We start from the raw sequence: 42,089 nt of genomic DNA, 5'->3' as shown, positions 1-42,089 counted from the left end.
GGCCTCCGCCCGCCCGCCTCACTCGGGGAACGGCGGTGGCTCCGCGACCGGAAACAGCAAGGTGAAGGTGGTGGGCGCCTTCCGGACGAGGGTGAGCCGCCCGCCGGCCGCCTCGGCCATTTCCCGCGCCAGCGTCAGCCCGATGCCACTGCCGGCCCGCGATGTCGTCGCCCCCCGTTCGAAGACGGCCCGCCGGTCGAGCGTCAGCGTCCCCTCGTCGGACACGTCGATGGCGAGGGCGCCGCCCATCTCGCGCACGGTGACCTCGACCGTGCCGCGGCCGTGGCGCAGGGCGTTGTCCAGGAGGACGTCCAGGATCTGCTCGGCGGTGCGCTCGGGGATCTGCAGGCCCCCGCCGCCGGGCTCGACACCGAAGTCCAGGCGCCGGCCCTCGGCGGCGAACGTGCCGTGCCAGCGGCGCTTCACCCGCTCGACCACCTCGGCGGCGGGCCGGGCGGCCGCGGGCACACCGGTGCGTGGCGTCGCCCTGGCCAGCCGGAGCACCTCGTCCACGGTCCGCTGAAGGTGCCGGACCTGCTCCAGGGCCTCCAGCACGGCCGCCCGCAGCTCCGTGTCGGGACCGACGGCGGCCGCATCCAGCCCCAACCGCAGACCGGTCAGCGGGGTGCGCAGCTGATGGGAGGCGTTGGAGGTGAAGTGGCGCTCGTGCTCGAGCCACCTGGTCAGACGCTCGACCATGGCGTTCTGGGTGCGCGCCACCTGGTCGATCTCGGCGATCGCGCTGCTCTCGGCACGCGCGGTCAGATCCCCGTCCGCCACCGCCTCGGCCTTCGTCGACAGTGCCTCCAACGGTGCGGTGAGCGTGCGCGCCTGTCTGCGTGCCACCACGACGGCCGTGGCCAACGCCACCAGGGCGGTGCCGGCCAGTCCGAGCCAGGCCAGGGTGACGCGCTGCCAGACCTGCGGTGTCCCGGTCGAGGCGCGGACCACACCGATCACCTGTTCTCCGGTCGCTATGGGCACGGCCACCACGATCTGGTGGTCGCCGTGCCCCCGGGTCGCCGTCCCGCCCTTGGCCGACCGGGTGATCGCGTCCGCCTTCCTGGGACCGCTGCCGTCGCGCAGCCGCCCGGAGAGGTCGTACACCCCGACGTCGGTTCCCCGCTCATGGCCGGGCAGTTCCACGTGGTCGCCCGCCACGAACTGCGCGGGCACATGGATGGCGGCCGCCAGCGCCGTACGCTCCAGCTCATCGTGCTCGTCCGCGAAGAAGGACGTCTGGATCCCGAGCGCCAGCGGCGTGGCGAGGAGGACGAGGGCCACCAATACCGCCATCACGGCCACTCGTATCACGCGCTTTCTCATACACCCATCATGAGCGCGGGCGCGCCCGGCCAGGCCGGGACAGGGACGGCACCGGCCGGTTTTGCCGTCGTCTAACCGTCGTCGTGGCGAGCGTTTACCGCCTCCTCCCTAGCGTCGGGGGCACCAGCGGTTCGCCCTATGTGGAGGACATCATGAGCAAGCGAGCCATCCTCGCCGTTCCCGTCGCCGTCGCCCTGACCGCCGCGGTGGTCGCCGGCTGCTCCGGCTCCGGCGGCGGCTCACACAGCGGTTCCAAGGCATCTTCCGGCTCGTCTCCCACCCAGCGAACCGGCCCGGCTCCCACCGAGTCCAACCCGCCCGGAGACATCCCCGACGATCAGGTGTACGTCGCCTACCGGCCGCCCGCCGGCGGGTTCACGATCAAGGTGCCGGAGGGCTGGTCCCGCTCCTCCACCCACGGCACCACCACCTTCAGCGACAAGCTCAACATGGTCGAGGTCTCGCAGAGCTCCACCGGGGCCGCGCCCACCGTCCGGTCGGTGAAGGAGGGCATGGTCCCCGCCCTCCGCAAGCAGGCCGAGCACTTCGCCCTCGGCGGCGTCACGGCCGTCCATCGGAAGGCCGGACAAGCCGTCCGGATCAGCTACCGAACGGACTCGCCCCCCAACCAGGTGACCGGTAAGAGCGTGCCTGACTCGGTGGAGCGGTACGTGTTCTTCCACAACGGCCGGCAGGTCGTCCTGACCCTGACCGGCCCGACCGGCGCCGACAACGTCGACCCCTGGCGCATCGTCAGCGATTCGCTCCGGTGGCAGCGATGACCACCGCCTCCGTGGCAGCCGCTCGGGCGGACGAGGCGACCGCCCTCGACGCCAGGGAGCTCTACCGGTTCTTCCGCACCGGCGAGGAGGAGACCCTCGCGCTGCGCGGGGTGTCCCTCCACGTCCGGCGCGGCGAGACCGTCGCCGTCGTCGGCCCTTCCGGTTCGGGCAAGTCCACCCTGCTCGCGTGCCTGGCCGGGCTGGACGAACCGGCGGGAGGCTGTGTCCGCGTCGGCGGGGAGCGGATCAGTCATCGCCCCGAAGCTCAGCGGGCCCGGCTGCGCGCCCGCCGCGTCGGTGTCCTGCTGCAGTCCGGCAACCTCATCGCCCATCTGAACGTATGGGAGAACATCCGCCTCGCTCAGGCCGCCGCCAGAGGGCGCCGGAGCGGTGCCCCCGATATCGCCGCCCTGCTCGACGGGGTGGGCCTGCGTGGCCGGGCCCACGCCCTGCCGCATGAACTGGCCGGCGGTGAACTGGCCCGCGCGGGGCTGGCCGTCGCCCTGGCCAACGACCCCGATGTGCTCCTCGCCGACGAGCCCACCGGCGAACTGGACGGACGGACCGAACAGCGCGTGCTCGACCTGCTCAAGAGCCGGGCCGACGCCGGTCGCGGCGTTCTCGTCGTCACCCACAACACCGAGGTGGTCGGCTTCGCCGACCGGGTACTCGTCCTGCGCGACGGAAGGATCCAGCCGTGAACCCCACCGGCCCCGGCGCCCCCCTCATCGACTGCCGTGACGCCGCCCGCACCTACGGCCAGGGCGAGCACGCCGTCGTGGCGGTGCACGGCGCCACCTGCCAAGTGCGGGCCGACGATCGCATCGCCATCATGGGCCCCTCCGGATCCGGCAAGTCCACATTGCTGCATCTGATGGCCGGGCTGGAGCGGCCCACCAGCGGGGAGATCACCTGGCCGGCCCTCGGCCGCCCCGCCACCGCCCGGGACATCGGCGTGGTCTTCCAGTCCCCGAGCCTGATCCCGGCTCTCGACGTGGTGGAGAACACCGCACTGCCGCTGGCTCTGTCGGGCACCTCGGAGCCCGAGGCCCGCCGCCGCGCGCTGTCCGCCCTCGACGCCGTCGGCATCGGGGACCTCGCCGACAAGCTGCCCGAGGAACTCTCGGGCGGCCAGGCGCAGCGGGTGGCGGTGGCCAGGGTGCTCGCGCTGCGCCCGAGGGTGGTCCTCGCCGACGAACCCACCGGACAGCTCGACCGCGCCACCGGCCGCCACGTGGTGGACGTCCTGCTGGAGACGGCGGCCGAACTGGGCGCCGCGCTCGTGGTGACCACCCACGATCCCACCGTCGGCGAACGCCTCACCGAGCGCTGGCCCATGCACGAGGGGCGGCTGGCCACCACGCTCCCCGCCCCCATCTCCGGACCGCGCACCGCCCCGCGAGCGCGGCCGAACGCGACTCGAGGAGAGACGTCGTGATCATCACCTGGCTGTCCGGGCTCGTCCGGCGCCGCAGTGGCCGGCTCCTCGCCGCCGCGCTCGGCATCTCGCTCGCCGTGGCGCTGGTCGCCGCGCTCGGCTCCTTCCTGACCGCCTCCAAATCCACCATGACCGACCGCGCGGTGCGCTCGGTCGCGGTCGACTGGCAGGTCCAGGTCCAGCCGGGCGCCAAACCGGCCTCGGTGCTGCACACCGTACGGTCCGCGCCCGGCACGCGCACCGCGCTCCCCGTCGGATTCGCGCACAGCACCGGTTTCCACGCCAGGACCGGCGGATCCACCCAGAGCACCGGCCCCGGGGTCGTGCTCGGCCTGCCACCCGGCTACCGCACCGCCTTCCCCGGCGAGATCCGGCAGCTCACAGGCAGCACCTCCGGAGTGCTCATCGCCCAGCAGACCGCGGCCAATCTGCATGCCGCCCCCGGGGACACCGTCACCATCGGCCGCCCGGGAGGCGGACCGGCCCGGGTGAAGGTGGCCGGGGTGGTCGACCTGCCCCAGGCCGACTCCCTGTTCCAGAAGGTCGGCGCCCCGCCCCAGACCCAGCCCACCGCGCCCCCCGACAACGTCATCCTGCTGCCCGCCGCACAGTTCACCAGGACCACGGCGCCCATCAAGGCCGCCGACCCGACCGCGGTCACCACACAGATCCATGTCGCCCGGGACGCCCGGCTGCCTGCCGACCCCGCCGCCGCGTACACCGCGACGACCGGCGCGGCCCACAACACCGAGGCGCGCACCGCCGGCGGCGGGCTGGTCGGCGACAACCTCGGCGCCGCACTCGACAGCGCACGCCAGGACGCCCTCTACGCCCAGATCCTCTTCCTCTTCCTCGGCGTGCCCGGAGCGGCCCTGGCCGCTCTGCTGACGGCGGCGGTGGCCGGCGCCGGAGCCGACCGGCGACGGCGCGAACAGGCCCTCCTGCGCACCCGCGGACTCGGCGTCCGCCAGGTCGTCGGCCTCGCGGCGACCGAGGCGGCAGCCGTCGGCCTGGCGGGTGGCCTGCTGGGCCTCGGCATCGCCGCGGGCGTGGGCCGGGCCGCCTTCGGCACGGTGTCCTTCGGCTCCGCCGCGGTATCGACGGCCGGCTGGTTCGCCCTCGCCCTGCTGCTGGGGCTGGTCATCGCCGCGGCGGCCGTCCTGGTCCCCGCGGTGCGCGATCTGCGGCAGGGCACCGTGGCCGAGGCCCGCCGGGTGGTGGGCCGGGCGGGCACCCCGCGCTGGATGAAGTTCTACCCCGACCTCATCCTGCTGGCTGTCTCCTACTTCGTCTTCCGCGCATCCAGTTCCAACAACTACTCCCTGGTCCTGGCCCCGGAAGGCGTCCCCACCATCTCCGTGTCCTACTGGGCCTTCCTGGGACCGGCCCTCCTCTGGTTCGGCTCCGCCCTGCTGCTGTGGCGGCTGGTGACGCTCGCCCTGACCTACGGGCGGCGCCCCCTTGCCCGGCTGGTCCGGCCGCTGACCGGTGCCATGGCCGGAACGACCGCCGCGAGCCTGTCCCGGCGGCGGCGCCCACTGGCACGCGCCGTCGTCCTGCTCGCGCTGGCCCTCTCCTTCGCCGCGTCCACCGCGTCGTTCAACTCCACCTACCGGCAACAGGCCGAGGTCGACGCCCGCCTCACCAACGGCGCCGATGTGACGGTGACCCAGTCACCCGGCTCCCGCGTCGGGCCCGGCGCGGCCAACCCCCTGGCGGCGATCCCGGGGGTGCGCCACGTGGAACCGCTTCAGCACCGGTTCGCCTACGTCGGAGCGGATCTGCAGGACCTGTACGGGGTCCGGCCGTCCACCATCACCTCCGCCACCTCCCTGCAGAACGCCTACTTCGCCGGCGGCAGTGCCAAGAGTCTGATGTCCAAACTGACCGCCCGGCCCGACTCCCTCCTGGTCAGCGAGGAGACCGTCAAAGACTTCCAACTGGCCCCCGGCGACACACTCAAGCTGCGGCTCCAGGACACCCGCACCAAGACGTTCCACACCGTGCCCTTCCACTACGCGGGCGTCGTCAAGGAATTCCCCACCGCGCCACGCGACAGCTTCTTCGTCGCCAACGCCGCGTACATCGCCAAGACCACCGGCAGCGACGCGGTCGGCACCTTCCTGGTCGACACCGGAGGCGCCAACCAGAAGACCGTCGCCACGCGGCTGCGCCACCGGCTCGGCACCACCGCGAAGGTCACCGACCTCACCCAGACCCGGTCTCAGGTCGGATCCAGCCTCACCTCCGTGGACCTGTCCGGACTCACCCGGATCGAACTCGCCTTCGCGGTCCTGCTGGCAGCCGGCGCGGGCGGCATCGTCCTGGCCCTCGGCCTCGCCGAACGCCGCCGCACCTTCGCCATCGCCACCGTCCTCGGCGCCACCCGACGGCAGCTCAGGGGACTGGTCTTCAGCGAGGCCGCCACGTTCGCCGCGGCCGGGCTGACCGGAGGCGCGCTCATCGGCTGGGCCCTGACCCAGATGCTCGTCAAGGTGCTCACCGGTGTCTTCGACCCACCACCGGAAGCCGTGGCCGTGCCCTGGCCGTATCTCGCCCTGACCCTGGCGACAGCCCTCGCGGCCATCGTCGGCGCGGCCCTGAGCGGCATCCGCAGATCCACCCGGCCGGCCGTGGAAGAGCTGCGTGAACTCTGACAGCGGACCGTCCGTGCGCCTCCGTACGGTCACTCGCTCTACCCTTCGGCACATGCGGACGACAGGGGCCAAGGACGCGGTATCCGTACTGGTCGTCGAGGACGACGAGACCATCGGGCGGCATGTGGCGGCGGGGCTGCGCTCCCACGGCTACGCCGTGACCTGGACCCGGACCGGCGGCTCCGGCCTGACCGAGGCCGCCCGGCTCCCCATCGACGTCGTCCTCCTCGACCTCGGCCTCCCCGACATGGACGGCATCGACGTGGCCCGGCAACTGCGCGACGAGCACTCCGATGTCCTGATCCTCATCCTGACCGCCCGCAGTGAGGAGATCGACGTCATCGAGGGCCTGGACGCGGGCGCCGACGACTACCTCGCCAAACCCTTCAGCATGAACGTGCTGCTCGCCCGCCTCCGCGCCCATCTCCGCCGCCGCCCACCCACCCCGGTGGGACCGGACGAACCCATCCGCATCGGCGATCTCACCGTGGACACCGCCGCCCGCCGCTGCCACCTCGGTGACCGGGAGGTCGACCTGCGTCCCAAGGAGTTCGAGCTCCTCGCCGTCCTGGCCCGGCACCCGGGGGAAGCGGTTTCCCGGGAGTCACTCATGGCACAGGTGTGGGACGAGAACTGGTTCGGGCCGACCAAGACCCTGGACGTCACCATCTCCTCCCTGCGCCGCCGACTGGAAACGACCGCCTCCGCGGCCCGCACCCCCATCGCCCTGCCCGCCTTCACCACCCTGCGCGGACACGGCTACCGACTCGACCCACCCGGGCCGCTGGATGGCGACTGACCGTCGGACTGGCCCCCTGTTCGGCTCGATCGAGCTGGGGGGACTGCGGCCCGCCGGTCGGGCAGCCGAGGACCGGGGTTTCCTGTGAGACCGGGTGGCGCAGGGGCCGGGGGAGGCGTATGCAGTACAGATGGATGCTCGGCAGGGATCTTCGGAGTTCAGCCGGCCAGGGCAGGGAAGTCGGGTCCTGGTCGCGATTCCTCTGGCGCTCATCATCCTGATCACACTCGGCGATGTGTTCACCCCCGCGGGCGTCCGCCTCTCACCGCTGCTGATCGCCGCTCCCGCCCTGACCGCGTCCTTCGCCGGACCACTGCTCACCAGCGGTATCGGCGTGGTGGCTGCGGGTGCCCAGATGGGGATCAACGTCTGGCAGCATCGTCTGACCACGTCCAGCCGGCTGTTCGAAGTCCTCACCCTGATCCTGGTCTCCGCCCTGATCGTGCTCTTCCGCGGCGCGCTCGACCGGCATGGCCGCGAACTGAGCCAGGTGCGGGTGGTGGCCGAGGTGGCGCAGCGGGTCCTGCTGCGCCCGCTGCCCGAACGCATCGGTCCGCTGCGCGTCGCCTCCGTCTACCTCGCGGCCGAGCCAGGGGCGGAGATCGGCGGCGATCTGTACGCGGCGGCTCACACCGTGCACGGCACCCGCCTGATCATCGGCGATGTCCGCGGCAGCGGGCTCACCGCCGTCGCGGACGCCTCACTGGTGCTCGGCGCCTTTCGTGCGATCGTCCACTGGCCCGTACCGCTGCCGGAACTCGTCGCGCAACTGGACGCCACCGTGTCCGCGGAACGCGCCGAACCCACCGATCCGGGGGCGGGGGAGTCGTTTGTCACCGCAACCGTGCTGGAGATCCCTGACGACCAGCCCGTGATACGCATGGTCAACTGCGGACACCCCCCGCCGCTCCTGCTGTGTGACGCCACCGTCAAGGAACTCGAGGGCCGTGCCCCCGCGCTGCCGCTCGGCCTCGGAGACCTGACGGTGGGCCGCTACCGGGCCGAGGACTACCCCTTCGGACCGGGTGATCTGCTGCTGCTCTACACCGACGGCGTGATCGAGGCACGCGACACGGCCGGCACCTTCTACCCGCTCATCGACCGGCTCCACACATGGGCCGACAAAGGGCCCCAGCGGCTCGTGGAATACCTGCGCCATGACCTGCTCACACATATCGGCCGCCACCAGGGCGATGACGTCGCCCTGGTGGCCCTCGAACGCCATCATCCGGAATGCTGATCCTCACCGTCTCACCGATGGAACGCATCCGCCTCGGCCGGCTCGGCGCCGGACGCCCGCGCACCCGTCCGGACCACCTCCAGCAACGAAGTCGAGCGCACGATCAACGCCCTCAAGAACTTCCGGGCCGTTGCCACGAGGTTCGACAAGCGTGTCTATGTCTTCCAGGGCATCGTGACCGTCGCAGCGATCCGGCACGGAGATGGCTGCGGCCGATCACCAGTCCGCGGTCCGCGCGAACAGCGATGATCCCGCCGAGCAACTGGAGTGGCGGCGGCTGACCGCCCGGCACGGTGACCGGCTCGGCGAGATCATGGAGGAGTGCGGCTGGCCGACGGCGGAACTGGTCGGCGAGGGGGCCGCACGCGCGGCATGGCTGATCGCTCAGCACGCCGACCGGCAGCTCGACATCCAGCGTCGCGCCCTCCAGTTGATGCAGCAGGCGGTGTCGGCAGGCTCGGCCGGCCCGCGCGAGCTGGCCTTCCTGCGCGACCGCACGCTGGTCAATGAGGGCCGCAAGCAGGTCTACGGAACTCAGATCGCCGGCGTGAAGGACGGGGCGCCGGTTCCGTGGCCCTGTGAAGAGCCCGAGCGCGTGGACGAACTCCGTGCGGAAGTCGGCATTGAGCCCTTCGACGAGTACGTCGCCAAGTTCTCCGTGGCCTGACGCCCCTTCCCAGTCGCGCCCAGTGGGTCACTGCCCGGACTCACCTGCCGCGAGCATGTTCCGCCGGACAGGCACTACTCACTGGCAGTCGGAGGGCAAGCGGCGCGTCGTGCGGTGGGCTGCGTCGGCCGAGTCCTCAACGGGCTCGTTGGGTGACCGGTTGCCTGTCGACATGACCACGACCGCGATGAGTGCGAGTGCACCGGACATGGCGCCGAATCCGGTCGAGAAGGTGGCGATCTGTGCGGCGAGGCCGAGCAAGAGGGACCCGAGGCCGGTTCCGCTGTCGTAGCCGATGTTCCAGGCAACGGAGGTGGTGTGCCGGTTTTCGGTTCCGGCCTGGTTGAGCGCTTGAACGAGGGTGATGCTCTGCAGCCCACCGTACGCCGCTCCCAGCAGGACGAGGCCGCCCAGCAGGCCGGCGATGGGCGGCTGGCCGGAGCGGACGGCGACGGTGATGAGTATGAGCCCGGCGCAGGCGGCGGCCAGGAGCGTACAGGTCAGCGGGCGCGACGAGAAGCGATCTGCCAGGACTCCGCAACCCCAGCGGGCCGCCGCGGCGCCGGCGGTGAAGAGGAACAACGCGCTCGCGGCCAGGGCGGGCCGGCCCGCGAACTGGGGTGTGAATGTCAGGACGGCACCTCCGGCCGAGGTCACCAGCAGCAGCGTGATGAGCGGCAGCAGGATGCGGCGGAGCACTGTGGACGCAGGGGCCGCGCCCACTGAGGTCTGTTCCGACGCCGGAACCTCGGTGCGGGTCTCGACCGCGCGTCCCAGGGCGCGGGTGAAGGGCAGGGCGAGGACGGGCAGCGCACCGCATGCGATGATCGTGGGGAGGGCGAGTGCTGCGGTCAGGGCCGAAGTGGCCGGGGTGAGCACCATCTGAGGCAGAGCGATCGCCAGGCCGTACACGCCGATGGCGGCTCCTTGGCGTCCACGGGGAGCGATGATCGCGACAGCGGTGGAACCGCAGACGGTGACGATGCCGAACCCCAGCCCTCGCAGGGCGGTGGTGGCCAGGACCGCCCAGAGACTGTCATTGAGGGCCTGCAACGGCGCCGGCAGGCCGAGAAGCAGGGCCCCGAGAGCGAGCGTGCGCGGCCACCCCAGCCTGCGCAGGGCAGCTTTGACGAGCAGTTGGGCCAGCACGGTGGTGGCCATCAGCACGGCGGTGACGAGTCCGGCGCCGAACTCGTTGGCGCCTCCGTGTACCGCCCACTGCGGTGAGACGGGCAGCAGAAGGGCGAAGCCTGAGAAGCAGAAGAGCACCAGCAACAGCAAGTGCGCCATGCCGGGGGCGGTGATCACGGACGACTTCGTGCGAGTCATGGGCAGCAGTGCTTTCTGCGCCGCCGCTATGGGCTGCGCTATGGGCGGGCGTAGGGGGGGCGGGTGGGGTTGATGCGGTTCAGCCGCACCACACGGTCCGGGTGAGGGCGATTCTGTCCACGCCGATGCTCCTGGCAGAACGCCAGGTAACCGGCGTCGGTTGTCTCAGGATGTCCGGGGCCATGCTCATGAATGTATGGGATGGCAGTTCGCGGACCACAGGGGCCCGTGTGGAACGTCTGCATCTGCGTCAGCGCGCGGGTCCGCCGCCGTTCGCTTGCTGTCCACTGGCGTACGGATCGCTGACCTGCGGAACGCCCATGACCGTCGAGTGCGTACCCTCGGCGGCCGCCGGATTTCCGTCGCCGGACCCGCTGCCCTCATGGGTCTGAGTCTGAGTTGGGTAGGGTGTGCTGCCGGTCATGTGATGGGCGGTGTGGTCGTGGCGTCGGTGGAGCGGACGGCGTATCCGAGGTTCAAGCGGATCGTTTCCGACCGCGAGCTGATGCAGTTCTTCACCCCTGATGAGGCCGAGATTGCCCGGGCGGCGAAGCGGACCCATGAGCGCCCGGAATCGTTGCTCACGCTTCTGGTGTTGCTGAAGTCCTGTGCCCGGCTGGGCTACTTCCCGGGTCCGGGCGCGTGAGATCGCCGCTGGAGCGGATGGCGGTTCGGCGACTACACCACCGGCCAACTCCACGTACCACCACCCGCCTACACCCCGGCCCTCCGCGCCCCGGCCGAACCAGTCAGCTGACGGGCGACGAAGACCACAGAGCGAGCAAACGGCATATGAAGATGAGGGCATGCCGGCAATAGACAGTGTTCCCAGGCCCGGCCCGTCGAGGGAACCAACGTCACCGTCCGGACTGCCCGGTCCGCGATCCGCTATGGGAAACCTCGTCATCGTCTTGGTCGGGCTTGGCGCCCTGGTGGCAGGGACGCTGACACGCGGGGCCGAAACCATGGTCGACTCTCCGCTGTGGTTCGGGCTCTGGCACGGGCTGGCATTGTGGGGCATGATCACGATCGGCGTGGGGCTCGTCTTCCGGAGCCGCTGGAAGGCCGCGGCCGCAGCCGGGCTGGTCACGCAGCTCGGTTTGGTGCTCGGCTACTACGGGGCCGACCACCTCGACACGGGCATGCTGGCTTCAACACAGGTCATCAGGTACTCCCTGGTCGGCCTGTTGACGGGCCCGTTCTACGGAGCCTTCGGCGCAACGGTCCTGGTGGCAGGGGCCATCTCGGCCCTGGACTGGCTGCCAACGATCATCTGAACCCGGCCGACCGCTTCAATTTCACTGTCACTGTCCGCATCCAACAGGCCAGGTACCCTGCGGCTACAGAACCTCTGACCGATACCCCGCAACGGTGTCCATCCGGCCCGGCCGAGGACCGGGGGCGTCTTCGGCCGCTCGTGAAGCTCGTGATCAGCGGGGGCGTTCGCAGTGGCGGCGTGCGTACTTCGAAAACTCGTTCTGGATCACTTGCGCGGCTAGGCGGCGGGCGTACTCAGCGGTCGAGGCCAAGGTGGGACAGCGCCATTCGCCGGTTTCTGATCTGAAGTCAATATCCGTCCGGCCGCGTCGCCGCCGCTCGAGCCGACTCGTCCGCCGCCGCGCCTGGAACGAAAGACGCCGAGAAAACCCCGAGGGCCCGGGACAACCGATATTGGCGCAGAAGGCCGGCGAAGAAGGCTGGTTCAGGGTAGTTCCTTTCACTGCGGCGGTAGTATCGTTTTGCGGAAAGCATCGAAGCCGTTCTGCTTGAGCCCGGGAGTGGACTCTCTTGATTACCCATGTCCGGAGTGTGGCGCTCGGTGTACCCGACCTCGCCGCCGCGCGCGAATTCTTCCAGAAGCACTGGCAATTGGACCTCGTCGATACGGACTCGGACCGGGTGTTCCTCGGAGCCGGGTGCCAGGAGAACCAGGTGCTGCGCTTACGGGCCACCGCCAAGCCCCGGGTCGACCTGCTGTGTCTGGCCGCGGCCACCGACGCGGACGTGGACGCGATCGCCGGGCGAGTGGTGGCACACCCGCTCGGCCGCCTCGTCAGCGAGCCCGCCACCTGCGACGATGCGGGTGGCGGTTACCGGTTCCGGTTCCTTGACTGCGAGGGACGCACGGTCGAGGTGTCGTCCCGGCTGGACGTGCGGGCGTTCCGGCCCGTCGAACCGGGTGAGGGCAGACCGACCGGGATCAGCCATGTGGTGCTCAACACCTCGGATCTGCCGACCGCACTGGCCTTCTATCAATCGGTTTTCGACCTCAAGGTGAGCGACTGGGTGGAGGACATCATGGTATTCCTCCGTTCCGGTACGGCCCACCACATGCTCGCGTTCACCCGGGCACCGCATACTTCGCTCAACCACATCGCCTTCGAATTACGCGGGATCGATGAATTCATGCGGGCAACCGGTGCCATGGTCAGGAAAGGTTACACTCCGCTGTGGGGGCCGGGCCGGCACGGTGTCGGGGCGAACACTTTCACATATTTCCAGGAGCCCGCATCGAGATTCGTCGCCGAATACACCACGGGAATGCTGCGGATCGATCCCGACCACGAGTGGACTCCCCGCGTCTACCCGGGCAACGCGCAGACGAGTGACACCTGGGGGGTGGCGTCGGCGCGCGACGACGCGGTGTCGGCGAGCCTCCTGGGCTGCCCGGACACGGGGCTGTGGCAGCCGCCGCCGGCGTGACCTGGACGAGGAGTGAGGGGACGCGGCAGATGGGAGGAGACAGCCGCATGGGACGCGAAGACGGTCGGCGGGTGGAGCGGGAGCCGGTTGCCGTGGTGACGGGCGGCGCCTCGGGAATCGGTCGCGCCGTCGTGGCCGACCTGGCCGCACACGGCTATCGGGTCGCCGTGCTCGACCGCGACGCTCCCGCGGACGGGGACTCGGACCGGGTGCGGTGGGTGGTCGGCGACGTACGTGACCCCGATGCCAACGACGGGGTGGTGGACGTCGCGTTGTCCCGCTTCGGCGGGCTGGACCTGTTCGTCGGCAACGCGGGGGTCCACGACGGCGGGATCGGGATACGCGACGCGGGCGGCGCCGAACTGGCCGAAGTGACCCGGTATCTGCTCGATGTGGACGTCGTCGGCTACCTGCTCGGGGCACGGGCGGCTGTCAGGGCCCTCGCCGACAGCAAGGGCTCGATGGTCTTCACCCTGTCCGACGCGTCCTACCTCGTGCGCGGCAACGGCGCGGGCATCGCGTACGCCGCCGCCAAGCACGCGGCGCTGGGGGTGGTGCGCCACCTGGCCGCCGACCTCGCGCCCGCGGTCCGGGTCAACGCCGTGGCCCCGGGTGGGATCGTGACCGGACTGCGCACGATGGACGGTCTGCGGGTCTTCGCCGGTGCCGACGAGATCACGGCGACGGTGCGGGCGTTCAACCCGCTGGGCGTGGTCCTGCGCGCCGAGCAGGTCGCCCCCCTGTACCGGTTCCTGGCGTCCCCCGCGGCAGAGGGCATGACCGGTGAGGTGCTGCGGCCCGATGGTGGCCTGACCGTGCGGTAGGGCGTGGCTCACCCGTCCACCACCACCTCGAGCACGTACGGGCCGGTGGCGGTGAGCGCGGCCCTCAGCGCGGACACCAGTTCGGCCGGATCGACGACCCTTTTTCCCACGCAGCCCTGGGCGGTGGCGAGTGCGGCGAAATCCAGCCCGTCGAGCGTCGTGCCCACCGGTTTTCCCATGCCCAATCGTTCGGCGAACCCCTCCACGGTGGCGTAACGGCGGTTGTTCACCACGATGACGGCGATCGGGAGACGAAGCCGGGCCGCCGACCACAGCGCCTGGATGGCGTACATGGCGGAGCCGTCGCCCACCACGGCGACCACTCGGGCTCCCGGCCGCCCCAGCGCCATGCCGACCGCCGCGGGAAGTCCGTGTCCCAGCGCGCCGCTCGCGGTCGTGTAGAAGGTTTCGGGCCCCGGATTGGGCAGGTACTCGCACATCACCGGCCGGGTTCCCGGAGCCTCCTCCACCAGGACGCACCCCGCAGGCCGTGCTTCGGCAAGGGCGTGCACCAAGTGCGCCTGGGAGATCCGGTCGGCGCAGGGCGTGGGCGGTTTCGGGGGCTGCCGGGCGGGCGGCGGGGTGCGCGGCCTCCTTGGCGGGTGGGCGCCGAGCATCCGCAGGGCGGGCGCCAGCCCGGTGATGACAGCGGTACCGCTCGGGCACCAGGACGCCTGCTCGGGGTCGTCGGTGAGCAGATAGAGGTCGGTCCCGGGCGGGAGATGCGGGCCGGTTCCCGGAACGTGGTACGTGAACACCGGCGCACCCACCGACAGCACGAGGTCGTTTCCCGTCAGCGCACGCACGATGTCCTCGCGCACCGGCGGCAGGAAGCCGGCGAACAGCGGGTGAAGTTCGGGGAAGGCGCAGCGGTGGGACATCGGTTCCGCCCAGACCGGCGCCTGGTGTGCCTCGGCCAGCGTCACCAGGTCGGGCACGGCCATCTCGCGGTCGACCCCGGCCCCCGCGATCAGGACGGGCGACTCCGCGAGCGCCAGCGCCTGGCCGACGCGGGCGAGCAGGCCGGGGTCCGCGGCCACGGTGGTGCTCGTCAGCCTGGCCGTGACGGGGGGTTCGGCGGGCTGGTCCCAGTCATCCCTCGGGACGGACACGAGCACCGGCCCCGCGGGCGGAGCGGTCGCGAGGTGCCGGGCGCGGGAGATGGCCGACGGCACGTCCTGGGCGCGGGCGGGCTCGCGACTGAGCTTGACGTACGGGCGGGGCAGCGTGGCCGGGTCCTCCGACAACAGATACGGGTGGCCCTCCAGCAGGGAGCGCGCCTGCTGGCCGGCGACGACCACCAGCGGCGTCCGGTTGCGGCGCGCGGTGAACAGCGCGCCCATCGCGTGCCCCACCCCGGCTGCCGAGTGCAGGTTGACCAGCACGGGGCGGTGGGTGGCCTGCGCGTACCCGTCGGCCATCGCCACCACCACCGACTCCTGCAGGCCCAGCACGTACCGGAAGTCGTCGGGGAAGTCGCGCAGCATGGGCAGTTCCAGCGACCCGGGGTTGCCGAAAACGGTGGTCATGCCCTCCGCGCGCAGCAGGTCGAACACCGCCTCGCGCACTGTCGTCGTCTCGCCGGAGAGTGTCATCGGAGGCCGCCTTCCGCCGTGATGCCCGCTGCTCGGAGCGCCGCACGGACGCGCGACGGAGTCAGGGGGAGCGAGGTGAGGGTGTGCGCGATCTCGGGAACCGCGGCGGCCACCGCACAGGTGACCGCCGCGGGCGGCAGGAGGGTGCCGCCCTCGCCGAGACCCTTGAACCCCCCGGGAATCGCCGTGCTGGGAGTGCAGGTGTGCTCGATGACGAGGTCTTCGGGAACGTCCTGGGCCGCGGGGACGGCGTACTCGCGGAACGACCGGGTGACGGGGACACCCTCGGCGTCGGCCCTGGCCTCCTCGCTCAGCGCCTGTCCCAGCCCCTGGGCGATTCCCCCGGCGATCTGCCCGTGCGCGATCAGCGGGTTGACCAGCACGCCGCTGTCGTGAACGGCCCAGTAGCCGGTCACCGTGACGCGTCCGGTGCCGACATCGACCGTGACCTCGGCGGCGTGCGCGCCGTGTGCGAAGGTGATCTGCGGCGGGTCGAAGTCCACCGCCTCCTCCAGCCGTATCCGGTCGGTGTCCTTCCTGTTCCCCCATCCCCGGTAGCCGCGATGGGCGACCTCGCGCCAGGTGATCCTCGCGCCGTCGGTGCCGTGAAAGGCCGCGTCCGGGGACGACGGGTCGGCACGGGAGCCGATCCGCTGGGTCACCCGGTCGGGATCGGTGCCCAGGAACCCGGCGGCCAGCGTTCTCATCCGGTCGGCGAGCCGCCGAGCGGCGATGAGCAGTGCGCCGCCCGCGAGCGTCAGCGCCCGGCTGGCCTGGGCGGAGAGGTCGGAGTGCGGGGCGGTGTCGGTGTCCCCGAGTTCGACCCGCACCCAGTCCAGGGGTACGCCCAGCCCTTCGGCCGCGATCTGGGCCAGGCTGGTCTCGATGCCCTGGCCGACCGCGATCACCCCGGAGTAGGCGGTGACGGTCCCGTCGTGGTTGATCCGCAGCCGCACTCCCTCCCAGCCGCTCCACGCGATCCCGAACGTTTCGAGCAGAGCGGAGGGCGCGAACGCGGTGATCTCCACCGCGGCCACGACGGCGGTGCCCCGGCGCACCCACGGCGGGTCCGAGGGGGGTGGGCGCTCGGCCAGGGTGGCGGCACGGCGCAGTGCGGCACCGTAGTCGCCGCTGTCGTAGGTGAGTCCGGTGTGCGTGGTGTGCGGCAGCTCCTCGGGTCGGATCAGGTTCCGCAGCCTCAACTCCAATGCCGGAACGTCGAGTTCACGGGCCGCTTCCTCGATGAGCCGCTCACGGATGAACGCCGCTTCCTGCATGCCGTACCCGCGGTAGGCGCCGGTGGGGACGCGGGTGGTGTACACCCCGGTGACGGTGGCCGCGGCGGCGTCCACGTGGTACGGACCCTGGAGGGTCAGGGCGGTCACCTGATGCGGTCCGCTGCCCGCCTGGGTCGCGTATGCGCCCAGGTCCGCGAGGATGTGCGCGTCGAACGCCAGGAACCGGCCCTCGTGGCCGACGGCCAGGCGAGCGGTGGTCCGCTGGCCCCGCCCCTGGTAGGCGCCGTCGAAGTTCTCCGCGCGCGACTCCACCCAGCGCACCGCGGCGCCCAGGGCGACCGCGGCCGCGCACACCATCGCCTCGTCCGGGTAGAGCACGACCTTGCTGCCGAACGACCCGCCTATGTCCGGCGCGATGACGCGCACCCGGTCCGCGCGCATTCCCAGCACGGCGCAGAGGTCTTGACGCATGGAGTGCGGGGACTGGCTGCCGGCGTGCACGGTGAGCAGTCCGGTGCCCGGGTCGTACTCGGCCAGCACACCGCGCGGCTCCAGGGGGGAGGGGTTCACCCTCGGCAGGGTGAACTCTCGTTCCACGACCAGTTCCGCTCGCGCGAAAGCCGCGGCGACGTCCTCCTCGGGAGAGCCGAGGCGAATGCTCCCGGCCTCGTTGCCCGCGGCACCCGGCACGATGGGCGGAGCGTGCTCGGCCAGCGCATCGGCGAGGGTGGCTGCCGGGGGCAGGGGATCGAGGTCGAGCCGTACGGCTTCGGCGAGGTCCTCGGCCGCGGTCGGGGTGTCCGCGACCACGATGCCCAGCGGCTGCCCGGCGTAGCGAGCGGTGTGCGCGGCGATGGGAATGCGGTCCTCCGGCTGACCGGGCAACCGCCAGGCGGTCGGGATCGGCGCCGTGCGCTCGGCGAGGTCGTCGGGGCCCAGCACGAGTGCGCAGCGTGGGTCGCTCCTGGCGGCGGAGGCGTCGAAGCCGACGATCCGAGCGTGTGCGAGCGGGCTTCGCACGAGCGTCGCGTACAGCACTCCCGCCGCGCGCAGGTCGGCGAGGAAGCGGCCGTGCCCGCGCACCAACCGGTCGTGGTGGCGAGGCGGAACGGGCCTCCCGATGTGCTGGTGCGCCCCGCTCACCGGTCGCCCCCCGAACCGCCGGAGAGCTTGCGCAGTGCGGCGCGGATGCCGTCGTAGCCGGTGCACCTGCACAAGTGCCCGGCCAGCACGTCCGCTTCGCTCCCGCCGCGGCCGGCGGCGTGGGCCATCCGCACCACCAAGCCGGGGGTGCAGAATCCGCACTGGAGGCCGTGCTCCTCGATGAGGGCGCGTTGAGCCCTCGTCAGGTCACCGCCGCCGGCGACCCCCTCCACCGTGCTGATCTCCCGGCCGTCGGCCTGCACCGCGAGGACGAGGCAGGAGCAGACCGGCTCCCCGTCGAGCAGCACCACGCAGGCGCCACAGTCGCCGGTACCGCAGCCGACGTGTGTGCCGGTCAGCCGCAGGCCGGTGCGCAGGTGTTCGGCCAGGGTGGTGTGGTCCCAGGCGTCTTCGGTGCGCACGACCCCGTTGACCCGCACCGTGACTGTCCGGACGCTCATCGTCCCTCCCGGGCGGCTCGTGCCGTGAGTGCTCGCAGAAGCAGCACACCGGCCGCCTCGGTCCGGTACTCCTGGTCCTCGGGTCCAGGGCCTCGGGCGACCTCCGCTGCGACCGAGGCGACCAGCCCCCGGTGCGGTCCGGCGACGGGGCGGTCCGCCAGTTCGGCCTCGACGCCGGGCAGCCGAACGGGGACGGGCCCGCATCCGGCCACCACCACACGTGCGGCCCGGACGAGACCGTCGGCGACGTGGAGCCCCAGGCACACGCCGACGACGGGGTACCCGGTGCTGCCGCGCGTGCCCAGCTCGCTGAACTCGTACGCGAGCCCGTCGGCGCGGGGGAAGACGACCTCGGTCAGCACCTCGTCCGGCGCGCGGACGGTGGCTCCGGCACCGGTGGCGAACCGGGCCGCGGGTACGGACCGCGCTCCGCGTACCGACCGCAGCACCACGTCGGCGCCGAGAGCGACCGCGACCGCCGGGAGTTCGGCGGCCGGGGCCGCATGGCACAACGAACCGCCCAGCGTGGAACGCCCGCGGATGTGCGGATGGGCCACCGAGGCGGCGGCGGAGGCCAACACGGGCAGTGCGGTGGCCAGTTCCGCGTGCTGCTCCAGATCGCGCAGTCTGGTCATCGCGCCTATCCTGACGCGGTGGGGAGACACCTCGATCCCCGCCAGGCCGGGTATCCCGTTCAGGTCCACGACCAGGTCCGGGCGCACCTCACGGCGGGTCAGCAGGGGCAGCAGGCTCTGCCCGCCGGCCAGCGGTGTCACTGTCAGCCCGGGGGAGTGAAGCGTGCGCAACGCCTCGTCGACGGTGGTGGGCGCGGTGTAGTCGAAGGCGACGGCCGTCATGTGGGCGCCCCCTCCTCCACGGCGGCGCGCACCACGGCGGTGACCGCCGTGGGAGTCAGGGCGCACAGCGCGTCCAGGGCCGTGGCGTCGAGCAGTGCACGGTGTCCCGTGCGCTCGGACACCAGCAGCAGTCGCCGGCCGTTGCCGGTCGGGTGCAGCAGGACGTCGACCGATGCCGACTCGCACGAGACCCTGCACAACAGGACATCCTCCTGGTGTTCGCCTTCAGAAGATGACGGATAGCTGTTCATGGGTGGCGACCTCCACGTCTAGCAGGACACACCTGCGCAGCAGCAGCCAGCGCCCGTGATGCTCGCGGAGCAGGTCCCGGCGCGCGGCGCTGACGAGCGCGGTGTGCTCGACTCCCCGGTTACTGGTGACCAGGAGGTTGGCATCGGCCCGCACCACCCCGGGGGCGGGTGCGTCGAACACGCGGACCGACCCCAGGAAATGACGCGTGGTGGTGGCGGGTCGGTCCGACCACGCCGGGACCAGTCCGACACGGCCGAACTTCAGCTCGAGTACCCGCTTGGTGGCCTCGAAGAGCACGGCGGACCGGCTGTGCCGGGGCAGCGCGGGGTCCTCTCGCAGCAGCGGCACCGGGATCTCGTAGCGGAAGACGGGATCGAGCATGTCCAGCCACCGCTGGTGCTCGCCCTCGTCCAGCGCGGCGCTCTCCTCCGTGAGCACGGCGGTGATCTCGGCGTCGAGGCCGGGGAGCCGTGGGCCCCGGTCGGGGAACGGGCATCGGGCCAGCTCCTCGGGGCGGGCGGTGGACTGCGCCGGAGGGCGCGGGTCAGGCCGGTCGATCACGGCAGTTCCCCCATCAACGTCGACCAGCGCCGGTAGAAGGCGCGCTGGTTGTGCTCGCTGAGAGTGGCTGCCTCGGCCCGCGCCGGCCCCGGGAAGTTCCGAGCCGGGGTGGACCGGCCGACACCGAGGGTCAGGTCCACGGGCCCTCCTCGTCCGGGTGCCGAGCGGGCGAGGGCGGCATCGATCCGGGCGAAGTTCTCGAAGTCGTCCATCTCGAAGAGGATGCCACCCGCGGACTGGGTGCGTGCCTGGAAACGGTAGGAGCGGCGCTGCCACTCCCGGTCCATCGCGGTGGGCACGAGCGTCCAGTACAGGCACTCGGTCTCGCGGGCGCTGACCGGCACGTGGGCGCGGACCACCAGATAGCGGGTCAGCGGATCGGCGTCCTCACCCACAGCGCGGTCGTGCGCGACGCTGAGGAACACGGTGTTCGGAAACACCACCCCGTGCGCCACCTCGCAGTGCGAGGTGAACCGCACCTGTTCCGGGGTCTGCGCGGCGGTCAGTGCGGGCCACCGCTCGGGCGGGTAGCCAGGGAACTGCGGGGCGGTGAGATCCCGCTCGTCGATGGAACGCCCGCTCTCGACGACGTAGCCCGCGCGCAGGCTGTGCCCGGCCGGGGTGGCGATATTGACCGCGACCAGGTCGGTTCCCGCACGCCCCCGGGTGCCGTTGGCCAGGGTGTCGCCGTAGATCCCCTGGTCGAGCGCGATCTGGTGAGTGGTCCGCATGTGGTACCCGTCGCCCGCGAAGTTGTCCGTGGGGATCTTCCAGTTTCCCTTGGCGCGCACGCGCTGCGGGGGGCCGCACACCTCCCACTCTCCCGCCCCGCAGTCGAGGATGGCGTCGAGGTACCAGGCGATCTCGCCGAGATAGTCCTCCAGGTCGGGGGCTTTCGCGTCCCAGGTGGCGAACAGGAACCCGCGCCGGCAGGCCACGCGCGCCGAGGGCAGGCCGTGCCGGGTGTGGTCGAAGTCCGGTGGGTACCCCGACCGGAGCGCGGGCACGCCGACCAGCCTGCCGTCGTTGGTGAAGGTCCAGCCGTGGTAGCTGCACCGGAGGTGCGCGGTGTTGCCCAGGCTCGCACGGCACAGGCGGGTGCCCCGGTGGGTGCACGAATTGTGCAGCGCGCGTATTTCGCCGTCTTCTCCACGGACGACGACGACCTCGTCCCGGCCGAGCATACGCAGGACGTAATCGCCCGGCTCGGGCACCTCGCCGGCGAATCCGAGGAATTGCCAGGAAGGATGGAAAACGCGATCGTATTCAGCATCGAGGATGTCGCTGTCAATAAATGCACGGCGACCGATCGCGCGCACCGGACCATCGACTCCGAACGACATTCATCCCTCCCAGAGGGCAATTTCGCGACAGGGTGGACCGCGCATCATGCATCGAGGGCCGCCCGTACCGGAAAACGCGGATCGCACAGCGCCGCGAGGGCCAGGTCGACTAAGGAGGACAGGTGGGCAGCACACACGCGAGCCCCGCCAGGCAGTCGCGTCGTAGCTCCACTACCGGATGAGGGCTGCGGGTCCCGCCAGACCACGGAGTGCCGCTCATCGGCAAGCAATGCTAAATGCGGCGACTTGGGCGTGCAAGGGCCGGTCCCCTGGGCCGGCGGCCACCCGTCCCGTCCGCCCGGCGCGCCCCCGCTCCCGCGTGGCGACCCGGGTTTGACGTCCTTTCCCCCGGTCACGAGGGGTGTCGCGGTGGACTCAGGGGTTCTTGGACGGCAGGCCGCCGCGACGGACCATGGGCTGCGCAGGAGCGGCAACCGCCTCAACTGAGCCAGGGAAACCGGCCCTTCTTCGGCGGTATCCGGCCGCTTTCACTTCGCATCGGCACCTCCCGTCACGGGTCTTCGGCCTCGCCGGCGTACACCTCCCGACCCCTGTCCCGCTCCCGCGACGCAGCGCCCGCAAGCCTCTGTCGAAGCTGGCCGAAAAACAACCGAATTTCCGCTTGGAATCCAAAAAAGGAAGACCGAATCCCACCGCCTTGTAACACCGCAGAAAAATACATTACGGTGGCACCGCGAGAGCCACGGATTCATGCCCCGGCTCCGAGTCCGGTGTCACCCCCGGCGCTATCGGATGCCCAGTGCCCTCCCGCCTACCTCTTGGGAGCCCTTCCTGTGCCACTCGACCTCACCACCATCGATAACTTCTCCCACAACAACTTCCAGTACATCGAGGACCCGTTCTCCTTCTACGCGCTGATGCGCGAGCGCAGCCCGGCCCACCTGTCCGGAACGATCTTCGGCGGCACCTGGCTGATGTTCCGGTACGCCGACTGCGCACGCCTGATGAAGGACGAGCGGCTGTCCAACGCACGCTCGGCGGTCCCGTTGCGGTTCCTCGCGCCGGCGCAGCGCGAGGAGTTCGCGGACATGCTCGACATCTACGGCCGTTGGCTGGCGTTCCACGACGGCATGGAGCACACCCGTAGCCGCCGACAGGCCAACCGGGGCTATGTGCCGTTCACCGACGAGTACCTCGAGCCGCGCATCCAGGGCATCGTCGACGGACTGCTCGATCGGGTCGACCCCACCGGGTTCGACCTCATATCGGACTTCGCCTTCCCGCTGCCCGCCATGGTGATCGCCGATGTGCTCGGCGTCCCGGCCGAAGCGCATGCCGACCTCAACCGCTGGACGGACGACATCGCGCACCTGTTCGGCTCGACCTCGGTCTCGGTGGAGCACCTGCGCCGGACCAGGAAGAGCACCCGGCAACTCGCCGACTTCCTGGCGTCCGAGGACAACGCGCGCCGCTCTCGCGCCGCGGGCGGCCTGCTGCACCGATTACGGGAGACCGAGGTCCACGGACACCGCTTCTCCGAGCACGACGTGGTCGCGCAGGCGGCGCTGCTGCTGTTCGCGGGCGTGGCGTCCATCCGGTACCTCATCGGCAACAGCGTGCGCGCCCTCGCCGCCGTCCCCACCGCCGAGCGGAATCTGCTGCTGGATCCCGCCACCGTGGGTCCCGCCGTCGAAGAACTGCTGCGCGTGTGCACACCGGTCTCGTTCGTCGGCCGGGTCGCGGGCGAGGACTTCGAGTACACCGCCGGCGACGGGACCGTCGTCCCGCTGCGCAAGGGGCGGCCCCTGCTGCTGTACGTGGCCTCGGCCAACCGCGACCCCGACGTCTTCGAACGCCCGGACGAGCTGGTCCTCGACCGGCCGCTGCCCAACCAGCACCTGACCTTCGGCACCGGCCGGCATCTCTGCTTCGGCGACCCGCTCGTGCGCCAGACGACCCGGATCGCGCTGAGCACCCTGTACCGGAGATGGCCGGCTCTGTACGTGCCGCCGCAGGAGACCAACTGGAACAACAACCTCGGCTTCCATGGCTTCACATCGCTCTGGGTCACCGGCGGCGATTGAGCACCGGAGCGGCCTGGTCGCCGCGCTCGTCCGCCACCAGCGGCAGATCTCCACCTCACCACACCCAGTACGGGCTCTTGCCAGCGGACAGGAGAACACCACCGTGACAGCACCCAACGTGCGCAATGTCATCAACGGCAAGCGGGTCGAGCCGGTCCCGGGCACCGAACACATCAAGGTGCTCGACCCGTGTACCGGCGAACCACACTTACGCGTGCCGTGCACCGGAGCGGAAGACATCGACCGCGCCATGCGCGCGGCGGCGTCGGCCTTCGAGGAGTGGTCGCGGACCACCCCCGGATACCGCCAGTCCGCGCTGCTGGAGCTGGCCGACGCCGTCGCCGGGCAGGCCGCCGAGTTCACCAAGGCGGAGCTGGGTGACACCGGAAGCCGGGACGCCGCGGGCGAGATCAGCGGGATCGTCGACGAACTGCGCTTCTTCGCGGGGGCCGCGCGGCTGCTCGACGGTGTGGCGGGTGGCGAGTACGTGCCGGAGCACACCTCCTACACCCGGCGCGAACCGGTGGGAGTGTGCGCGCAACTCGCCCCGTGGAACTTCCCGCTGCTGATGGCGGTGTTGAAGGCGGCTCCGGCGATCGCCGCCGGGAACACCGTCGTGTTCAAGCCCGCCCGGACCACCCCCTCGTCGGCGCTCATGCTGGCGGATCTCGCCGCGCGGATCCTGCCGCCCGGCGTGCTCAACGTGGTCTGCGGCGGCCCCGCGACGGGACGGCTCATGGTCGAGCACCCGGTGCCCGCCGCGGTCTCGCTGACCGGATCGGTCGCGGCCGGTGTGGACGTGGCCACCCGCGCCGCCGCCACGCTCAAGCGCACCCACCTCGAACTGGGCGGCAAGACCCCGGTCCTGGTGTGCGCCGACGCCGATGTCGCCGACGCCGCGCGGACCATCGTCAACGCGGCGGTCGCCAACGCCGGGCAGGACTGCACAGCCGCCAGCCGGGTCCTGGCTGTCGACGCGGTGCACGACCGGCTGCTCGAGTCACTTGTGGCGGAGGCCTCCGCACGGCGCCCCGGGCCACCCTCGGAACCCGACAGCGCGTACGGCCCGCTGAACAACCCCGAGCAGCTGGTGCGCGTGCGGGGATGCGTCGACGCGCTGCCGTCGCACGCACGGGTGGTCACTGGCGGCCACAGGGTGGGCGACCGGGGCTTCTTCTACGCCGCCACCGTCATCGAGGGAGTGCGCGGGGAAGACGACATCACACGTACGGAGATTTTCGGCCCGGTGATCACCGTCGAGCGCTGCACCGATGAGGCGGACGCCCTCCGGTGGGCCAACTCCTCGCCGTACGGGCTCGCTTCCGCCGTCTGGACCACCGACCACCGACGGGCGATGCGGCTTTCGGCGGAGCTGGCCTACGGCACCGTATGGGTCAACACCCATCTGCAGTTCCCGTCGGAGCTGCCGCACGGTGGCTTTCGCCAGTCGGGCCACGGCAAGGATCTGTCACGGTACGGTTTCGAGGCGTACACGCGGATCAAGCAAGTGACGCACCACCTGTAGCAGTTGGGTTTGGAGATCGTGGAACGTTCCGCCGGGGTTTTCGCGCCGCAGTGGCGGCTCACCAGCATCGGCATCGCCGTGGCCATCAGCCTGTTCGCGTTCGAGGGGCTGGCGGTCGCGACCGCGATGCCGTCGGCGGTGCGCGAGCTGCGCGGGCTCGCCTACTTCGGCTGGTCCTACAGCGCCTTCTTGGTCACGAACCTGATGGGCCTCGGCGCGGCGGGCCAGTGGTGCGACCGCGTCGGTCCGCGCAGGCCTCTGCTCACCGGCATCGCCGTGTTCACCGCCGGACTGCTGGTGGCGGGAACCGCCGTGAACATGGCGATGTTCGTCCTGGGCAGGGGCGCGCAGGGGATCGGCGTCGGGCTGGCCTCGACCGCGGTGTTCAAGATCGTGGCCACCGCCTACCCGCCGGAACTGCGCCCCCGGGCCCTGGCCATCATCTCCGCGGCCTACGTCTTGCCTGCGCTGATCGGGCCGGTCCTCTCGGGCACGATCACCGCGCACGCCGGGTGGCGCTGGGTGTTCCTCGGTCTGGTGCCGCTGGCGCTGGCCTGTGGAGGGGCGCTGCTCCGCGCCCTGCGCATGTCGGCCGCACCCGGTAACGCCCCGGCGGGCGGGTTCCGCAGCGCCCTGTTCGCGCTGCTCGCGGGGGGTGGAGTCGTCGTGCTCCAGGCGGGAGGGGACGCCGCCGTCGCGGGGCGGACGCCGCTGGCCGTGCTGCTGCTGGTGGCCGGTCTGCCGGCGCTGGTGGCGGGGCTGCGGGAACTGTTGCCCCGGGGGGCGGCACGGCTGCGCCGGGGAGTGCCCGCTGTGATCGCGGTGCGCGGCATGCTGGCGGGGGCGTTCTACGCCTTGGAGTCCGTCGTGCCGCTGACCCTCGCCACGCTCCACGGTTTCGGGACCGCGGCCGCGGGCCTGCCCCTGCTGGCGGGATCCATCGGCTGGTGGGCCGGGGCTCAGGCGCAGGGCCGGATCACCAAGATGGCCAGGCCGTCGCTGCTTCGGCGAGGTCTCATCGCCCTGGTGTGCTGTTTCGTGGGCATGACGGCCCTGTGCCTGGACGGGGCTCCGGGGTGGCCGGTGTACCTGCTGTGGATCGTGGGCGGCCTGGGCATGGGGGTGTGCGTTCCCACCACCGGTGTACTCGTACTCGAACAGTCGGCCGAGGACGAGACGGGAGCGAACTCGTCGGCCCTGCAGATCAGTGACGTGACCGCGGCCGGGCTGGGGACGAGTGCGGCCGGGGTGCTCGTCGGCGCCAGCGAGGCCGGGCACCTGGGGTTCGGCGCCGGGATGGGGGTGCTCGGCCTGGCGGCCGCGGCGGTCTGCGCCGCCGCGGCGGTGGGCGCCTCGCGCACCGCCCCCGCGAGGCGGAGTACCGCTGTGGGCTGAGCCGATGGGCCCGTGCGCACGAGGAATCGGCTGGCATGTCTCGCCGTCAGGTTGCTAGCATGACCCGCATGTCTACTCCGCGTGTTTCCTAGCGACCGATCCCGCCTCAAGGGACAGGTCTGCCTTCAGGAAGCCACGGAGAGTATTCATTGATTACAATTTCGCATGTGGATGTGCGGGTCGGTGCACGTCTGCTGCTGTCGGACGTCAACTTCCACATCTCCCCGGGAGACCGGGTCGCCCTCGTCGGGCGCAACGGAGCGGGCAAGACGACACTCATGCGCACGGTGGCGGGTGAGCTGCGGCCCGCCACCGGGACCGTCAAGGCGACCGGGCCGGTCGGATACCTCGCACAGGACCCGCGCGGAGCCGATCAGAACCAGAGGGTCATGGACCGGGTCCTGGCCGCCCGCGGCCTGGACCGTGTCATGGCCGCACTGCGCGCCGCGGAGACCGCCATGGCCGAGGCCCGGTCCGACACCGAGCGGGAGCGGGCCATGCGCGCCTACACCAGGGCGCAGGACGAGTTCGACGTCCTGGGGGGATACGCGGCCGAGGCCGGCGCCGCGCAGGTGACCGCCGGCGTCGGGCTGCCCGACCGGGTACTGACACAGCGGCTCGGTGAACTGTCCGGCGGGCAGCGCAGGCGGGTGGAGTTGGCGCGAATCCTCTTCGCCGAGCAGGACACGCTGCTGCTCGACGAACCGACCAACCATCTCGACGCCGACTCCGTCGCCTGGCTGCGTACCTTCCTTTCGGGGTTTTCCGGCGGCCTGCTGATGATCAGCCATGACACCGGCCTGATCGCGGCCGTGGCGAACCGGGTCTTCCACGTCGACGCCGAACGGCTCGCGATCGAGGTGTACAACACCGGTTGGCGGCGCTACCAGGCGGACCGCGAGGCCGCCGAGCGCAGGAGGCTCAGGGAGCGCGCCAACGCCGAACGCAAGGCGGCGGCGCTGCGTGCGCAGGCGGAGAAGATGCGGTCACACGTGGCGACCGCGGTGGCCGCGCGGAACATGGTCCGGCGCGCGGACACCATGCTGCGGGAGCTGGAGCCGGCCCGCAGGGCCGAACGCGTGGCCCGGGTGCGGCTGCCCACCCCGAAGCCCTGCGGTCGCATCCCGCTGGCGGCGGTCGGCTTGGCCAAGTCGTACGGCGAGCACACGGTCTTCGACGGAATCGACCTGGCGGTCGACCGGGGCAGCCGGCTGGTCGTGCTGGGACTCAATGGCGCGGGCAAGACCACACTGCTGCGCGTCCTGGCAGGCGAGGAGTGGCCCGACCGGGGGCGGGTGGTGCCGGGACACGGCCTGCGCCTGGGGTACTTCGCCCAGGAGCACGACGCGCTCGATCCCGCCGCGACAGTGTTCCAGTCGCTGTCGTCCTCGGCCCCGGGGCTGACCGACGGCGAGGTGCGACAGGTGCTCGGCGCGTTCCTGTTCCGGGGCGACGACGCCGACAAGCCCACCGGTGTGCTCTCCGGCGGCGAGAAGACCCGGCTGGCGCTGGCGTGTCTCATCCACTCCGGCGCGAACGTGCTGCTGCTCGACGAACCCACGAACAATCTGGACCCGGTCTCCCGCGACGAGGTCCTGGCCGCCGTGGGCGAGTATCCGGGCGCGGTCATCATGGTCACCCACGACCGCGGGGCGGTGGAGGCACTCCGCCCCGACCGGGTCCTCCTCCTCCCCGACGGGGAGGAGGACCTGTGGAGTGAGGAGTACGCCGACCTGATCTCCCTGGCCTGATCCCGGACCACGGCACGCCGCCCGGTCCGGAGGGACCGTGTCCCTCCGGACCCGTACCGGCGGAAGACCATTCGGCCATACCCGGTCCTTGTGGACCGGCCGATTAGCTGAGGGAGCACCATGCTCGACCTGAAAGGCCGCACAGCACTGGTCACCGGTTCCTCGCGCGGGATCGGCCGCGGCATCGCCGAACGGCTGGCGGCGGACGGCGCCCTTGTGGCCGTCCACTACGGACACGACGAGCAGGCGGCCCGGGAGACCGTGACGCACATCCGCGAACGCGGCGGAGAAGCGTTCGCCGTCGGCGCCGACCTCTCGACGGTCGCCGGAGTGGACGGCCTGCTGGCCGAGGCCGGCTCCCGGTTCGCCGACGGCGGCAGGGACAGACTCGACGTGCTGGTCAGCAACGCGGGCTTCAGTACGACGTTCTTCGAGGCCACCACCCCCGAGATCTTCGACACGCTGTTCGCGGTGAACGCCCGGGCACCTTTCTTCCTGGTGCAGCGTGCGCTGCCGCTGCTCGCCGACGGCGGCAGGGTGGTGGCGGTCTCTTCCGCGGCGGTCCGGGTGGCGGTGACGGACGTGGCGTACACGATGGCCAAGGCCGCGGTGGTGGCGATGAACCGGACCCTGGCGCACCTGCTGGGCGAGCGGGGCATCACGGTGAACACCGTGGCCCCCGGGGCCGTGGACACCGACCTGACCGCGGCGGAGCGGCGGGAGCAGCCGGAGACCAGGCAGGTCATCATCGACATGACCGCGCTCGGCCGGATCGGTACCCCCGCTGATGTCGCCGACGTCGTGGCGTTCCTCGCCTCGGACGACGCGAGGTGGGTCACCGGACAGCTCATCGAGGTCAGCGGTGGCCTGTTCCTGGGGCTGCCCCCCGGTCTCGCACACTGACCGCGTCCGCCAACCACGGAGAGGAGGGCCCGTGTTCCTGGGTCATGTCCGCGAAGTCCCGCCGAGCCGCCCCCGGCACCAGACGCCGCGCGCTGATCCGCGGCGACTTCGCGGACACGACCTAGTGGGACTCGCCGAGCCAGCCCGCGTCCGACGGTGCGTCACACCCGACGAAGGAGTTGACGAAGGCCTCCACGGCCCGCTCGTCGGCTGCGGTCCGCGCCAGGTCGTCGAGGAACTCGGCGGTGAAGGGACGCAACTCGGCTTGCTCGCAGGTGTAGGCGAAGGCCGCGAGCCGCTGCGCATCGCGGGTCGCGGCATAGCCGGCCAGCGCCTCGTCGAGCCCGACCGCACCCGAGAGCCCGGCGTCGAGGGCGTCGGCGAGCACGGCGGCGTCGGCGAAGGCGTCGGAGATCCCCTGAGCCGAGACGGGATCCTTGTGGTGGCCGGCGTCCCCGGCCAGGACCCATCCCGGGCCGTGGGTGTGCCTGCGGGCATTGCGGACGGCTGCGGACCGCGGCTGGGACACCAGGTCCGCGCTCGCCAGCACCTGGCCGACCTCGGGGACCTCCGTCAGGGACGACATGTAGAACTCATCCAGCGCCGAACGCCCCGGGCCGGGTGCCTCCTCGGGAGGGAAGACCAGCGAAACCACGGTGAGATCGCAGTTCGTCGGCCACAGGGAGATGCCGCGCCGACCGCGGAACACTACCCGCACCCCCCGTTCCGCGACCCCCGTCCAGTAGCCGTAGAGGCTGCGTGCGAGAACCCCCCTGTCCTCCAGGACCGGGGCCTTCACCAGGCGGGCGACCGTCGAGTTGCGGCCGTCGGCCCCGACCACCACGCGGGCGTGCAGGCCGGCGGGCCCGTCCGGGCCGGTTCCCCGTACCCCCGCCACCCTGCCGTCGACGACGATGAGACCGGTGACCGCGAAGCGTTCCCGCAGCCGCGCCCCCTTGGCGCGGGCCTCGGTCACCAACAGGGCGTCCAACTCGGTCCGCCGGGGTGCGTAGGTCACGGCTTCCGCCCCCGCGGCCCTCGGCCCGCCCGTCACCACCCGGCCCTCGAAGTCGAGCGAGGCACTTGCGATGGGCGGGCATCCCGTTTTCTCCAATGCCGGAACAAGACCCCAGGCGCGGAGTTGTTGAACGCCCGGCCACCGGATCCAGTGCGTGGATACCGTATCGGTTCCGATGAGATTTTGATCAACCAGCTCCACCGCGTAACCGCGTTGGGAGAGAAGCATTCCCAACGGGGCACCAGCACACCGCGCGCCCACGACCAAGACATCGTAAGGGTGATCTTCCGTGCCTAATTGATTAACGCTCAACACTTTCCTTTCTTCGCGACAAAGTCGACTCCAGCGTTCGCGCAACTCGCACCTGTCGATGGGCGATGCAGTGAAATCATGCATAAAACAGCAGGTCAGATGCGCTATTGGGGTGCAGTCGACTTGTTGAAAAAGTTTCCGTCGCAGATGACTGATTCGCGCCCAGAAAACCGCCCCCCGCGCGACCACAGTTACCCGTCCGGCTACGGGCCGACACTCCGCCGCAGGGCCTTGGCTCAAATTCTTTTATTGCTTCGGCATTCCGTTGACGCCTCTCGGTGAGCCAACCTAGCATCGCGTTATGGTCAGCGATTCGATTCCGCTAATTGCGGCGCGATGTCATCAGCAGACAGATCCCATACACCTGCTCTGTTACTTCGCCCCCGAGGTCGAACAGGAGTTGACCTCCGCGGGACTCCAGCCAGGGCACATGGCGTATTTCGCCGGCCGCGCCGCTGCGCTCGGCCGCGCCTCGTCCGCCGCGGTGGCAGCCATGCTCTACAACTTCAACCCCGCCCTCGTCGCCCGCCATCTGCCCAGGGCGTGGGACCTGGCCTCGCCGGAGCGCGTGACCGAGGCCCGTCTGACCGCCGTGGACCGCGCGTTGAGCCGCATCCTCGGCGACGAGGCGGTAGGCAGCCCGGAGGTCGCCGAGGCGGCCGCACTCGCCCGAGTCGCCGCCGAGGCATGTTCCCCCGAGGGACGGCCCCTGTACGCCGCGCACGCCGAGCTGCCGTGGCCCCGTGAACCGCACTTGGTGCTGTGGCACGCCATCACGCTCCTGCGCGAGCACCGGGGCGACGGCCACATCACCGCGCTGGTCGGCCACGGTGTCGGCGCCATCGCGGCGCTGGTCACCGACACCGCCACCGGCGGAAGCCTGTTCGGGGCCCAGCAGATGCGCGAGCACCGCGACTGGTCGGAGGGGGAGTGGGACGCGGAGGTGACGGCGCTCACCGAATCGGGCCTCCTGGACCCCTCCGGACGGTTGACCGAACCGGGCAGACGGCTGCGTTCCCGGATCGAGGACGCGACCGACGCCGCCGCGGCTCCCCCCTACCGAGCCTTGGGGGCCGAACGCGCGGAACGGCTGATCGCGCTGTGCAAGCCGCTCCACGACGCCGTGGTCGCCTCGGGCGACCTGCCCGCCAACGACGCGGCGGACCAGTTCGCCCACGGGTGAGATCGCGCCCACCCCCGTCCACTCGCGCCGGTAGTTCCCGCCGACCACCGGTGCCGACCTGAAAGGAGCATCCCGCACACCACCCGCCAACCTCTGCCCACTCCACCACCTTCCGCTCGCCGTCCCGCCGCGGGTCGTGTCCGTACCGCCATCCGGACGCGACCCGCTCCTCAGCCGGGAACGCCCGGGACGTGCCGCCGGTACCCCGCCACGCGACTAACCCCCAGCGGAGCTATACGACTCACGCAGTGGAAGTGATCCATGGACGTCACCACACTCATCGACGCGGTCGCACAGATCAAGAGTCAGGCCGACGAACTCACACACCAGGAGATCATCGACAGCCTCTCCCGCCCGCTCGCGGAGTTCACCACCTCGGCGGAGAACCAGGGCTTCGCCGAGGCGTACGGACCGAGCGGGAACTACACGCGGCTGCTGCTGAACGACCCGCGGGAGCCCTACCAGATCGTCCTCGTGTTCTGGGGTCCGGGACGGGGGAGCCCGATACACGACCACGACGACACGATCGGCGCGGTCAGCGCGCTCACCGGCGAGGCGAAGGAGATCAAGTACGGCGTCACCCGGTGCGAGGGAGAGCGTGTCAAGCTCACCCAGGGCAGCGAGTTCACCATCGCGCCCGGCCGGGTCACCCCGATCCTGCCCGAGGCCGACAAGCAACTGCACCTGATGGTCAACGAAGAGACGCGCTGGGCGGCCACCGTCCATATCTACCTCACCGCGATCCACCGCTACCGGCAGTACGAGCCCACGCCGGACGGCGCTTTCCGCACGGCCGAGACCTCGCTGTGGTTCGACGAGTGCCGGGTCGGGCGCAGGATGCCCACGCGCACCCGTATCTGACCCCGCCGGGGCACACCTCCCGGCCGCCGGGGGCGCGCCACGCCCAGCGTGCGCGTCCGGTCCCGAAGAAAAGGGGGTAACGATGGACATGCTCGACGCCGTGGCCCGCCAGGTCCGCCGGGCGCCGGACGCCCTGGCGCTCACCGACCACCGGGGCACCCGGTTGACCTACGCCGAACTCGACTCCGCCGCCCGTACGGCGGCCGGAGCCCTGACCTCCCTCGGTATACGCCCCGGGGACCGCGTCGGGCTGGTGTTGCCCCGCACCGCGGACCTGTTCGTGCTCGAACTCGCCGTGCTGCTCGCGGGTGCCTGCTTCACCCCGCTGGACCAGGCCCAGCCGGCGGACCGGCTGCGCCTGCTGGTGCGGCGCGCCTCCGTGGCGCTGCTCATCACCGACGACGAGGAACTGGCCGGGGCCGCCGGCGTCCCCACGGTCCGGCCCGATGAACTGCCCACCCGGGACGGTCCCGCCCCGCGCGATCCGGGCGCCCGCCCGGAGGACCCCGCCTACTGCCTGTTCACCTCCGGATCGACGGGGACGCCGGTGGGCGCCCTGATCAGCCGTGCGGCCCTGGACGTGTACGTCGCCGCGTACGCGCGGCTGGTGGGCGCCTCGCCACGGGAGCGCGGAGCGCAGATCGGCTCGCCCGGGTTCGACGTCACCATCGACGAGCTCTGGCCGTTCCTGAGCACGGGCGCATCCGTGCACATCACATCCGATGCCGACCGCTCGTCGCCCCGCGCGCTGGTGGACTGGCTGCGCGCCAACCGGATCACCCAGACCTACGTCCCCCCGCTGCTGCTGGAGTCGATATTCCGTCTCGACGGCGTGGACCTCGGTGAGGTACGGCTCATCCGCACCGGCGGGGAGCGACTCGCCGCCTACCCACCGCCGGGATTCCCCAGCCGCGTCCTCAATGAGTACGGGCCGACCGAGACCGTCGCCGGCGCCGTGTTCTGCGATGTCTCCGCGTGGCCCGACCGCGGCATCCTGCCGCCGATCGGGACCCCGCTGCCGCACATCAGGGCCAGTGTCCGCGACCCGCGGGGAGCGCCGGTCCCGCCCGGCACACCGGGCGAGCTGTACCTGGGCGGCCCGACCGTCGGCATCGGCTACGTCGGCGACGAGAAGCGCACCGCGCGCAGGTTCGTCGAGGTGGGCGGGGAGCGCTGTTTCCGCACCGGCGACCTGGTCCGCGAACTGCCATCAGGCGACCTGGAGTTCCTGCGCCGCCTCGACGACCAGGTGCAACTCCTCGGAAAGCGCGTCGAGCCGGGCGAAACGGAGAGCGCGGCGGTCGCCCATCCCGCAGTCCGGCGGGCGGCGGTGGCCGCCGCGACGGACGACGCGGGCCGTGCGGAGCGGCTGGTGTGCTTCGTGGAGTGGCACCCGGGGCACGGCGACGCGGACACCGCCGACCTCCGCGCCCACCTGAGCCGGCTGCTGCCCGGCCACATGGTGCCCACCGAGGTGCGCACGGTCGACCGGCTGCCCACGACTCCCGCCGGCAAGATCGACCGGAGGGCGCTGCTGCGCGCCCGGTCGGGTCCGGCACGCCCGGCGCCGACCCCGCAGGCGCTGGTGCCGGTGTGGGAACGAGTGCTGGGCGTCACCGGCCTCACCGTCCATTCCGACTTCTTCCTGCACGGCGGTGACTCGGCGCGGGCGGTGACCGCGGTGACCGAGATCGGTCTGCGGCTGGGCCTGCGGGTCAGCGTACGCGAAGTGTTCGTCCACCCCACCCCTGCCAAGCTGGCCGAGCGGCTGACGGAGGATAAGCAGTGAGCGCAAGCCCTGTGCTCGACATGGTCACGACCACCGCGACCGCCCACCCCGAGACGACCGCCATCGTCCAGGGCGAGCGGTCGCTGACCTACCGCGAACTGGCGGCGGCGGTGCCCCGCTTCGCGGCGGCGCTGACCGGCGCGGGCGCGTCCCCCGGTGCCCACGTGCTGATCGTGCTGGACAACCGGCCCGAGTTCGCGATCGCCTACTTCGCCACGGCCGAGGCGGGCTGCACGGTGGAGGCCATCGATCCGGACCAGCCGGACGAGGTACTGCGGCGGAGACTGGCCGGCGGCCGGCCGGCCGCCGTGGTCACCACGTTTGGACACCCCGTCGCCGCACTCGCCGACTGCCCCGTCCTCACGGTGGACGCCCCCCTGCCCCGGGCGCGGGGGGCGGCGGAGCGCCCGCCGTCACAGGCCAACGGCCCGTGGGTGACCGCCCTCTCCTCCGGCAGCACGGGCGAACCCAAGCGCGTCGTCCGCAGCCAGGCCCACCAGGTCGCGGAAGCGACCAACATCACCGCGACGGCGGGCATCACCGCCGCAGACGTCCTGCTCTGCCCGCTGCCGCTGTTCCACGCCCTCGGACAGTTCTGCTGCCTGCTTGCGGCGGTGCGCTCCGGCGCCACGTTGGTGCTGCCGGACCGGAGCGCCGGCGCGTCGTCGGTGGACGCCGTGGCGCACGCCCTGGACCGGCACCGCGTCACGCTGTTGATCGCCGTGCCCCAGATCTTCGACGCCCTGGCCGATCTACCCGCGGACACCTCGGCCGACCTGGGCACGGTGCGCCTGTGCCTGTCCGGGAGCAACTTCCTCGATCCCGCCGTGGCGCGGCGCTTCCAGGCGCGCTTCGGCGTCCCCCTGCGCCAGACCTACGGCAGCACGGAGGCGGGCAGCGTCTGCTGGGACGTCGGCGCGGAGCCATCCCCGGGCACGGTCGGAACCCCGCTGAAGGGCGTACAGGTCCAAGTGACCGACGAGAGCGGCGCCCCACTGCCGCCGGGTGCGACGGGCGAGATCGTGGTGTCCGGTCCCGCCGTGGTCAACGACCCCGGAAGCGACCACCACAGAACAGGCGACCTGGGCAGGCTGGACGCACGCGGCAGGCTGACCGTTGTCGGGCGGTCCCGGGTGCTGATCGACACCGGCGGGCACAAGGTGAATCCGGTCGAGGTCGAACAGGTGCTGGCCGACCACCCGCTGATCGCCGACGCCGGAGTGGCCGGCATCCCGCTGCCCGGCCGGGGAGCACTGCTGGTGGCCGCGGTACGGCTGCGCGACGCGGCCCGGCCCGAACCCCCCGACGTGCTCGCGCACTGCGCACGGCGCCTGCCCCCCTACGCGGTGCCCCAGCGGGTGCGCGTGGTGGCCGAGGTGCCCCGCACCCCGCTGGGCAAGATTCGCCGCGCGGTGCTCGCCGCCCGGCTCGCGGAGGAGCGGGAGGAGGCGGCGGCCGGCCTACGGGAGCGGCTGGCAGCGCTCCCCCCGGACCGGCGGCGCACCGAGGTGTGCGACCACCTGCGCCTCAAGGTGGCCGAGGTGGTGGGCACGACACCCTCAGCGGTGGACCCCGGCGCCCCGGCCCGGGCGGCCGGCGTGGACTCCCTGGCCGCGCTGCGGCTGCGCATGACCGTGCACAGGGAACTGGGGGTGAGGCTGCCGCTGCCCTCTCTCCTGGGTCCACGCGCGCTGGCGGAGCTGACCGACGAACTCGTGAAACGGCTCGACGGACCCGAGGACGACCCCGATCCGGTTTCGCACGGACCTGTCGAGGGCCGCTTCCCGCTGGCACCGAACCAGCTGTCGCTGTGGCACGCCGACAACCTCGACCTGGGCGGATCGGCCTACGTGGTGGCCTTCGCGGCGCGCCTGACCGACGGCTGCGACGTGGAGGCACTGCGGCGGACGTGGACGACCCTGGCTCACCGGCACCCCGTTCTGCGCACCTCCTTCCCGCTGCGCGACGGCACCCCCGTTCAGCAGGTGTCCGCCGAGCCGGAGGTGGACTTCGCGGTCGTACCGGTGCCGTCGACCTGGGACCGCACGAACCGCGAGGACCTGGTCCGTACGGCGTTCCAGCCCTTCGACCTGGCCGCGCGACCGCCCCTGCGCGTCCGGCTCTACACCGGATGGGCCAAGGGGCCGGTGATGGTGGTGTCCCAACACCACCTGATCACGGACTACTGGTCCATGATCACCATGCTGCGGGAGCTCGCGGTGGTCTACGCGGCGGAGAGCACCGGAGCCGAGGCGTACCTGCCCGCCCCCGCGCACACCTACACCGACTTCGCGGCCTGGTCGCTCACACGGTCCCGGACACCCCTGGGTGCCGAGGACCTCGAGTACTGGGTGCGGCATCTGACGCCCCCGCCCCTACCCGCGGACCTGCCCACCGACCAGCCCCGACCGGTGGTGCGCGGGCAGCGCGGCTCGACGGTGCGCACGGAGCTGTCGCCGGCTCGGGCAGCCGCCGTCCGCACCCACGCCCGCGCCACCGGCACAACCCCGTTCGCGGTGCTGCTCACGGTGTTCCACGTGCTGTTGCACGCCCACACCGGACGCGCCGACAGCGCCGTCGGGGTGAACACCGCGGGCCGCGAACGGCCCGAGTTCGCCGATGTGCTCGGCTACTTCGTCAACCCCGTGGTGCACCGGGTCCGGCTGGCACCGGACCAGACGTTCTCCGCCCTGCTCGACTCGGTCACCGAGACGCTGCTCGCGGCGCTCGGGCACAGCGGCCCCACCTTCCAGGACCTGCTGCAACCGGTGGGCGCGCCCCGCGACCGAAGTCGCGCTCCACTGGTGGAAGTCGGCTTCGGGCAGAACACCGCGCACGACCCCGCGCTGAGCGGAGTGGGCGCACTGCTGTTCGCCGACCGCGACGGGGTACGCGTGCCCCTGGGCCCGCTGACCCTGGAAACGGTCGCGCTGCGCCGCACGGGAGCCGTCTACGATCTGTCGGGCGCGGTCTTCGACGGCGACGACTCGATCTCGATCACCTGGGAGTACGACGCGGACCTGTTCACCCGGGCCACGGTGCGCCGGCTGGCGGCCCGGTTCGAGACCTTGCTGGACACCCTGCTCGCCGCACCCGACACCGAGCTGGGGACCCTGTCCGCGCCGGCCTCGCGCCCGGGTGGGCTCACCGGAGCGTGCCCCGGTGAGCCGATCGCCGACCGCGTACGACGGTGGGCCGAGGCTGACCCCGCGGCCCTGGCGATCGCCGACGGCACGGATACGGCCACCTACGGCGAGATCGACCGGACCGCGAACCGGGTGGCGGCCGCTCTCGCCGTCCACACCGATCCAGGCCGCTCCGCCGTGGTGGCCGTGCGGGCCGAACGGACAACCGACCTGGCCGCCGCGTGCCTCGGGGTGCTGCGCGCGGGCCTGGTCTGCGCCCCCGTCACCGCACAGGACGACTCCGCCCCCGCCGAGCCGTCCGATGCGGGGGCATCGGCCCTGGTGGACATGGCGGAGTCCGCGGATGCCCCGGGCCCACCCACGGTGCGCGTCCACGGTACGTCCACGGCGTCCGCGCCCCCGGCGGAGCGCCCCTACGGTCCGCGCGCCCCCGCGCTGGTGGTACGCACCAGCGGCACCACCGGCGCCCGACGGCCGATGGTGCTCACGCACCGGGCGCTCACCGGCGCGGTGCGCGACGACGAGCGCGGCGAGGTGCTGATCGCCCATGGCACGGCCGACAGGCTCGCGCTCGACCTGCTCACCGCCCTCGCGGCAGGGAGCACCGCGGTGCCCCTGTCTCCCGCCACGCGGCTGGCGGAGCTCGCCCGGGGGCGGGCGGCGGCCTCCGCCCAGGTCACCCCCACCGAACTGGCCGACCTCCTCCGCCGCCTGGACGAGGGCGGCGGCACCCCGCTGGTGCGGACCCTGGTGGTCAGTGGCGAGACCCTCTGCTCGGACCTCGCCGACCGGTGGCGGCACCACGCTCCGCGAAGCCGCCTCGTGCACAGGTACGGCGGTGCCGAATGGGGACCGGTGGTCGCCGAGGAGGAGGTGCCCGCCGGCAGGGCCGCGGCGGTCGTGGAACCGGCCACCGGCATCGTGCCCGTGGGCAGGCCCTCGGCCGATCCACTGCTGTGCGTGGTGGACCCGTGGGGCCGTGCCTGCCCGACGGGAGTGCCCGGGGAGATCTGTGTCGGCGAGACGGACGCGCCGACCCCGCTCGGCGCGGCACGGGAGAATCCCTCGCTCCGGCACCCGCTGATATCCGATGCCCGGGTACGGCGGACGGGGGACGCCGGGGTGCTCCTCCGGGACGGCAGGCTGGTCGTGCTCGGCCGGATCGCGGAGATTCACTCCGGGCACGGCTACCACCATGCCCCGGCCCGGGTCGAGCGCGTGCTGCGTGGCCACCCGGCCGTACGGGTGGCCACGGCTCCAGGAGGCGGAGCCGGACGGTCCATCGCGGTGGCGGAGACGGACGGTTCGGTGTCCGAGGGGGAGCTGATGGACGTGCTGCGCCGCGAGTTGCCCGCCCATCTACTGCCCGGACAACTGCGGTGCGAGGCGCGGCTGGCGAGGACGCCGGACGGCAAGGCCTCGCGCGTCCTGCCGACACCCGCGGACGCCGGCGCTCAGACGCCCACGCCCGTCCAGGACATGACCGAGGTCGAGGCCGCGCTGGCGAGCGTCTGGCGCGATGTCCTCGGCGTCGGACATGTCGGCCTGGATGACGACTACTACGCGCTGGGCGGCGACTCGGTGCAGGCCGTGCGGATCGCCACGAAGGCCGCCGAAAAGGGACTGCAGGTCACCCGCCGACAGCTGTTCACCCACCCGACCGTCCGGTCACTGGCCCGGGTCACCACCTCGGCCGCCGGGGCGACAAAAGTGAGCGAGACCTTCGCCCGGCGCAGGTCCATCCCCCTGACCCCGGTGCAACGCTGGTTCTTCGAGCTGGAACTGCCCGACGCGAACCACTGGAACCAGTCGGTCGCGGTGCGGGTGCCGCGGTCGCTGGCCTCGAAGACGCTGCTGACCGCCGTCCAAGCGGTGGCCGACCACCACGGCGTACTGCGTCACCGCTTCCGCAAGCGGGCAACGGATTGGGAGCAGGTCAGCGATCCGACAGCACAGACCGTCGCGATCGAGGACGTGACGGCATCCGACGACGATGCCGTGTCCGCCGCGATCGACCGGGCCAGACGGGGTGTCGACATCGCCGGGGGCCCGCTGCTGCGCGCCACACTGATCCGAAAGGGAGCAGGCCGGCGCCTGCTGGTCCTCACTGCGCACCACCTTGTGGTGGACGTGCTGTCATGGGGAGTGTTCCTGGACGACCTGCGGACCGCCTGCGCCAGCCGCGCCGCGGCAGACCCCGTCCGGCTGCCCCCGGTGCCCGTCGCCTACCACCAGTGGGCGCGTTCCCTGCAGCAGCACGCCGACGACCTCGCCAGGCGCCTCGGCCCAGCCGTGCGGGACGGCACGCCCGGCGCCCTCCCCGGCCCGCCGCCCACGACGTACGAAGGCAGCACCCACGTCGTCGAGCGTGCGCTCGACTCGGCGCACACCCGTCCCCTGCTGAAGGGCCTGCGAAGGCGGGGCGCGCACCCGGCTGACGCGGTACTGGCAGCCGCGGCGAGCGCTGCCGCCGCCGACCTGGGCTGCCGCGAGGTCCGCGTCGTGACGGAACTGCACGGGCGCGAGGAGGACGTGGTCGGCGGTGCCGACCTGTCGCGGACCCTGGGCTGGTTCACCACCCTGGCCCTCGTACTGGTCGACGCCGCGCCGGACGCCGAGCCGCGCGAGGTGCTCGACCATGCCCGGCAGGCCCGTGCACGCCATGCCCTCGAACACGCCCTGGTGTGGCACGGCACCTCCGACACCGCCGTCCGATCCCGGCTCGCCGAGGCGGAACGCCCCTGGGTGAGCGTGAACTACCTGGGCAGGCTCGGATCGGTGTTCGCGGGTACGGCAGGACGGGACGACGACGGCCTGGTGGAGGTCCCGCTGCCGTACCGGGGAGACCGGGGCCCGGTCAACCCCAGGCCATTCCACTGGGAGTTCAGCGCTTACGCGGAGGGGGAGGAGCTGAGGTTGCGGCTGGCACACGCGGGCGACGGCGGCGAGGCGGAACGCCTTCTGGACACCGCCTGCGACTACCTCCGTTCCCTCGCCGCCGTCCTGGACCAGGCAGCGCAGGGGGAGTCGCGGTGAGCGAGAACTGGCTGGTGGACCTCGTGCCCGCCGAGCGGCCGGAGCGGGTGGCGTACCTGTTCCCGCACGCGGGCGCGGGCGTCAGCGCGGTGCTGGCACTGGGCCGGGCCCTGGCCCCGGACCCCCACCCGGTGGCGATCCGTCTGCCCGGCAGGGAGGCGCTGCTCGACCACGCTCCGATCGCCGACCTCCCGGCCGTGGCCAAGCGGCTGGCGGACGCCATTCGTACGCACGCGGGCGAGGCGCGGATCATCCTCTACGGCCACTCGTCGGGGTCGGCGCTGGCGTACGAGACAGCCCGTGCGCTGGAGCCGGAGACCGCCCTTCTGCTCGCGGTCTCGGCACAACAGGCGCCGGGGACACCCGTCCGCATGGCCGCCGGGTGCTGGGACTTCCCGGACGACCGGTTCTTCGCCCAGGTCGTCGCGGACGGCTACCTGCCCGCCGCACTGCTCGACGACCCGGACGTCCTGGAGATGGTGGCCCCGGCTCTGCGCGCGGACTACCGGGCGACCTACGAGTACCTCACCGGAACCACCCAGTGGCCACCCGTGGCCTCCCCGATCCTGGCCATCCGCGCCACGGAGGACGAGACCGTCGCCGAGGAGGACATCACTGCGTGGTCGGCGCTGACGACGAGCGGCCTCACGACCGCGCTGATCACCGCCGGGCACAACCTGCTGCGCGACCGCCCGTTGGAACTGGCCGCCGCGCTCCGGCACGCGCTGCCCTGAGCGCCGGGGTCCGGCGGCGGGCGGTCAGGGGCCGCGGTGGACGGAAACGGCGTACTCTCCGCCGGTGTAAGGATTCCGGGACCAGGTGGCGTATCTGGCTTCGAGGGTGAGTCCCGCCGCACGGCAGTGAGCGTCGTAGTCGTCCAGCGTGTAATCGCGGTTCAGCGAGAACCCGGCGACGAGGCGCCCACCTGGACGGACGTGACTCGCCGCCCCGGTCACCAGGGCCGGTTCCGTTCCCGCTGGGGTGAACAGGGGGACGTTGCCCGCCATCACCACCACGTCGAATGACTGTCCGAGGTCGAGTCCCACCAGGTCGTGCTGGTACCAGGTGATCTGCGGCGCCCGGCGCCGGGCGGTGGCGAGCATCGACTCGTCGACGTCCACGCCCGTCACGGCGATCCCGTGGCGGGCCAGCTCGATGGCCACCCGACCGGTGCCACAGCCCGCGTCGAGGACCGTGGTGGGCGCGAAGGAACGGACCAGCGCGGCTTCACCATGGACATCCCCTCCCTCGACTGCGATGCGGTCGAACCGGGCCTGGTACTCCTCACCGTTCCACGTCATGGGATCACCATGGCACACCCGCTGCATCGCCCCAAGGCGGATTTCCGGTGCTTCCGCCGGAACCCGACTGGCTGAACAATCGCCGCCGCTCGAGGAGGAGCGGCTGGTGGTGCGGCGCCGCACGTGCCCGGCCGGGACGGCCACGAGGACTACAAGGCCCGGCACGCGGTCGAACGCGGGATCAGCCGTCTTGAGCAGCACCGGGCCGTGGCGACCCGGTTTGACGAACTCGCGGTTCGGTTCGGGGCGACGGTTCAGGTCGCGGCGATTCATCAGTGGCTGTGAACCCTCAGCCTGCCGTCGTGCGGATGCCCCAGCAGGAAACGACGGCCCTGCCGTCGTTACGGCGTCGTTACGGAGGAGGGGCGCATTTCCTGGCATGGGCGCGGGGCGGTGTGTATGGGGTTGCACCTTCCGTAGCGGCATGTGATCCGGTGGACTTACGTCGCGATCCCTTGAGGAAAGGTCCCTGCTCATGCATTCGTCTTTCATGCCACCCCGGCAGGTCAAGATCGGTGACGCGGCGGCCTTCGCCGGCAGCACGCCACGGGCGATTCGCCATTACCACGAGATAGGCCTGCTCCCGGAGCCTGAGCGGGGCGGCGATGG

At 71.7% G+C, this 42,089-nt stretch carries 33 protein-coding genes (1 of these 33 only partly in view); 22 read left to right on the top strand and 11 right to left on the bottom strand.

Features of this window, described 5'->3' with window-relative positions; translation table 11 throughout:
- Window positions 1–18: 18 nt before the first annotated feature.
- A complete protein-coding gene (locus NP777_RS37170) occupies window positions 19–1,326 on the bottom strand; it encodes a sensor histidine kinase (protein ID WP_256654594.1) in 1,308 nt (435 codons plus the stop codon).
- Between the two features lie 152 nt (window positions 1,327–1,478).
- On the opposite strand from NP777_RS37170, the gene NP777_RS37165 reads away from it, so the two are divergent.
- The 7 genes from NP777_RS37165 (at window position 1,479) to NP777_RS37130 (ending at window position 8,909) form a co-directional block, all read left to right on the top strand.
- Window positions 1,479–2,108, top strand: a complete 630-nt coding sequence (locus NP777_RS37165; RefSeq protein WP_256654593.1) for a hypothetical protein — start codon at window positions 1,479–1,481, stop codon at window positions 2,106–2,108.
- Window positions 2,105–2,809 (top strand): ABC transporter ATP-binding protein, encoded by a 705-nt coding sequence (locus tag NP777_RS37160; RefSeq protein ID WP_256654592.1) that lies wholly within the window; start codon window positions 2,105–2,107, stop codon window positions 2,807–2,809. Before NP777_RS37165 ends, NP777_RS37160 begins: the two co-directional genes overlap by 4 nt.
- Window positions 2,806–3,546 (top strand): ABC transporter ATP-binding protein, encoded by a 741-nt coding sequence (locus NP777_RS37155; RefSeq protein WP_256654591.1) that lies wholly within the window; start codon window positions 2,806–2,808, stop codon window positions 3,544–3,546. Before NP777_RS37160 ends, NP777_RS37155 begins: the two co-directional genes overlap by 4 nt.
- Window positions 3,543–6,203 (top strand): ABC transporter permease, encoded by a 2,661-nt coding sequence (locus tag NP777_RS37150; RefSeq protein WP_256654590.1) that lies wholly within the window; start codon window positions 3,543–3,545, stop codon window positions 6,201–6,203. The genes NP777_RS37155 and NP777_RS37150 overlap by 4 nt, the downstream gene beginning before the upstream one ends.
- Before the next feature lie 52 nt (window positions 6,204–6,255).
- On the top strand, window positions 6,256–7,002 hold the full coding sequence (locus NP777_RS37145; protein ID WP_256654589.1) for a response regulator transcription factor: 747 nt from the start codon (window positions 6,256–6,258) through the stop codon (window positions 7,000–7,002).
- 235 nt (window positions 7,003–7,237) lie between these two features.
- Window positions 7,238–8,242, top strand: a complete 1,005-nt coding sequence (locus tag NP777_RS37140; RefSeq protein WP_308405324.1) for a PP2C family protein-serine/threonine phosphatase — start codon at window positions 7,238–7,240, stop codon at window positions 8,240–8,242.
- Window positions 8,243–8,444: 202 nt separating this feature from the next.
- Window positions 8,445–8,909: a DUF6624 domain-containing protein gene (locus NP777_RS37130; RefSeq protein ID WP_256654587.1), complete on the top strand. Its 465-nt coding sequence runs from the start codon at window positions 8,445–8,447 to the stop codon at window positions 8,907–8,909.
- A gap of 78 nt (window positions 8,910–8,987) precedes the next feature.
- Here NP777_RS37130 and NP777_RS37125 read toward each other — a convergent pair whose 3' ends face one another.
- Entirely contained in the window at window positions 8,988–10,217 is a 1,230-nt protein-coding gene (locus NP777_RS37125) for an MFS transporter (protein WP_256654586.1), read from the bottom strand.
- A gap of 352 nt (window positions 10,218–10,569) precedes the next feature.
- Here NP777_RS37125 and NP777_RS37120 point away from each other — a divergent pair, with 352 nt between their 5' ends.
- From NP777_RS37120 to NP777_RS37105, 4 genes are all read left to right on the top strand, one after another.
- Window positions 10,570–10,884 (top strand): DUF4158 domain-containing protein, encoded by a 315-nt coding sequence (locus NP777_RS37120; protein WP_256654585.1) that lies wholly within the window; start codon window positions 10,570–10,572, stop codon window positions 10,882–10,884.
- A gap of 244 nt (window positions 10,885–11,128) precedes the next feature.
- On the top strand, window positions 11,129–11,515 hold the full coding sequence (locus NP777_RS37115; protein WP_256654584.1) for a DUF6518 family protein: 387 nt from the start codon (window positions 11,129–11,131) through the stop codon (window positions 11,513–11,515).
- Window positions 11,516–12,047: 532 nt separating this feature from the next.
- Entirely contained in the window at window positions 12,048–12,941 is an 894-nt protein-coding gene (locus NP777_RS37110) for a VOC family protein (RefSeq protein ID WP_256654583.1), read from the top strand.
- A gap of 47 nt (window positions 12,942–12,988) precedes the next feature.
- Window positions 12,989–13,765, top strand: coding sequence for an SDR family oxidoreductase (locus NP777_RS37105; RefSeq protein ID WP_256654582.1), 777 nt, complete (start codon window positions 12,989–12,991; stop codon window positions 13,763–13,765).
- Window positions 13,766–13,773: 8 nt separating this feature from the next.
- Here NP777_RS37105 and mdlC read toward each other — a convergent pair whose 3' ends face one another.
- The 7 genes from mdlC to NP777_RS37070 are packed head-to-tail and all read right to left on the bottom strand — an operon-like array spanning window position 13,774 to window position 21,215.
- On the bottom strand, window positions 13,774–15,360 hold the full coding sequence (gene mdlC / locus NP777_RS37100; RefSeq protein ID WP_256654581.1) for a benzoylformate decarboxylase: 1,587 nt from the start codon (window positions 15,358–15,360) through the stop codon (window positions 13,774–13,776).
- Window positions 15,357–17,681 carry a xanthine dehydrogenase family protein molybdopterin-binding subunit gene (locus NP777_RS37095; protein ID WP_256654580.1) on the bottom strand — a complete coding sequence of 775 codons (2,325 nt, stop codon included), beginning with the start codon at window positions 17,679–17,681 and terminating at the stop codon, window positions 15,357–15,359. Before NP777_RS37095 ends, mdlC begins: the two co-directional genes overlap by 4 nt.
- Before the next feature lie 56 nt (window positions 17,682–17,737).
- The gene (locus tag NP777_RS37090) at window positions 17,738–18,202 is read right to left on the bottom strand and encodes a (2Fe-2S)-binding protein (protein ID WP_256654579.1); all 465 of its coding nucleotides are present in this window, start codon (window positions 18,200–18,202) and stop codon (window positions 17,738–17,740) included.
- On the bottom strand, window positions 18,199–19,059 hold the full coding sequence (locus NP777_RS37085; protein WP_256654578.1) for an FAD binding domain-containing protein: 861 nt from the start codon (window positions 19,057–19,059) through the stop codon (window positions 18,199–18,201). The genes NP777_RS37090 and NP777_RS37085 overlap by 4 nt, the downstream gene beginning before the upstream one ends.
- A complete protein-coding gene (locus tag NP777_RS37080) occupies window positions 19,056–19,259 on the bottom strand; it encodes a hypothetical protein (protein WP_256654577.1) in 204 nt (67 codons plus the stop codon). The genes NP777_RS37085 and NP777_RS37080 overlap by 4 nt, the downstream gene beginning before the upstream one ends.
- A gap of 25 nt (window positions 19,260–19,284) precedes the next feature.
- A complete protein-coding gene (locus tag NP777_RS37075) occupies window positions 19,285–19,872 on the bottom strand; it encodes an aromatic-ring-hydroxylating dioxygenase subunit beta (protein ID WP_256654576.1) in 588 nt (195 codons plus the stop codon).
- On the bottom strand, window positions 19,869–21,215 hold the full coding sequence (locus tag NP777_RS37070) for an aromatic ring-hydroxylating oxygenase subunit alpha (RefSeq protein WP_256654575.1): 1,347 nt from the start codon (window positions 21,213–21,215) through the stop codon (window positions 19,869–19,871). Before NP777_RS37070 ends, NP777_RS37075 begins: the two co-directional genes overlap by 4 nt.
- 794 nt (window positions 21,216–22,009) lie before the next feature.
- Between NP777_RS37070 and NP777_RS48270 the strand changes: the two genes are divergently transcribed.
- The 5 genes from NP777_RS48270 (at window position 22,010) to NP777_RS37045 (ending at window position 28,834) form a co-directional block, all read left to right on the top strand.
- Window positions 22,010–23,260: a cytochrome P450 gene (locus tag NP777_RS48270; RefSeq protein WP_256654574.1), complete on the top strand. Its 1,251-nt coding sequence runs from the start codon at window positions 22,010–22,012 to the stop codon at window positions 23,258–23,260.
- Between the two features lie 103 nt (window positions 23,261–23,363).
- Window positions 23,364–24,785, top strand: a complete 1,422-nt coding sequence (locus NP777_RS37060; RefSeq protein ID WP_256654573.1) for an aldehyde dehydrogenase family protein — start codon at window positions 23,364–23,366, stop codon at window positions 24,783–24,785.
- 18 nt (window positions 24,786–24,803) lie between these two features.
- Window positions 24,804–26,180, top strand: coding sequence for an MFS transporter (locus tag NP777_RS37055; protein ID WP_256654572.1), 1,377 nt, complete (start codon window positions 24,804–24,806; stop codon window positions 26,178–26,180).
- A gap of 149 nt (window positions 26,181–26,329) precedes the next feature.
- Window positions 26,330–27,931 carry an ABC-F family ATP-binding cassette domain-containing protein gene (locus NP777_RS37050; protein WP_256654571.1) on the top strand — a complete coding sequence of 534 codons (1,602 nt, stop codon included), beginning with the start codon at window positions 26,330–26,332 and terminating at the stop codon, window positions 27,929–27,931.
- Window positions 27,932–28,051: 120 nt separating this feature from the next.
- Window positions 28,052–28,834, top strand: coding sequence for an SDR family NAD(P)-dependent oxidoreductase (locus NP777_RS37045; RefSeq protein WP_256654570.1), 783 nt, complete (start codon window positions 28,052–28,054; stop codon window positions 28,832–28,834).
- Between the two features lie 121 nt (window positions 28,835–28,955).
- On the opposite strand, the gene NP777_RS37040 is transcribed toward NP777_RS37045, so the two are convergent.
- Entirely contained in the window at window positions 28,956–30,248 is a 1,293-nt protein-coding gene (locus tag NP777_RS37040) for an NAD(P)/FAD-dependent oxidoreductase (RefSeq protein WP_305890504.1), read from the bottom strand.
- Between the two features lie 217 nt (window positions 30,249–30,465).
- On the opposite strand from NP777_RS37040, the gene NP777_RS37035 reads away from it, so the two are divergent.
- The 5 genes from NP777_RS37035 to NP777_RS37015 all read left to right on the top strand — a co-directional run bounded on the left by NP777_RS37035 (window position 30,466) and on the right by NP777_RS37015 (window position 40,913).
- Window positions 30,466–31,347 (top strand): SCO6745 family protein, encoded by an 882-nt coding sequence (locus NP777_RS37035; RefSeq protein ID WP_391858648.1) that lies wholly within the window; start codon window positions 30,466–30,468, stop codon window positions 31,345–31,347.
- Between the two features lie 261 nt (window positions 31,348–31,608).
- Entirely contained in the window at window positions 31,609–32,208 is a 600-nt protein-coding gene (locus NP777_RS37030; protein WP_256654567.1) for a cysteine dioxygenase, read from the top strand.
- 82 nt (window positions 32,209–32,290) lie between these two features.
- The gene (locus NP777_RS37025; RefSeq protein WP_256654566.1) at window positions 32,291–33,997 is read left to right on the top strand and encodes a non-ribosomal peptide synthetase; all 1,707 of its coding nucleotides are present in this window, start codon (window positions 32,291–32,293) and stop codon (window positions 33,995–33,997) included.
- The gene (locus tag NP777_RS37020) at window positions 33,994–40,179 is read left to right on the top strand and encodes a condensation domain-containing protein (protein ID WP_256654565.1); all 6,186 of its coding nucleotides are present in this window, start codon (window positions 33,994–33,996) and stop codon (window positions 40,177–40,179) included. Before NP777_RS37025 ends, NP777_RS37020 begins: the two co-directional genes overlap by 4 nt.
- Complete coding sequence (locus NP777_RS37015; RefSeq protein ID WP_256654564.1) at window positions 40,176–40,913, top strand: thioesterase II family protein; 738 nt, start codon at window positions 40,176–40,178, stop codon at window positions 40,911–40,913. The genes NP777_RS37020 and NP777_RS37015 overlap by 4 nt, the downstream gene beginning before the upstream one ends.
- Before the next feature lie 24 nt (window positions 40,914–40,937).
- On the opposite strand, the gene NP777_RS37010 is transcribed toward NP777_RS37015, so the two are convergent.
- Window positions 40,938–41,480 carry a class I SAM-dependent DNA methyltransferase gene (locus NP777_RS37010; RefSeq protein ID WP_256654598.1) on the bottom strand — a complete coding sequence of 181 codons (543 nt, stop codon included), beginning with the start codon at window positions 41,478–41,480 and terminating at the stop codon, window positions 40,938–40,940.
- A gap of 475 nt (window positions 41,481–41,955) precedes the next feature.
- Here NP777_RS37010 and NP777_RS37005 point away from each other — a divergent pair, with 475 nt between their 5' ends.
- Window positions 41,956–42,089 carry the 5' portion of a MerR family transcriptional regulator gene (locus NP777_RS37005; RefSeq protein WP_256654563.1) on the top strand. 778 nt of this gene lie beyond the right edge of the window, so only the first 134 of its 912 coding nucleotides appear in the window; its start codon is at window positions 41,956–41,958; the stop codon falls past the right edge of the window.

Origin of the sequence: Streptomyces rugosispiralis, from assembly GCF_024505145.1 — a bacterium.
Taxonomy (GTDB): domain Bacteria; phylum Actinomycetota; class Actinomycetes; order Streptomycetales; family Streptomycetaceae; genus Streptomyces; species Streptomyces rugosispiralis.
The sequence above is the reverse complement of the archived record's forward strand: the minus strand, read 5'-3'. Positions and strand labels throughout refer to the sequence as shown.

Bases quoted from the DNA above. Each gene is read 5' to 3' on its own strand.
- NP777_RS37170 (WP_256654594.1), bottom strand. From the start codon at position 1,326: ATGAGAAAGCGCGTGATACGAGTGGCCGTGATGGCGGTATTGGTGGCC.
- NP777_RS37165 (WP_256654593.1), top strand. From the start codon at position 1,479: ATGAGCAAGCGAGCCATCCTCGCCGTTCCCGTCGCCGTCGCCCTGACC.
- NP777_RS37160 (WP_256654592.1), top strand. From the start codon at position 2,105: ATGACCACCGCCTCCGTGGCAGCCGCTCGGGCGGACGAGGCGACCGCC.
- NP777_RS37145 (WP_256654589.1), top strand. From the start codon at position 6,256: ATGCGGACGACAGGGGCCAAGGACGCGGTATCCGTACTGGTCGTCGAG.
- NP777_RS37130 (WP_256654587.1), top strand. From the start codon at position 8,445: ATGGCTGCGGCCGATCACCAGTCCGCGGTCCGCGCGAACAGCGATGAT.
- NP777_RS37115 (WP_256654584.1), top strand. From the start codon at position 11,129: ATGGGAAACCTCGTCATCGTCTTGGTCGGGCTTGGCGCCCTGGTGGCA.
- NP777_RS37105 (WP_256654582.1), top strand. From the start codon at position 12,989: ATGGGACGCGAAGACGGTCGGCGGGTGGAGCGGGAGCCGGTTGCCGTG.
- mdlC (WP_256654581.1), bottom strand. From the start codon at position 15,360: ATGACACTCTCCGGCGAGACGACGACAGTGCGCGAGGCGGTGTTCGAC.
- NP777_RS37090 (WP_256654579.1), bottom strand. From the start codon at position 18,202: ATGAGCGTCCGGACAGTCACGGTGCGGGTCAACGGGGTCGTGCGCACC.
- NP777_RS37085 (WP_256654578.1), bottom strand. From the start codon at position 19,059: ATGACGGCCGTCGCCTTCGACTACACCGCGCCCACCACCGTCGACGAG.
- NP777_RS37070 (WP_256654575.1), bottom strand. From the start codon at position 21,215: ATGTCGTTCGGAGTCGATGGTCCGGTGCGCGCGATCGGTCGCCGTGCA.
- NP777_RS37045 (WP_256654570.1), top strand. From the start codon at position 28,052: ATGCTCGACCTGAAAGGCCGCACAGCACTGGTCACCGGTTCCTCGCGC.
- NP777_RS37040 (WP_305890504.1), bottom strand. From the start codon at position 30,248: ATGCATGATTTCACTGCATCGCCCATCGACAGGTGCGAGTTGCGCGAA.
- NP777_RS37035 (WP_391858648.1), top strand. From the start codon at position 30,466: ATGGTCAGCGATTCGATTCCGCTAATTGCGGCGCGATGTCATCAGCAG.
- NP777_RS37030 (WP_256654567.1), top strand. From the start codon at position 31,609: ATGGACGTCACCACACTCATCGACGCGGTCGCACAGATCAAGAGTCAG.
- NP777_RS37025 (WP_256654566.1), top strand. From the start codon at position 32,291: ATGGACATGCTCGACGCCGTGGCCCGCCAGGTCCGCCGGGCGCCGGAC.
- NP777_RS37010 (WP_256654598.1), bottom strand. From the start codon at position 41,480: ATGACGTGGAACGGTGAGGAGTACCAGGCCCGGTTCGACCGCATCGCA.